Origin of the sequence: Streptomyces sp. NPDC021225, assembly GCF_044332865.1 — a bacterium.
Taxonomy (GTDB): Bacteria; Actinomycetota; Actinomycetes; order Streptomycetales; family Streptomycetaceae; genus Streptomyces.
Genome location: NZ_JBIRPV010000004.1, coordinates 456,973 through 514,643, shown reverse-complemented (window position 1 = coordinate 514,643; position 57,671 = coordinate 456,973). Strand labels below are relative to the sequence as shown.

Genomic DNA, 57,671 nt, shown 5'->3' with positions numbered 1-57,671 from the left:
ACCACGCGCCCAACGATGGCGGCCGTCGCCGAGGCCGCGGGGGTCTCGGTCTCCACGGTGTCCCGGGTGCTCGCCGACAAGCCGGACATCTCGGAGGAGACCCGCGCCCGTGTCACCCGGGCCGCGCACGACACCGGCTATCTGCACCGCAAGGGGCGCCGCAAACAGCTCGGCGGCATCCTGGACGTCCTCATCGAGGGGACCACCTCGCCCTGGGCGGGAGAGCTCATCGCCGGGGCCCAGCACGCCGCGTTCAGCCTCGGGTACACCCTGGCGCTCACCGCCACCGGCCATCCCCGGTTCCGCATCAGCGACTGGCTCGAGGCGCGGCGCTCGCGCCCGTCGGACGGCATCGTGCTCGTCCTCTCCCGGGCACGCCACGACGAGATCGCCGCGCTGGCCGGGCTGCCGGCGCCGCTGGTCCTGCTCGACCCGGTCGGCACCAGCGAGCCCACGATCCCGACGGTCGGGGCGACCAACTGGTCCGGTGGCGCGGCCGCCACGCGCCATCTGCTGGAACTCGGCCACCGGCGCATCGGGTTCATCGGCGGCCCCGCCGAGATCCAGTGCACCAGGGAGCGGCACGAGGGCTATCTCGCCGCGCACCGCGAGTTCTCCCTCGCCCCCGACCCGGCGCTGACGCGGTACGGCGACTTCCTGCTGACCGGCGGCACGGGCCACGGGGCGGCGCTGCTGGACCTTCCGCAGCCGCCGACGGCGATCTTCGCCGGCTCCGACACCCAGGCGGCCGGGGTGTACCAGGTGGCCCGCGCGCGGGGGTTGCGGGTGCCTGAGGACCTGTCGGTCGTCGGCTTCGACGACACGATGATCTGCACGATGCTCGCCCCGCCGCTCACCACCGTCCGTCAGCCGCTGGCGGAGATGGGGGGCGAGGGGGTGCGGCTGATCGCCCAGGAGCAGTCGCGGCAGGGCTCGTCGGCCGGCCGCAGGGTCGAGTTGGCGACCACGCTCGTGGTGCGGGAGAGCACCGCGCCACGCACGATCCGCGACGGGGTCTGACAGCAAGACGGGGTCCGACAGCAGGACGACTGGTGGGAGGAGCAGGCGATGAGTGTGCGGCCCGCAGTGCGCATGGCGACCGTGGCGCAAGCCGCGAAGGTCTCGCAGAGCGCCGTGTCGAAGGTCCTCAACGGGCGGCCCGGGGTGTCGCCCGAGGTCCGGCAGCGCGTCCTGGACGCGGTGCGGGCCACCGGCTACGAGTGGCGTCGCCGCGCACCGAGGCACGGCTCGGTCGAGGTGGTGTTCGGCTGTGTGGCCAGCGCCGTCAACGCGCCACTGCTGCGCGGCCTGTCCCGGGTGCTGCGCTCCTCCGGACGCGCCCTGACGGTGAGCCACGCGGATGACGACGGGGACTGGCTGGAGTCACTGCTCGCGCACCGCCCGAGCGGCATCGTCCTGGTGCTCTCCCCGGTCGCGCCGGCGGTCGCGGAGCGGCTGGCGCGGTCCCGGGTCCCCGCGGTGGTCCTGGACACCATCGGCGACGCACCGCCCGGGATGAACACGGTCGGGGCGACTCAGTGGCGGGGCGGGTGGCTCGCCGCCCGCCATCTCACCGGCCTCGGCCACCGGCGGATCGCGCTGATCTCCGGGCCCCTCGAACTGACCTGTTCCCGGGCGCGGTTCGGCGGCTACCTCGCCGCGCTCCGGGACGCCGGGGTCCGGCCCGACCGCGATCTGATCCGCGCGGTGTCGTTCCAGACCGAGCCGGCCAGACGCGCCGCCCACGCCCTCCTCGACGGGTGGGACGCCCCGACGGCCTTCGTCACCGGCAACGATCTTCAGGGTCTTGGCGTCATCGAGGCGTGCGTGGAGCGTGGGCTGCGCGTCCCCGAGGATGTGTCGGTCGTCGGCTACGACGACATCGACGCCGCCGTGTCCGCGGCCCCGGCGCTGACCACCGTGCGGCAGCCGTTCGAGGAGATGGCGGCCGAGAGCATCCGGGTGCTCGACTCGGTCACCGACGATCCGGGGCCGGCCCCGATCCGGCTCGACATGTCGGTGGACCTGGTCGTCAGAAGGTCGACCGGGCCGGTGCGCCGGGACTGATCGCGCCCCGGGACCGGCCCGCCGCCGTACACCGCCGCTACGGGGCCTGCGGGCCGGTCCAGTCGGCCGCCACATGGCCGATGCGCACCCGCTGCGGATGGTCGCCGACCGCGACGGACGCGACCTTCCGCCCCGTCGCGAAGTCGATCGCGGTGACCTGGTCGGCGCCGCTCTCGGAGACGACGCAGGACTTGCCGTCGCCGCTCACCGTGGCCCAGTACGGCTTGGAGGTCGGCACCAGCGGGCCCTCCTGGAAGCTGTCCCGGTCCACGACGGTGGCGTAGTCGTCCATCGTCCCGGCGACGCACAGCTTCTTCCCGTCCGGGCTCATCGACAGTCCGTGGTGGCGGGAGTCGTTGACCCAGGTGGTGCGGTCCTCGCTGGTCGCGGGGTTCTTCGGGAGCGTCTTGGCGCGGGTGATCTTGTCGGTGGCCACGTCGTACTCCAGGAAGCCGTTGAAGAAGGACACCTGGAAGTAGAGCTTGGACTCATCGGGGCTGAAGGCCACCGGACGGACGGCGTCGGACAGGTCCTGGCGGCCGAAGGCGTCCAGCCGGTCCCGCATGTCGATGACCTTGACCTGCTTGTAGGTGTTCGCGTCGACCACCGTGATGTGCCGGTCGCCCTTCGTCCAGTCCATCGACGGATCGTCCAGCGCGGTGTTGACCTCGCCGATCGACATGTTCCACAGATATTTGCCGCCGTCGGTGTAGACGTTCTCGTGGGGCTTGTCGCCGGCGGAGAACGACCCGAGCTGTTTGCCCGTCTCGATGTCCAGCACATGCACCGTGTTCGACGTCGAGGCGGACACCGCGACGCGCTTGCCGTCGGGCGACACGGCCATGTGGTCCGCCCGGAATCCCGACACCGGGAAGCGCCATCTGACCTTGCCGGTGGCGAGGTCGATGGACACCACGTCGGCGAAGCTCGGCCGGGAGACCACGACGGCCGACCCGTCCGGGGTCGAGTACATGTCGTCGACGAACTGGTCGTGCCCCTCCCCCGGCCCCTGCCGGATGCCGAGGAAGAACGCGAGCTTGATGGGGTTGAGATAGATCTCCGTGAGACGCTGATCCTTGTCCGGTATGACGTTGATCCGGCCGATTTTCGCCAGGTCTCCGGTGGACTTGATGACGTCGGCCGTGCCGTCCCAGTTGTTGCCCACGAACATCACCTCCCGCAGCCCGGCGGCATCGGTGCGCGCGTCGCTCGACACGGACGCCGACGCCGACGCGGTCGCGGTCGCGGAGCCGGTCACCGCGAGCACCACGGCGGCGGCGAGGGAGAGGAGGGTGCGTGCGGGCCCCCGGCGCGCGGAGCCGCTCGGGGAGAACACTCGCCGGGTACGCCCGGCTGCGCAGTCAGGCATGGTGGTTCCTTCCAGACGGCCTTCCAGAGGCCTTGCGAACGGCGGGGAACGCCCCTTCCGAGCCCGGTCGTGAACATGGCAGCGGGCTGCCTACTGGAAAGTAATGAAGCGGGGTGCAACCCACAAGACTCGGGGGCGGAAAAAATGACACGCCCTCAGCTTTGCCCCGGCGGCCCCCGCACGCGCCGCGTGGCCGCCCAGGTTGCCACTTGACGCTCGATCAAGCCGATCATTACATTCGGTACGCCGAAGGCTCCCCGGAGCCCGGCACCGAGAGCGACGCACCCAGCCGGTAACTGATGTCACCCATCACCAGCCCGGCGTCGGTCGCCAGGATCTAAGCGGTCTTGGGTAGGTCCGAGGCGGGGTCAGCGTCCACGCACCTGGGAAAGCAGATGTCTCTACGCAGCGCCTTCTCCGCCCGCCAACCGCTGTCGGGCGCGGTGCTGGTGACCCTGATCGGCATCGTCGCCCTCTTCACCGTCATCGGGTTCGCACACGCGGGACCGGAGGACACCCCGCGGACGAAGAAGGCGGCCAAGGCCCCGCAGGACACCGCCTCCCCCGAGGCCGAGCGCGCCGCCACGCCGGACGGTGTCACGCTCCCGCCGACCGACGGCGGCAACTTCGACTACCAGATCAGCGAGCCGTACACCCCGCCCGACGGGGTGAAGGTCGTCAGCAGGGACCGGGAGGCCCCGCCCGCGGCGGGCCTCTACAACATCTGCTACGTCAACGCCTTCCAGGCGCAGCCGGACGCCGAGGGCGACTGGGACTCCGATCTGCTGCTCAGGGACGACAACGGCGATGTGGTGATGGACGAGGACTGGGACGAGGCGCTCCTCGACATCGGCACCGCCGACAAGCGGCGGCGGATCGCGGACACGGTCGGGGACTGGATCGACGGCTGCGCCGAGGACGGCTACCAGGCCGTCGAGCCGGACAACTACGACAGCTACACCCGCTCCGAGGGGCTGCTCACCGACGACGACGCCATGGCGTTCATCAAGCTGCTGGCCGACCGCGCGCACGACGCGCACCTGGCCATCGGCCAGAAGAACACCCTGGAGCTCGCCTCGCACCGCGAGGACCTGGGTCTGGACTTCGCCGTCGCCGAGGAGTGCGGGCAGCAGGATCCCCCCGAGTGCGGCGACTACACCGAGGCCTTCTCGAAGGTCATCATGATCGAGTACACGGACTCCGCGCTGGACACCGCCTGTGAGGGCTCGCAGCAGCCGGGGGTCGCCATCGTGCGCCGCGACGTGGACGTGTCCACGCCGGACGACGACGGCTATGTGCGCAGGACCTGCGACTCCGTGTGACCGGATGCCCCGCCACCCGGGCCCGTGGGCCGGGCGCCGCGGCGGCAACGGGTGTAAGCAGGAGATATGCGCGTTCGGCACGGTTCCGCCCCTCCGGCCGGTTCACGGCGGTGGAACCGGGCGTTGCTCGCCATTCCGCTCGGGCTCATCGTGGCGATCTCCGTGCTCGACGTGCAGACGCCCAAGAACATCCACCTGAGCCCGTTCCTGATCGCGGCGCCCGCGATCACCGCCTCGTTCGCGGGCGCCGCGGCCACCGGCGCGATCGGAGTTCTCGCCGTGGTGGCCCAGGTGATCATCGGCCAGTTGCAGGGCGGTCTGTCGACCGCGAACCACGAGGCGCAGATCGGCACCCTCCTGGTGATCTCGGCGCTGGTGACAGGCTTCCGGCTCGCGACCGACGTGCACCAGCGCAAGCTCACCCAGGTGCGTTCGGTGGCCGAGGCGGCCCAGCAGGTGCTGCTGCGGCCGCTGCCCGACCGGCTGGGGCCGCTGCGGATCGCCTCCACCTATCTCGCGGCCGAGGAGGGGGCCCGGATCGGCGGGGATCTGTACGCGGTCGTGGCCACCCATGAGGCGGCCCGGCTGGTCATCGGCGACGTCCGCGGCAAGGGGCTGGCCGCCATCGGTGACGCGTCGGTGCTGATCGGCGCCTTCCGCGGGTCCGCCTACCGAAACCTCTCGCTGACGGCCGTCGCGGCACACCTGGGCAACGCGATGCGCTGGAACTGGGACCACGGCGGCAGGGAGGACTCGGATCCCCATGAGTCGTTTGTGACCGCCCTGGTGCTGGACGCCTACGACGACCGCCCGCTCGCCGGGCTGGTGAACTGCGGACACCCCCCTCCGCTGCTGGTGCGGGACGGGGAGGTCCACACGCTGGAGATCTGCGAGCCCGCGCCGCCACTGGGGCTGGCCATGACCTCCGAAAGCGACTACCAGGCCGGGACCTTCGGCTTCGAGGAGGGCGACCTGCTGGTCCTCTACACCGACGGCCTCATCGAGGCGCGGGACACCACCGGAGCCTTCTACCCGCTCGCCGAGCGCGTCGCGGCCTGGACGGGCGACGGCCCGCTGTCGCTGGCCCGCTATCTCCAGGACGATCTGCTCCGGCACACCGGCGGCCTGGTGCACGACGACGCGGCCACCGTCGTGATCGCCCGCGAGCCCTCCGCCACGGACACCTGACGGACCGCGGACGCGGATCAGGGGGAGGGTGATCACCCGCACGGCTCGCCTCCGTAGAGTGTGCGCCATGTCGGAGGACTCCCCCCTGATCCAGAGCCTGCGCACGGCTGTCGCGGCGGCGCCCGGCGACGTACCGCTGCGGCTGCATCTCGCGGAGTTGCTGCTGACCGCCGGGCAGCAGGACGCGGCCGTCACCGAGGCCGCCGTCGCCCTTCAGCACGCGCCCGGCGACCCGCAGGCGCGCGAGCTGATGGCCCGCGCCATGGGGGCACCCACCACCCAGGCCCCCGCCACCGGGGCCCCGGCTGCGCCGACCCCGCCCGCCGCACCCCGGGCCGGCTTCGACTGGCGGGCCGCCGCGGACCAGGTCGGCGATGTGGTGCCGCCCCGGTTCGTGGAGACCCCGCTCACCGTCGACGGCAGCGGCGACCCCAAGGACGCCGCCGCCTGGGAGGTGGCCGCGCCCGGCACCGTACGCCTGGCGGACGTCGGCGGCATGCGGGAGGTCAAGGAGCGTCTGGAGGCCGCCTTCCTCGCCCCGATGCGCAACCCCGAACTGCGCAAGCTGTACGGCAAGAGCCTGCGCGGCGGACTGCTGCTGTACGGCCCGCCCGGCTGCGGCAAGACCTTCATCGCCCGCGCCGTGGCCGGAGAGCTCGGTGCCGGCTTTCTGTCGGTGTCCATCAGCGATGTGCTCGACATGTGGATCGGCAACTCCGAACGCAACATGCACGAGGTGTTCGCCACCGCCCGCCGCCAGGCCCCCTGTGTGGTGTTCCTCGACGAGCTGGACGCCCTCGGCGGCAAGCGCAGCCGCACCCAGAACAGCGGTATGCGCAACACGGTCAATCAGCTGCTGACCGAGCTGGACGGCATCGACGCCCCGGCGAACGAGGGCGTGTTCGTGCTCGCGGCCACCAACGTCCCCTGGGACGTGGACATCGCCCTGCGCCGCCCCGGCCGTCTGGACCGCACCCTGCTCGTGCTGCCGCCCGACGCCGCCGCGCGCGAGGCGATCCTCCGCTACCACCTGCGCGACCGGCCCATCGAAAGCATCGATCTCGGCAAGCTCGCCAAGGCCACCGACGGCCTCTCGGGCGCCGATCTGGCCCATGTGTGCGAGGCCGCGGCCGAGACGGCGCTGCTCGACTCGGCGCGCACCGGCACCGTGCGCATGATCGGCATGCGGGACCTGCTCGACGCGGCGAAGTCCGTGGTCCCCTCCACCGAGCCGTGGTTCGCGGCCGCGCGCAACGTGGCGATGTTCGCCAACGAGGGCGGGATGTACGACGACCTGCTCGCGTATCTGAAGAAGCGGCGGAAGCTGTGACCACGCACCCGGCCCTCGAGCGGGCCGAGGCGCTCATCGAGCTGAAGCGGTACGACGAGGCCGCGGCCGTGCTGGGCGGCCGCCTCGCCGAGGACCCCGACGACGTACGCGCCTGGGTGAAGCTCGGCCGCTGCCAGGTGGCGGCGGGCCGGGTCGAGGAGGCGCTGACCACGCTCGGCGAGGCGCTCCGGCGCGCCCCCGAGGACATCGGCGCGCTGTACATATACGCCTTCGCCCTGCGCCGCGCGGACCACCTGGAGCGGGCGGAGCGCTGGCGGAAGGCGGAGGAGGCGCTGCGTCAGGCGCTGCGCGTCGACCCGCAGAACAGCTCGGTGCACGCGCTCCTCGGCGAGTTCCTGATGTACTACCCGACCCGCCGCGTCGAGGCCCTGGCCCTGGCCAAGGAGGCGGTGCGGCTGGACCCGGAGAGCGTGGACGCGTACCAGGCGCTGTGGCGGACCGCCGGCGCCGCGGGCGAGACCGAGACCTACACATGGGCGCTGCGCCAGGTGCTCCGCCTGGACCCCACCGACAACCAGGCCCTGTATCTGGTGAGCAGCCAGGAGGCCCACAAGCCGGGCACCACCGCCGCGCAGGCCGCGGAGGTGTACGCCGACGCCCTGGCCGCCGCCCCGGACAACACCGGACTGCGCCACGACCTCGACCGGGCCACCTACCGGCTGCTGCGCGGCGTGCGCTGGCTGGCGCTGATCTGTGTGGCGGCCGCGGGCGTCATGGTCGATCTGTTCCCCCAGGACGGCGAGGCGGCGCGGGACCTGCCGGTGCCGCTCGGCAACCGGCTGTGGGTGCTGGTGGTGATGGCGGCGGTGTGGGGCTTCGGCGCCTGGCGCCGCTACCGCGGGCTGCGCTCCGGCGTCCAGCTGAATGTGCGGTCCCTGGTGCGCCGGGGCCGCTGGGCCCGCGTCGTGCTCGCCCAGGCGGCCTGGGCGATGCTGTGCGCGCTGCTGATCTCGCAGGTGCCGTGGACGGAGCGGTCCGTGCCGCGGATTCTCTTCTGGGCGGGGCTGCTGCCCACCCTGGCCACCGTCTGGTTCGACCGGAGGAAGACACCATGAGCGCCACCAACTGGGCACCCTGCCGTACGAGCTGCTGGCCGGGACCCGGGCCGCCGTCGACTTCCTGGCCGGGCTCGGCCCCCGGCGGGACGGCCCCCGCCGGGAGCGGCTGGTCTCCGCGCTCACCGCGCTGGAGGCGATACGGCACGAGGGGCTGCCGCCCTGCGGGCGCGGATCGAGGCGGGGCTGGCCGGGCTGGAGCGGATCACCGTCCACTCCCGCGCGGCCGACCGCACCCCCACCCTGCTGCTCACCATCGAGGGCCGCAGCACCGTCGACGCCTACCGCTATCTGGCCGCCCGGGGCGTGGACGCGCCGTCCGGCTCCTTCTACGCCCTGGAGGCGTCCCGCCGGCTGGGTCTCGGCGACACGGGAGGGCTGCGCGTGGGCCTCGCGCCGTACAACGACACCCGGGACGCCGACCGGCTGCTGGAGGGGCTGTCGGACTTCCTGCGCGGCACGGGCTGACCCGGCGCGCGGCTACCAGCAGGTCACGCCTCCGTCGACGATGAGATCGGTGCCGGTGACAAAGCTCGCGGCGTCGCTCAGCAGGAACACCACGGGCCCGACCATCTCGTCGACCGAGGCCATCCGCCCCAGCGGGGTGTCGGACTCGAACTGCCTGACCCGCTCCGCGACCTCGGCGCGCAGGTTCATGGGGGTGGCGGTGTAGCCGGGGCTGACGCTGTTCACCCGGATCCCGCGGTCGCACCACTCCGTGGCCAGGCTCTTGGACACGTGCATCACGCCCGCCTTGGAGGCGTTGTAGTGCGCCTGGAGCAGTCCGCGGTTGGCGATGGTGCCGGACATCGAGGCGATGTTGACGATGGAACCGCCGCCGCCCCGGAGCATGGCGCGCGCCTCGGCCTGGCAGGACAGGAACACGCCGGTGAGGTTCACGTCGATGACCCTGTTCCACTGTTCGACGGGCATGTCCTCGGCGGGGGCCGCGTTGGCGATGCCCGCGGCGTTGACGGCCAGCCGCAGCGGCCCGAGGTCGCGTTCCACCGCGGCCACCGCTTCGGTGAGTTCGTCGGACCGTGTGACGTCGGCGGGGAGGGCGACCGCTCGCCGTCCGGTCTCCTCGACGGCCGCCACGGTGCCGGCCAGATCGCCCCCCGGCAGGTCCAGGCACCCGACGTGCGCTCCCATCTCGGCGAGCCCGATCGCCAGCCGGCGGCCGATGCCACTGCCGGCTCCCGTGACGATGGCGACGCGGTCGTCGATCCGGAAAGAAGGTGCGGCCATGGGTTCTTCCTCCATTGTGCGTAACAGCTGTGGCCTCGCCCGCGGCGGCCGCGGAGTGGTGTCTCCGGTCAGCCGGCGAGCCGTCGGGCGATGCCCAGGTCGGTGATCAGGACATCGACCCAGCCGCCGCTCACCGCTGCGTTGATGGCAGCGTACTTGCGGTCGCCGCCGGCCACCGCGATGCGGCGCGGGACGGCTCGGTAGGCGTCGGGGTCGATGCCGATGACGCGGTCGTTGAGTTCGGTGTCGAGCAGCGTGCCGTTCTCGTCGAAGAAGTGCAGACAGATGTCCCCTACGGCGCCGAGGTCGCGGAGCCGCTCCTGGTCTTCGAGCGAGAAGATGTTGCCGCTGCGGCGCAGCAGTGGCGACGGTTCGAGGCTGCCGATGCCCACGACCGCGATGGTGAGGTGTTTCCAGGCGTCGGCGACGCTGCTGACCTTGGGGTCGGCGAGTATGGCGTCGCGCACCGCGGGGCTCGCGACGACGCCGGGGGCCGACATGAAGACCGGTTCTGCGCCGGTCGTCTCGGCGAGCCGCCCCATCAGACGGGTCGCCTGGATCTGGACCTGCGGGTCGCCCACGCCGCCCATCAGCTGGACGACCTCCTCCAGGGACCGCTTGCCGGGGCGGGACCGCATGGCCTCGACGGCGGCGAGCAGCGTGGCGCTCCAGGACGAGATGCCGAGCCGGTCGCCCTCCAGGAGCGTGGTCTCGAGGTAGACGGCGGTCGCCGCCCCGAGGGCCGGGATGACCTCGTCCCCTTCTCCCTCGACATCGACGACCACGACGTCGCGCAGCCCGTAGCGGCTCGCGATCGTCTCCTCGAGGTCCGCGAAGACGCCTTCCGGCGGCACCACGATGGTGCGGACGATTCCGACCTTGGCCGCCTGGGCGAGCAGCCGGGAGACCCGCGCCTGGGAGATGTGGAGTTCCTCGACGATCTGCGCCTGCCGCATGCCCTGTTCGTGATACAGGCGTGCGACCCGTGTCATCAGGCGCAGTTGCTCATCGGCCGTCGCCATGCGGGTGGTGCGGCGGTTCACCGGCTGACCGGTGCTGCTGCGGGGGTCCATCGTGTCCTTTCAAGCAGGCCCATCGGGTGTCGGGAGCCGCCGCGAGGCGTGCCGGCGGCTCCCGATGCATCATGCCGTGGCGAGGCGCATGACGGCGACGTCCGTCGCCTCCTCCGCGGGCAGGATGCCCTGTTGCCGCCCCCGGCTGAGGACGAGCACCCGGTGGGAGAGGCCCAGCACCTCGTCGAGGTCGGAGCTGACCACGACGACCGCCATGCCGGACCTGGCCAGGTCCGCGATGACCTCGTAGATGGCGGCGCGCGCCCCGACGTCGATACCGCGGGTGGGCTCGTCGAGGATGACCACCTTCGGTTTTCGCTCCAGCCACTTGGCGATGACGACCTTCTGCTGGTTGCCGCCGGAGAGCGTCCGTACGGGCTGCTCGGCCCGCCCCTTCACGGTCATCAGCCTGATGGCGGCGGTGGCGACCTCGGTGACGCGCCGGGGTGTCAGCCAGCCGCGGCGGGCCACCCGGTCGAGGTTCGGCAGGGCCACATTGTCACCGATCGACAGGTCGAGCACGGCTCCCTGGCCCTTGCGGTCCTCGGGTACCAGGGCGACGCCCGCCTCGATGGCGTCCCGGGGCCCGCGCAGCCGCAGGACCCGGCCCTCCACCGACACCGTTCCCGCGGCCACCGGGTCGACGCCGGCCACGGCCCGCACGAGTTCGGTGCGGCCGGCCCCGACGATGCCCGCGATGCCGAACACCTCGCCCTCGTGCACGCCGAAGGACACGTCCCGGAACGACGGGTTGGTGAGGCCCCGGACGGTGAGGACCTCGCGCCGCCCGGGGGCCCCGGTGTCCGGGAAGATGCGCTCGACGCTGCGGCCCACCATCTCCTCGACCAGCCGTGCCACGGGCACCTGCGCGGTCGCGTGGGCGGCGACGCGCTGTCCGTCCCGCATCACCACGATGCGGTCACAGATCCGGGCGATCTCCTCGAGCCGGTGGCTCACATAGATGAACGACACGCCTTCGCGGCGGAGGGCGTCGATGCGCTCGAAGAGATGATCGGTCTCCTCGCTGCCGAGCGCGGCCGTCGGCTCGTCGAGGATCAGGAGTTTCGCGTCGAGGGTGAGCGCCTTGGCGATCTCGACCTGCTGCTGCGCCGCGACCCGCAGCGTGCGCACCAGCCGGGTGGGCGCGATGTCCAGGCCGAGCCGCCGCAGCTGCTCCGCCGCCCGCCGGTTCATCTCGGCCCGGTCGATGCGCCCGCCGCGGACCAGCAGCCGGCCGAGGAAGACGTTCTCGGCGACCGTCAGGTCCGGGAGCAGACGCATCTCCTGGTGGATGAGGCCGATGCCGTGGCTGATGGCGTCCCCGGGCGACTTCGGCTCGTAGGGCCGTCCCCGCCAGAGCATATGGCCGGTGTCGGAGGGGAACGACCCGGCGACGATGTTGGACAGCGTGGACTTGCCCGCGCCGTTCTCGCCGAGGAGGGCCACCACTTCACCGGGGCGCACATCGAGGTCGATCCGGTCGAGGGCCTGGGTCACGCCGAAGCGCTTGGACACTCCCCGGACCACCAGACCCTGGTGGGTCCCGTCCTCCGGGGGCCGGCCGACGTTCGTCATGGCGAGGTCCTGCCTTTCGGGTTCCTTGCCGCGCTCAGGGGTGGCTCTTGAGGTACTGGTCGGCCTTGGCCGTGTCGTCCTTGGTGAGGAGGTAGGCGGGCTGGAGCTGCATGGCCGGGACCTTCTTCTTGTCCAGGATGTCCAGCGCGGTGTCCACGGCCATCCGGCCCATCTTCTGGGTCTGCTGGACCATGGTGGCGTCGATGGTGCCCTTGCGGACGGCCTTGATGCCCGCGAAGTCGCCGTCGAAGCCCACGATCAGCCGCTTCTTCCCGCCGGCGCCCTTGGCGGCCTGCGCGGCGCCGAGCGCCATCGCGTCGGCCTGGCCCCACATGATGTCGATGCCGGGGTGCGCCTGGAGCATGTCCTGGGCGACCGAGTACGCCTTGTCCTGCGCCCAGTCGGCGGACTGCTGGGAGACCACCTTGATGCCGGGCGACTCGGCGAGCGCCTGCCCGAACCCCTTCTGCCGGTCCACCTGGGGAGTGGTGCCGATCTGGCCCTGAAGTATGGCGAGTTGGCCCTTGCCGCCCTTCTGCTTGCTCACCCACTCGCCGAGTGTTTTGGCGGCGGCCACGCTGTCGGTGGCGATGAACGACTCGCCCGGCACGTCCGGCGGGTTGCGGTCGACGGTGACGACGGGGATGTGCGCGCGGTTCGCCGCCTTCACCGGCACACCGGCCGCCGTGGCCCCGGCCGGGATGTAGATGATGGCGCTGACCTGGCGGCTGATGAAGTCCTGGATCTGGTTCACCTGGGTGGCCGCGTCGCCGCGGGCGTCGGAGACGATGACCTTGATGCCCTTCTTCTTGGCCTCGGCCTCGACGGACTGCTTGATCTGGTTGAAGAAGTCGGCCTGGAGGTTGGCCACGGCCAGGCCGATGGTCACCGGCTTGCCGTCGGCGGTCTTCGCTCCGGCGTCCTCGCCGCGTCCGCAGGCGGCGGCGCCGAGCGCGAGGGCGGCCACGACACCGGTGGCGATCACACGTGGGGTCTTCATGAGAACTGCTCCTTCGGGAACGGATCCCGGCGACTCGGGGGGAGGTGGTTGCTGAAACAAGAGGAGATGGGCTGGGGACGGAGGAAGGACCTGTGGTGGTCAGCGCGAATCGCGTCGGCGCAGCACGTCGAGCATGACGGCCAGCGCGATCACCACGCCGATGACGATCTGCTGGACGAACGGGGAAACCCCGAGCAGATTCAGACCGTTGCGCAGGACTCCGATGATCAGGACGCCGAAGAGCGTTCCGCTGATGGAGCCGACACCGCCGCTCAGGCTGGCGCCTCCGATCACGACGGCGGCGATCGTGTCGAGCTCGTAGCCGGTACCGGCGCTCGGCTGGGAGGAGTCCAGGCGCATCGCGAGGAAGACCCCCGCCGCGCCGGCGAGCAGGCCGGTCACGGTGTAGACGAGCACCGTCCGCTTCCGCACGCTGATCCCGGCGAGCCTGGCGACCTCGGAGCTGCCGCCGATCGCATACAGCTCGCGCCCACCGGACCGGTAGCGCATATACGCCCACCCCGCCGCGTACAGCACGACCAGCACGAAGGTGGTGAAGGTGAAGATGCCGAGGTAGCGGGTGGTGGAGAGGTTGCCGAACCAGTCGGGGAAGCCGACGATCTGCTGTCCGTCGGTGATGACGTTGGCCAGGCCGCGGGCGACGGACATCATCGCCAGGGTGGCGATGAACGGCGGGAGTCTGGTGAACGTGATGCCCAGCCCGTTGGCCAGTCCGCACGCTCCCCCGACGCCGGTGGCGACGATGGCGCTCAGCCACAGCGGCCACCCCTGGTCGTGGGAGAGCCAGCCGAGCACCATGGTCGCCAGGGCGAGCACCGCGCCGACCGACAGATCGATGCCCCCGGTGACGATCACCGCGGTCATGCCGAGGGCGAGCAGCCCCAGGATCGCCGTCTGGTCGACGATGTTGAGCAGGTTGTTCTGGGTCAGGAAGTACGGCGTCGCTATGTAGAAGACGACGCACATGGCGAGCAGGCCGAGGGCGGGCCCTCGTGATCCGGTGAGCAGTTCCGTCGCCCAGGACGGTACCCGCAGGCGCCGTTCGCCCGGTTGGGCGTCAACGGGCGTCGCGGCGTCGCTGGTTGCACTCATCAATACCTCCGAGTATTGACATTTCTCTAATATCCGACTCGAGAGGGGCGTCATGGACCGCGTGTCCGGCGAGCGACGATGTCGTCGTGCCAGGTCGCGCGCTAGTTCATGAACATCCCGCCGTCGACGTTGATCGTCTGGCCGGTGATGTACTCCGCCTCCTCGGAGGCCAGAAACAGCAGCAGATTGGCGACGTCGTCATGGGTGCCGGCGCGCCCCAGCGGGATGCCCGCGACCCACTCGTCCATCAGCTCGCCCGGCCCGTAGCCGCCGAGCAGCCGGCCCCACTCCCGGTCGTTGTAGTCCCACATGTCGCTGCCGACGATGCCGGGGCAGTAGGCGTTCACCGTGATCCGGTCCCCGGCCAGCTCCTTCGCCAGGCTCTGGGTCAGCCCCACGACCCCGAATTTGCTGGCCGCGTAGTGCGGCGTATAGATGAAGCCCTGGCGGGCCTGGCCCGAGGCGGCATTGAGGATGCGCCCTCCGCGTCCCTGCCGTCGCATGATCCCGGCGGCGGCCTGGGCGCACAGGAACACACCGGTGGTGTTGACCGCGAGGACCTTCTGCCAGTCGTCGAGGGTCAGGTCCTCGAGACGGCTGATGGTGATGACACCCGCGTTGTTCACCAGGACGTCCAGGCGTCCCCAGGTCGTTTCGGCGAGCGCGAAGGCGCGGGCCACGTCGTCGGCGGAGGTCACATCGGCCCGGACGCCGAGCACACCGCCCGACGGGCTCTCGGCCGCCACTTCCTCGGCCGCCTCCTCGACGGCCGGCGACGCGTCCACCATCAGGACACCGGCGCCCTCCGCGGCGAACCGCGCGGCGATCCCGCGGCCGATGCCACGGGCCGCTCCCGTGACGACGACGCTCTTTCCTTCGAATCGGCTGGACTTGTTCATGATGCTTTCTCTCCGGCGTCCGAAGGGTGCGAGGTGTTCTGTGGGGCCGCGGCGGCCCGGAGGCGTGCGCGCCGCACCGTGGTGTGCCAGTGCGCGCGGCGGGCCGCCCTGCTGCCGGCGTCCTCGGCCGGTGTGTAGAGGTCTCTCGGGCGGTTCAGCCGTTCCAGGTCCGCCCTGCTCCACACGCCGCCGCCGAGCCCCGCCAGATGGGCGGCGCCCAGGGCCGACAGGTCGCGGGCCCGGGCGCGTTCGACCGCGCGGCCGCTGGTGTCCGCCTGCAACTGCATCAGCAGCGGGTTGTCGGTGGGGCCGCCGTCCGCGAGCAGCCGGACCACGGGGCCGATGTCCTCTTCGACCGCCGCCACCACGTCCTCGACCTGGAAGGCGATCGACTCCAGCGCGGCCCGCGCGAGGTGCGGGGCGCCGGTGCCCAGCGTGACGCCGCTGATCAGGCCGACGGCCTCGTCGTCCCACCAGGGCGCGCCGAGCCCGCCGAAGGCCGGGACGATGACCACGCCGTCGCTGCTGTCCGCGGCCAGGGTGGCCAGCGCGGACGGGTCGGTGCCGAGGAGCCCCGCCAGCCAGGTCAGGGTGGCCCCGGTGGAGCGGATGTTGCCCTCCACGGCCCAGGCCGGGCCGTCGACGTCCCAGGCGACGGTCAGACACATCCCTGCGGACAGGGGGGTGTCGGGCGAGGTGAGCGCCATGACCGAGGAGCCGGTGCCGTAGGTCGCCTTGACCGTGCCGCGCTGCCATCCGGCGTGTGCGAACAGCGCCGCGTGCGAGTCGCCGAGGACCGCGGTGACGGGGACGCCGTCCGGCAGCGGCCCCAGGCCGCCCGCGGTGGGAAACGGCCCCTGCGAGGACACCACGCGGGGCAGCACCTCCCGCGGTACGTCGAACAGTTCCATGAGCCGCTCGTCCCAGGTGAGGCGGCGCACGTCGAGCAGTTGGGTGCGGGCGGCGTTGCCCACCTCGATGAGGTGTTCGCCACCCAGCTTGTACAGCAGCCAGGAGTCCACCGTGCCCAGGCAGAGTTCACCGCGGCGGCTGCGCCGGCGCTCGGGGTCGTGGTGGTCCAGGAGCCAGGCGGCCTTCGGCGCCGAGAACATCGGGTCCAGCGGCAGGCCGCTGATGTCACGGACCGTCCGGGCGGAGTCCACGGCCCGCAGCAGGGCCGGGCTTTGGGCCGTGCGCTTGTCCAGCCAGCTCAGCAGCGGGCTCAGCGGGGTCGCGGTGGCCCGCTCCCACAGGAGCAGCGACTCGCGCTGGGTGCTGAGGCCGACGGCGGCGACCCGCCCGGCGTCCTGGCCGTCCAGACACCGGGCGACCGCCAGGCGGCAGCTCTCCCAGATGTCCTCGGCCGACTGCTCCACCCAGCCGGGCGCGGGGGTGGACAGGGCAACGGGCGCGGACCCGTGCGCGACGATGTCTCCGCGCACGTCGACCAGGATCGCCTTGGTCGCGCTGGTGCCCTGGTCCACGGCCAGGACGAGCGGCTCAGCCGTGCTCATGCGCCCCGCCGGGGTTCATGGCCATCAGCTCGCGCACGGCGGCCGCGATGCCGTCGGCGGTCAGCCCGAAGTGTTCCAGCAGGAAGGCGGCGCTTCCGGTCGGCGCGAACTCCCGGTTCACGCCCAGGATCCGCATGGGCACGGGGTGGTTCTGCGCCACCACGCCGGCCACCGCGGCGCCGAGGCCGCCCGTGGTGGTCGCCTCCTCGGCGGTGACGATGCCCCGGGTCTCCCGGGCCGCCCGCAGGACCGCTTCGACGTCCAGCGGTTCGACGAAGGTCATGTTCAGCACCCGCACCCCGATGCCCTCGGCCCGCAGCGTCTCGGCCGCGGCCAGGGCCCGGGAGACCATCGTCCCGACGGCCATGACGGTGATGTCGGAGCCGTCGGTGAGCTGGACGCTGCGGCCCAGTTCGAACGGTGCGCCGTCGGGGGTGACCGAGGGGACCTTGAACCGCGGGACGCGCAGATAGGTGGGGCCGTCCTGCGCGGCCGCCCAGCGCACGGCGGCGCGGGTCTGGGCCGGGTCGGCGGGCACCACGACGGTCAGGTCGGCGATGGCCCGCATCCACGCCAGGTCCTCGATCGAGTGGTGGGTCGGCCCCAGCTCCCCGTAGGCCATGCCGGGGCTCTGGCCGCACAGCACCATCGGGAGTCCGTTGTAGGCGGCGTCGGTCTTGATCTGCTCGGTGGCCCGGCCGGTGAGAAACGGGCCCGCGGCGCTGACGAAGGGGATGAACCCGCCGATGGCGAGTCCGGCGCCGACACCGACGAGGTCCTGTTCGGCGATCCCGACGTTGATGAGGCGCTCGGGGTAGAGCTCGCGGAAGCGGACGAGGTTGCTGGAGCCGACGGAGTCGTTGCAGACGGCGACGATCCGCTCGTCCTCGGCGGCCATGGCGATGAGTTCGTCCGCGAACGCCTGTCGGCAATCGTAGGTCCGCGTGGTGTCGGGCATGAGTTCGGCGGTCATCGGCTGAGCTCCTCCAGCGCGGCGTGAACCTGTGCGGCGTCGGGGACCTTGTGGTGCCATTCCACGCGGTCCTCGATGAACGACACGCCCTTCCCCTTGATGGTGCGGGCCACCACGGCGACCGGCCTGCCGGTGGTGGAGGGGCGCAGGGCGGACAGCAGTTGCGCGTGGTCATGGCCGTCGACCTCGCGCGTCTCCCACCCGAAGCTGGTCCATTTGTCGGCGAGCGGCTCCAGGCGCTTGGTGTCCTCGGTGCGGGCGCCCTGCTGAAGGCGGTTGCGGTCGACGATCGCCGTGAGGGAGCCGAGGGAGTAGTGGGCGGCGGTCATCGCGGCCTCCCAGTTGCTGCCCTCCTGCAACTCGCCGTCCCCGAGAACGACGTAGGTGCGGTACGAGGAGCCCGACAGCTTGGCCGCCAGGGCGCAGCCGACACCGACGGGGAACCCGTGTCCGAGCGGCCCGGTGTTCGTCTCCACACCCGGCACCTTTCTGCGGTTCGGGTGGCCGTTGAGCGGCGAGAGGGGGGCCATGAAGGTGTCCAGCTCGGAGAGCGGGAAGAAACCGCTGTGGGCGAGCGTGGCGTACAGGGCCGCCGCGCAGTGGCCCTTGCTGAGGATGAACCGGTCGCGGTCGGGCCTGCGCGGGTGCTCGGGGTCGACGTCCAGGACTCCGCCGAACAGGGTCACCAGGATGTCGGTCACCGACAGGTCGCCGCCGATGTGGCCGAGCTGTGCGTGGTCGATCATCTGGACGATGCTGCGGCGCACGTCGGTCGACAGATGCCGGAGGTCGTCGAGATGGCCCACCGGATCGTCTTCGGCGACGCGTCGGCGCCGTGCCCGGAACCGGGCGGCACCCTCTGGGTCTGTGCTGAGCATGTGAGTGTCCTTGATCGCTGACTCTTCGGAGCGTTCGGAGCGGCGGGCGCCTGCGGCGTCGATCGGAGCGGCGGCAGGGGGCCCGGACCAGGAACAGGGCCTGAGGAAGGGGCCCTTGCGAATAAATATTCACTAATGAATCTCGGTGCTCTAGATACTGGTGGCGTTTCAGCCGCGTGTCAATAGGGTGAATCGGCAGGCCCGAAGGGCCGTCTCGTGTTGTGCGAGGGGGCATGGCCAGCGGTTTGGCCCCGGCCGGAGCTCAGTCCGGGCAGGTCCTCATGATCTTCCAGACCCGGGTGGCCACCTGGAGATTCAGCCGGGTTTCGACGTTGGTGAGGTCGGAACCGCTGATCTCTCGGATCCGCTGGAGCCGGTAGCGCAGGGTGCTGCGGTGCACGACGAGCGCCGCCGCGGTCCGGCTGTAGTTTCCGCCGCAGTCGAAGTACTGGGAGAGGGTCGGCACCAGGTCCGTCCGGTGCGCGGAGTCGTAGTCGAGCAGCGGCCCCAGCCACTCCCGGACGAAACCCTCGACCTCCTGGTAGTCGTTGCCGGCCCGCAGGATCCGGTAGAGGCCCAGGTCCTCGAAGAAGGTCGTGCCGTACGCGGTGGGCGAGCGCCGCCGCACCTCCAGCGCCCGCAGCGCCTCCCGGTAGGAACGCGGAATCTCGCCCGGGGAGTCACAGCGGGCGCCCACGCCGACGGCCCCGCCCGGCGTCCCGGCCTCCCGGCTCAGCGCGGCGTGCAGATCGTCTCCGGCCGGCCTGCCGTCGGCCACCAGGACCACCACGCCCGACCGGCGGGCGAGCAGCGACCGCAGGCCCACGGCAGCCGCCGACCGGTCGACGGCGGCGGCGAAGGAGGCGTCGGCCGCCCGCTCCGCCCACCGCACCGCGACCACATAGTGCGGCCCGTGCAGATCGTGGCCGAGCGCCTGGGCGCGGGCGTAGGCGCTCGCGTCGTCCGTGCCGGCGAGCAGGTCCTCCACCAGATCGCGCCGCAGCCGCAGCTCCACCTCGGCCAGGGAGCGCTGGTGCGCCAGTTCCAGGGCGAGCGACGCCGTGGCGTGGCCGAGGGCGAGCCGGGCGCGCTCGTCGGCCCGCTCCTCGGGGTCGACCAGGAACAGCGCGCCCAGCACCTCGCCCTGCGGGGCGGCGACCGCGAGCAGGCGCTCCCTGACCCGCACCGGGCGCCCGCCCCGGGCGGTGTCCCGCAGCAGCTCCTCGTGGCGGGCCGGGTCGGGCCGGGGATACGGGTCCGGGCGCCCGGGCCCCGCCCAGGCCCGCGGATTGCCGAACCGGTCCTCGACGCCCGCCGCAAACCCGGTGATCTTGTGCAGCGCCTCCGCGATGCCCGCCTCGCCGTCCCCGTGCAGGGCGGCCCGGTGGAGGGTGTCGAGGACCCCTCGCTCGTGCTCGAGGTCGGACCGCGAGGACTCCAGCCGCTCCCGGACGGCCTGCTGCTCGGCCCGCGCCCGGCGCAGCTCGGCCGCCCGCTCCCGCTCCCGCCGGTGCGCGGCCGCGCCGGCCAGGGCCGCCGCGGTCTGCCGGGCCAGCACGGTGAGCCAGAAGCGGTCGTCCTCGCTGGGCGGCACCCCCGAGCTCACCACGAGCTGCCCGCGCAGACCGCCCGGTTCCCGCAGCGCGTACGCCCAGCCCCAGGCCTGCCCGGGGAGGCGCACCGGCCCGTCCCGCCCGCCCAGTTCCCGGACCCGCTCGTCGAGGGCGGCGGCCGCGATGCCATCGGCCCCGGCGGCCCCATCGTCGTGGCAGCGGGTCAGCGCGCCGCCGACCACGAGGTACCCGGCCTCGGCCCGCCCCGGCCCGAGGGCCGCGACCTGCGCCATCGCCCGGTGCAGGATCTCCGTCTCGTCCCGGCTGTCGAACATGGCGGTGGAGCAGAGCAGCAGCCCTCGCGCCCGAGGGCTCAGGGAACGGTCCCGAGCCCCGCGCTCGTCCCGGGTGAAGGCTGTTGAGGTCATGCCGTCGCTCCGCCCGCGTTCGGAAGAGAACGAGTCCGAACTCGCGGGTACCCGCCGGGCGGGGCGGTCACCGCTGCGGCCACGCTCCGCCTGTACCCACAGGTCCACCCTAGGCGTGGTTTTTGGGCCTCGCAGGCGCAGGCGGGCCGGGGCCCCGTTTTGCCAGGCTGGGCGCGTCGGCGCCGGAAGACGGGTTGGTTCCGCGGCTGTGCGCTGTCCGCGGTGCCGCCGCCTCGCGAAGGAGTTCCTCATGGCCAAGGCAGTCGGAATCGATCTGGGCACCACCAACTCGGTGATCGCGGCCTGGGAAGGCGGCGAGGCGGCGGTCGTGCCCAGCTCGGAAGGCAGTCGCACGACCCCGTCCGTGGTGGCCTTCACCGACACCGGCGAGCGGCTGGTGGGCCAGCTGGCCAGGCGCCAGGCGATCCTCAACCCCAAGGGCACCATCTACTCGGCCAAGCGCTTCGTCGGCCGGCACTACGACGAGGTGTCGGACGAGGCCAAGGCCGTGGCCTATGACGTCGTCGGCGGCGAGGGCGGTGTCGCGCGCTTCAACGTGCGCGACAAGCTGTACTCCCCCGAGGAGATCAGCGCCCTGGTGCTGCGCAAGCTCGCCGACGACGCCGCGAAGCAGTTGGGCGAGCGGGTCACCGAGGCGGTCATCACGGTGCCCGCCTACTTCAACGACGCCCAGCGCACGGCGACCAAGGACGCCGGCCGGATCGCGGGCCTGGAGGTGCTGCGGATCATCAACGAGCCCACCGCGGCCGCCCTGGCGTACGGCATGGACAAGAAGCAGCACGAGACGGTGCTCGTGTTCGACCTGGGCGGCGGCACCTTCGACGTGTCCGTCCTGGACGTCGGGGACGGCGTGGTGGAGGTCCGCTCCACCGCGGGCGACAGCCACCTGGGCGGCGACGACTTCGACCGCCGGCTCGTCGACCACCTCGCCGACAAGTTCCAGCAGACCGACGGCATCGATCTGCGCCGGGACCCGCAGGCGCTCCAGCGGCTCTTCGAGGCCGCGGAGAAGGCGAAGACCGAGCTGAGTTCGGTGACGCAGACGCAGGTCAACCTGCCGTTCATCACCGCCGACGCCGCGGGCCCCAAGCATCTGACCGAGTCGGTCATGCGGTCCACCTTCGAGCAGATCACGGCCGATCTGGTGGAGCGCTGCCTCGGCCCGGTCGAGCAGGCCATGGCCGACGCCAAGGTCGGCGGGACGGACATCGACGAGGTGATCCTGGTCGGCGGCTCGACCCGGATGCCCGCGGTGCAGGCCCTGGTGCGCCGGCTGACCGGCGGCAAGGAGCCCAATATGAGCGTGAACCCCGACGAGGTCGTGGCGCTGGGCGCGGCGATCCAGGCCGGGGTGCTCAAGGGCGAGGTCAAGGACGTGCTGCTGCTGGATGTCACCCCGCTGTCGCTGGGCGTGGAGACCCGCGGGGGCGTCATGACGAAGATCATCGAGCGGAACACCACGATCCCGGTGCGCCGCACCGAGACCTTCTCCACGGCCGAGGACAGCCAGCAGGCCGTCGACATCGTGGTGCTCCAGGGCGAGCGGGAGCGGGCCGCGGACAACCGGGGGCTCGGCCGCTTCCAGCTGACCGACATCCGCCCGGCGCCGCGCGGCGAGCCGCAGATCGAGGTCGTCTTCGACATCGACGCCAACGGCATCCTCAACGTCACCGCCCGCGACCGGGACACCGGCAAGGAACAGTCCATCACCATCAGCGAGACCGGCAACCTCGACCGCGGCGAGGTGGACCGCATGGTCCAGGAGGCCGAGCGCAACCGGGGCGAGGACCAGGCGCTGCGCGAGGCCGTGGATGCCCGCAACGAGCTGGACGCGATCGCGTACCAGGTCGAGAAGCGCCTCGCCGAGTTGGGCGACGCGGCGCCCTCCCATGAGAAGGCGCGCGCCGAAATGCTGGTCGGCGACGCCCGTGAGGCGGTCAGGAACGAGGCCGGCGTGGACCGGACCAGGCCGCTGAGCTCCGAGCTCCAGCAGGTCCACGCGGGCCTGACCGCGCATGCGACGGCGGGCGCGGGTGCTGGCGCGGGGCCGGAGACGGGCGCGGGGGCCGGACAAGCCCGGCCCGGTGGAGACGACGAGGACGTCGTCGACGCCGAGTTCGACAAGGGGTAGGCGGCCGCCATGTCCCACCGTCCGCAGCAGCCCGACCCGGTACCCGAGGGCGCCGTGCCGGAGCCCGGCCAGGACCTCCCCGCTCCGGGCGCCGCCGAGGCGCGGGGCGCGGAGGGGCCCGGCCCGGACGCCGCCGGCGGCCCCGCACTCCGCCATGACGAGGACGAGGCCGCGGCCCTGGCGGAGCTGGAGGACCGGTGGCGCCGTGCCCTGGCCGACCTGGACAATCTGCGCAAGCGCCAGGCCAGGGAGATGGAGCGGGAGCGGGCCGCCGAGCGGGCCCGTACGGCCGCGGCGCTGCTGCCCGTCATCGACAACCTCGAACTCGCGCTCTCCCACGCCGAGGCCGACCCCGGCACCATCGTGGAAGGCGTCAGGGCCGTGCGCGACCAGGCCGTGGACGCCCTCGCCCGGCTCGGCTACGAGCGGCGGGCCGAGACGGGGGTGCCGTTCGACCCGGCCCGCCACGAGGTGGTCGGAGTGGTCGACGACCCCGAGGCGGAGCCGGGGACGGTGGTCCAGGTGCTGCGCCCCGGCTACGGGGACACCGGCAACCAACTGCGGCCGGTGGCCGTCACCGTGGCCAGGCGGGGGTGACCGGCCATGGCACGGGACTACTACGAGGTGCTGGGGGTCTCGCGGGGCGCGAGCCCCGAGGAGATCCAGCAGGCGTACCGCAATCTGGCCCGCAAGCACCACCCGGACGTCAACAAGGACCCCGCGGCCGAGGAGCGGTTCAAGGAGCTCAACGAGGCCTACAGCGTGCTCTCCGACCCCGGCACCCGGGCCCGCTACGACCGGTTCGGCGAGGACTTCCGCAAGATCCCGGAGGACTGGGAGGAGCGGGTCGGCGCCGGAGCCGGGGGTGGCGCCGGTGGCGGCTTCCGGTCCTGGACGACCTCGGGGGACGGCGGCCGGGTGCGGTTCGTCCGTGGCTTCGGCGAGGACGCCCAGGGCACGGGCGCCGACTTCGAGGACCTGTTCGGCGCGTTCTTCGGCGGCGGCGGCGCGCGGCCCGGAGCGGGGCGCGTCCATGTGCCCGGGGCCGACCAGGAGGCCGAGCTGCCGCTCACCGTGGAGGACGCCTACCGCGGCGGCCGCCGCACCGTCACCCTGGCCGGCCCCTCGGGGCAGCGCGGCTACCAGGTCGATGTCCCCGCAGGCGTCACCGATGGGCAGCGCATCCGGCTTGCCGGGCAGGGCGGCCGCGGCAGCGGTGACGCCCCCGCCGGGGACCTGTATCTGCGGGTGCGGATCCAGCCCCATCCGCGGTTCCGGCTGGACGGCCGGAACGTCCACGTCACGCTCCCGGTGACGCCCTGGGAGGCGGCGCTCGGCGCGACCGTCCCCGTGCCCACCCCGGGCGGCACGGCGAAGGTGTCGGTCCCCGGCGGGTCCTCCAGCGGCCGCCGGCTGCGGCTGCGCGGCGAGGGTCTGCCGAACCCCGGCGGCCAGAGCGGCCATCTCTACGCCGAGATCCGCGTCATGGTGCCGCCCCACCCCACCGACCGGGAGCGCGAGCTGTTCGAAGAGCTCGCCGCCACCTCCTCCTTCGACCCCAGGAGCGCGCCATGAGCACCCACCCGCCGAAGGCACGGGCGGCCGCGCGGTCCGCGCCCGTGGCCTCCGTCCAGTACGCGCTGGTGCCCGCGCGCCGGCTCACCCTGGAGACCGTGGCCAGCCGCGCCGGGCTCCACCCCGAACTGGTCCGGCGCTTCGTCGCCCTCGGCCTGGTCGAGGCCGAGCGCGACGCGGCGGGACGGCTGGTGTTCCCCGAGGCCGCCCCGGCGACGCTGGCCCGCGTGGAGCGGCTGCGCACCGGACTGTGTCTGAACTACGCATCCATCGGCCTGGTGCTCGACCTGCTCGACCGCATCGGCCGGCTCGAGGCCGCGCTGCGCCGCGGCGGCGCGAGGAGTGACAAACCCCCATGGACATGAACCGCCTCACCCAGAAGTCCCAGGAAGCCGTTCAGGACGCCCAGACCAGGGCCCTGCGGCTCGGCCAGACCGAGGTCGACGGCGAACACCTGCTGCTCGCGCTCCTCGACCAGCCCGAGGGGCTGGTCCCCCGGCTGGTCGACCAGGTGGGCGCCGACCCCGCGGCGCTGCGCACCATGCTGGAGGCCGACCTGGCCCGCAGGCCGAAGGTCACCGGCCCCGGCGCCGCCCCCGGGCAGGTCTTCATCACCCAGCGCCTGGCCAGACTGCTGGACACCGCCGAGCAGGAGGCCAAGCGGCTCAAGGACGAGTACGTCTCGGTGGAACACCTCGTCCTGGCGCTCACCGACGAGGGGGCCGCCACCCCGGCCGGGCGGGTGCTCAAGGAGCACGGCGTCACCAAGGAGGCGTTCCTGAACGCCCTCACCCAGGTCCGCGGCAGCCAGCGGGTCACCTCCGCCAACCCCGAGGTGGCGTACGAGGCCCTGGAGAAATACGGCCGAGACCTGGTGGCCGAGGCCCGCACGGGCAAGCTGGACCCGGTCATCGGCCGGGACGCCGAGATCCGCCGGGTCATCCAGATCCTCAGCCGCAAGTCGAAGAACAACCCGGTGCTCATCGGCGACCCAGGGGTCGGCAAGACCGCCATCGTCGAGGGCCTGGCCCAGCGCATCGTGCGCGGGGACGTGCCCGAAGGGCTGCGCGACAAGACCATCTTCGCCCTCGACATGGGGTCCCTGGTGGCCGGGGCGAAGTACCGCGGCGAGTTCGAGGAGCGGCTGAAGGCCGTGCTCAGCGAGGTCAAGGCCGCCTCGGGCAGGATCCTGCTGTTCGTCGACGAGCTGCACACCGTGGTCGGCGCCGGGGCGGCCGAGGGCGCCATGGACGCCGGGAACATGCTCAAGCCCATGCTGGCCCGCGGCGAGCTGCACATGATCGGCGCCACCACCCTCGACGAGTACCGCAAGCACATCGAGAAGGACGCCGCGCTGGAGCGCCGCTTCCAGCAGGTGCTGGTGGACGAGCCGTCCGTGGAGGACACCATCTCGATCCTGCGCGGTCTGCGGGAACGTCTGGAGGTTTTCCACGGCGTCAAGATCCAGGACACCGCCCTGGTCTCCGCCGCCACCCTGAGCCACCGCTACATCAGCGACCGGTTCCTGCCGGACAAGGCCATCGACCTCGTCGACGAGGCATGCGCCCGGCTGCGCACCGAGATCGACTCCATGCCCGCCGAGCTGGACGAGATCACCCGCCGGGTCACCCGGCTGGAGATCGAGGAGGCGGCGCTGTCCAAGGAGACCGACCCGGCCAGCGCGGCGCGGCTGGCGGAGCTGCGCCGGGAACTCGCCGACCTGCGCGCCGATGCCGACGCCAAACACGCCCAGTGGGAGGCCGAGCGGCAGTCCATCCGCCGGGTCCAGGCGCTGCGCAAGGAGCTGGAGGAGGTGCGCCGCGAGGCCGAGGAGGCGGAGCGCGACTACGACCTCAACCGCGCCGCCGAACTGCGCTACGGCAGGCTCCAGGAGCTGGAGCGCCGGCTGGCCGCCGAGGAGGAGCAGCTGGCCGCCAAGCAGGGCCGGCACCGGCTGCTGCGCGAGGTCGTCACCGAGGACGAGATCGCCGACATCGTCTCCGCCTGGACCGGCATCCCCGTCTCCCGGCTCAAGGAGGGCGAACGGGAGAAGCTGCTGCGGCTGGACGAAATCCTGCGGGAGCGGGTCATCGGCCAGGACGAGGCGACCAAGGCGGTCGCCGACGCCATCATCCGGGCCCGCTCGGGGATCCGGGACCCGCGCCGGCCGATCGGGTCGTTCATCTTCCTCGGCCCCACCGGCGTCGGCAAGACCGAACTGGCCAAGACGCTGGCCGCGACCCTGTTCGACACCGAGGAGAACATGGTCCGCCTCGACATGAGCGAGTACCAGGAGCGGCACACCGTCAGCCGGCTGCTCGGCGCGCCGCCCGGATACGTCGGCTACGAGGAGGGCGGCCAGCTCACCGAGGCGGTGCGCCGCAAGCCCTACTCGGTGGTGCTGCTCGACGAGGTCGAGAAGGCGCACACCGACGTCTTCAACACCCTGCTCCAGGTGCTCGACGACGGGCGGATCACCGACGCCCAGGGCCGGGTGGTCGACTTCCGCAACACCATCCTCATCATGACCTCCAACATCGGGTCCGTGTACCTCCTCGACGGCGTCACCTCCGAGGGAGAGCTCAAGCCGGACGCCCGCGGCCTGGTGATGAGCGAGCTGCGCGCGCACTTCCGCCCCGAGTTCCTCAACCGGGTCGACGACATCGTGCTGTTCAAGCCGCTCGGCGAGCCCCAGATCGAGCGGATCGTGGATCTCCAGTTCGAGGAGTTGCGGCAGCGCCTCGCCGAGCGCCGGATCGCCGTCGAGCTCACCGAGGCCGGCCGGCAGGTCATCGCCCACGAGGGCTACGACCCCGTGTACGGGGCGCGGCCGCTGCGCCGCTTCATCTCCCACGAGGTCGAAACCCTCATCGGGCGCGCCCTGTTGAGCGGAGACGTCCAGGACGGCGCGACGGTGCGCGTCGACGGCCGGCACGGGGAGCTGGTGGTCACCTACCGGCAGCCGGAGCTCGCGGGAGCGGGCAGGGCAGGATGAACCCGCAGGAGACGACGTCACGACAGAAAGAGCGAACGACATGGCCACAGAGCGGGACCCGCATCTCTCCATGATCCGCGATGTCACCGCCCGCACCCCCGAGGGCTGCGAGGAGTGCCTGCGCCTTGGGACCCCCTGGGTGCATCTGCGGCTCTGCCTGACCTGCGGCCACGTCGGCTGCTGCGACTCCTCACCGCTCAGGCACGCCCGCGCCCACGCGTTCGCCGAGGAGCACCCGATCATGGAGCCGATGGAGCCGGGTGAGGACTGGCGGTGGTGCTTCGTCCACGAGGCGCTGGTCTGACCGCGGCAACGGCACCCCCTGCAATCGGATCCTTCGGGGAGAGCCGGTGGGTGCTCAGGCCACCGGGTCGAGCAGTTCGTCGAAGGCGCGGGGCAGTTTCCTCCAGCCGTCCGGCCCCGCCGCGTACTCGGCGTCGGTGAGCAGACACGAGTCGAGCAGGGTCAGCAGGCCGTCGCGGTCGAGGCCGGGTGAGGTGAAGGTGAGGTGCTGGCGGCGGTCGCCGTGCCGGGGGTGCCAGTCCAGCGAGGCCGCGACCCGGCGCTCGGCGGGCACCATCTCCCAGGCCGCCGCCGGTAGCGCGGCCATCCAGGGCCCGGCCGACTCCACGCACAGCGCGCCGCCCGCCGCGTCCCACGACAGCAGCGTGTCGGGGCGGTCGGCCAGCCAGAAGCGTCCGCGGCTGCGGGCGGCGGCGCAGGTCAGGTCCTCCAGCGCCGCGTAGAGCCGCCCCGGGTGGAAGGGCCGCTCGCGCCGCCAGACCACGGTGCTCACCCCGTGTTCATCACACTCCTGCGGCAACAGCGCGCACGCCGGATGCTGCCGGGCGGCCGCCGCCGCCACATCGAACCCGACCAGCAGGGCGGGGCCCAGGGCCGCCTCGCTCGTACGCACGCGCCGCGCGCCGGGCGTGAGCTGGGCGAGCAGGGCGTGGTCGCCGTCGTCCGAGGGCCGGTCGGCCGCACCGCCCTCGAACACGGCGATCACCGTGGGGTATTCGAGCTGCCGGGCGAAGGTGTCGGCGATGGTGCGCTGATCGCGCGGTGCGGCGGCGAGACCGGCCTCGGCGAGGTCGTCCCCGTCCGTGAGGCAGGGCACGAGGAGGGCCGGGTCGACCGCGGTGGCCACCCCGGTCAGCTTCAGGGGCTCGCCCTCGGCGGCGATGACCGCGGCCACGGCCTGGGGCTCGACGGAGTCCCACAGCTCGACGACGGCCAACCGGTGGCCGCCGCCGTCAGCCAGCCGCAGCAGTTCGGGGACCAGGTCCTCGCGCAGGGCGCAGCACGCGCAGTCGTTCACCAGGGGCGCGTCGCCCGCGCCGAGCAGGCCTCGGCCGTCTCGTACGGTGCGGCGCACGGCGCCGTCGGCGGCGGACGACAAGTCGTGATGCAGCGCGACGGAGCCGGGCACCGTGCGCAGGATCTCCCGGACGGCGGTGCGCCGGGCGTCGGCGTGCAGCCCGCCCACGATCGCGACGGCGAGCCGCGTCTCGGTCCCGCTCATCGGTTCCCCCGTCCGCGCCCGTAGCGCCGCTCGAAGCGCTCGACGCGGCCCGCCGTGTCCACGACCCGCTGGTTGCCGGTGTAGAAGGGGTGGCTCGCCGAGGAGATCTCGACGTCGATGACCGGGTAGGTGTTGCCGTCCTCCCAGACGACGGTCTTGTCGCCGGTGGCCGTGGAGCGGGTGAGGAAGGCGAAGTCGGCGGCTCGGTCGCGGAAGACGACCGGCCGGTACTCGGGGTGGATGCCGGGCTTCATGGCGGTCAGCGCTCCTCGCGGAAGTCGACGTGGCGGCCGGCGATCGGGTCGTACTTGCGCAGGGTCATCCGATCGGGGTCGTTGCGACGGTTCTTGCGGGTCACATAGGTGTAGCCGGTGCCGGCGGTGGACCGCAGCTTGATGATCGGGCGTAGTTCGTTCCGTGCCATGCCCGACAGCATACATGGAGTTGGTTTTCATTTTCATAAGCGGCTAGGGTGCCACCATCAGCACCCCACCAGAGCGAGAGGGACCATGTCCGCCCACTGCCAACTCACCGGTCGGCAACCCAGCTTCGGCAACCACGTCTCCCACTCACACCGCCGCACCAAGCGCCGGTTCGACCCCAACATCCAGCGCAAGCGCTACTGGCTGCCGAGCGAGGGCCGCCACGTCCGGCTCACCCTGAGCGCCAAGGGCGTCAAGACCGTCGACGCGATCGGCATCGAGGCCGCCGTGGCCCGCATCCGCGCCACGGGAGGAAAGGTCTGATGGCGAAGAAGAGCAAGATCGCCAAGAATGAGCGGCGCCGCGCGATCGTCGCCCGCTACGCCGAGCGCCGCGCCGAGCTGAAGGCGATCATCGCCGCCCCCGACAGCTCCGACGACGAACGCACCGCCGCCCAGCGGGAACTGCGCCGCCAGCCGCGCGACGCCAGCGCCACCCGGGTGCGCAACCGCGACTCCATCGACGGCCGCCCCCGCGGCCATCTGCGCGCCTTCGGCCTGTCCCGGATCCGCCTGCGCGAGCTGGCGCACGCGGGCGAACTCCCCGGGGTGTTCAAGAGCAGTTGGTAACCCGCGCCCCGGCTCGGCGCGCGGGAGCCAGGTCGGCCTCCACCGCCGCCGCGGGCAATAGCCGCCCGGGTCCACCATGGCGCAGCTGTCCCAAAACACGTGAACGGGTGAATCGTCGTACCGGAGTCCGCGATCAAGCCGTCGGCGGGACGGCCCGGTCCCGCTCGGTGACCTCCCGCATCTCGGGTGTCATGGCCCCCGACCCTGTCACCCCCGACCTGTACGCAGCCTGAACGCCTGCGCGGCCGGCCCCGGGGCACACCGGGTGGCGGGTGATACTGGGTCGGTGACCGTTCACCCGGGTACGGTCGTCGAGGACGACCACGGACTGCGCGATGTGTACCAGGCCCGCGGCGCGGGCGGGGATCTGTGCTTGGACGCGGCCGCGCGGGGAGCGAGATTCGTCGTCTCGCTCCCCGCGAGCTGACCGCCGGGACGCCTGTTCCCTCTTACGCGTCCTCTCCGCCCCTCGCTTACTCGTCGCCCTCGAACTCGTGCTCCGCGTTGGCCGAGGTGTCGGCGTGGCCGCCGGGGCCGTCCGACTGGTTCTCCTGCTCGCCGCTCTTCTCCTGCTCGCCCTTCTTCTCCTGCTCACCGTCGCTCTTCGGGCCCGGAGGGGTGGGCTTCTGTGTCGCCGTGGCGGACACCGAGGACGTGGCGTGGTGCGCCGGAGCCGCGGAGGCCACCGCGGCGCCTCCTCCGATCACGGCCGTGACAATGGCTGCGGTGGATGCGGCGAGGACGGCGGCCTTCTTGCGCGTGTTCATGATCACCTTCGCTTTCGCTACCGGATGGACCGTCCATCCGGAATGCGGCAATCCTGCGCCACCCCGGCTGAGGGGAAGCTGAGACCGGAGACGGCGGGGTTCTCAGCCTCTTCTCAGCTGCGCATGCCTACGGTGGAGGTGGGCGCTCCGGAAAAGTGAGGCGGCGCCTGGAAGGGAGACGTGCCATGCGCGTCCTGGTCGTCGAGGACCATCCCGCGCTCGGGCGGGCTCTGGTGCACGGGCTCACGGCCGAGGGGTTCGCCGTGGACCTTGCCGTCGACGGCGAGGAAGGTCTCCTGCGGGCGGCGGACACCTCGTACGACGTCGTCGTCCTGGACATCATGCTGCCCCGGCTCAATGGTTACGACGTGTGCCGACGGCTGCGAGCGGCGGAGAACTGGACCCCGGTCCTCATGCTCACCGCCAAGGACGGGGAGTACGACGAGGCGGACGGCCTGGACATCGGGGCGGACGACTACCTCACCAAGCCCTTCTCCTATGTCGTGCTGACCGCCCGGCTCAACGCCCTGATGCGGCGGGGCGGGCGCCCCAGGCCCGCCGTCCTTCGTGTCGGCGATCTCCGCCTCGACCCCGGGGATCGCACCTGTCGGCGCGGCACCGTCCCCGTCGAGCTGACCACGCGGGAGTTCTCGCTGCTCGAGTGCCTGGTGCGCCGTCCGGGAGAGGTGCTGAGCAAGCAGGACATCCTGACCCACGTCTGGACGGACCACTTCGACCTCGACCCCAACGTCGTCGAGGTCTACATCGGCTATCTGCGCCGCAAGATCGACGAACCCTTCGGCAGGCGCACCATCCAGACCGTCCGGGGGGCCGGGTACCGGCTCGCCGACGACAGGTGAACCGTGCCGGGCATCCCCGCACCTGTCCGCTCCGGCCGAGCCGGAGCGGTGGCGCCGCGCCACCGGCCGTTCCCCCACTGGCGCAGACTCAGCCTGCGCGCCCGGCTGACCGCGGCCGCCACGCTCGTCGCCGCGCTCGGCCTGTCCCTGGCCGCCGTGCTCCTTCTCATCAGCCAACGCGGCTCGCTCATGCACGGCTTGGACGGCAGCGCCCGCCAGCGCGCACTGATCATCGCCACCGCCCTGGACAAGGGCCGCCCCGTGCAGCCGCTGCCCGCCTCCGGCGCCGGGGACGACGTGGCACAGGTGGTCGACAGCCGTGGCCGGGTGGTCGCGGCGTCGGAGAACGTGGCGGGAGAACACGCTCTGTTCCATGTGAGGCCGGCCGCCCCGGACAGCGAACCGTCGGTCTACAGCGTGCGCGGCGTACCGCTGGGCGACAACGACACCTACCGCGTCGCCGCCCTGTCGGCGGGCCCGGCGGATGCGCGCAAGACCGTGTACGTCGGCCTTCCCACGGCCCCGGTCGACCACGCCGTGCACACGCTCACCGCCGAGCTGGCCGTCGGTCTGCCGACCCTGACGGCCCTCCTCGCCGCCGCCGGATGGCACATCACGGGGCGCGCGTTGGGGCCGGTGGAGCGGCTGCGCCGGCAGGCGGCCGAGATCACCACCACCGACCTGCACCGGCGGCTCGACCTGCCGCCGAACACCGACGAGGTACGACGCCTCGGCGAGACCCTCAACGATCTGCTCAAACGGCTCGACGAGGCGACCGCCCGGCAGCGGCAGTTCGTGGCGGACGCCGCGCACGAGCTGCGCAGCCCAGTGGCCGCCGTGCGCGCGGAGCTCGAGACCGCCGCCCGGCATCCCCGCGCCGATCTGTCGGCCAGAATCCCGGGCATGCTGGAGGAGACGGTCCGGCTCGGCGCGCTCGTCGACGACCTCGTACACCTGGCCCGGCTCGACACCAGGGGCGCGCTGCGCGAGACGGAGGTCGACCTGGACGACCTGGTAGAGGCGGAAGTCCGACGGCCGCACGCCCACCCCGAGGTGTCCGTCGCCTGTGGCCGGATTCAGCCGGCCCGGATCCGCGGGGATCCCGACGCCCTGTCGCGCGCCGTGCGCAACCTCCTGGACAACGCCGTCCGGCACGCCCACCGCCGGGTAGAGGTCACTCTCGCCGCCACGGACAGCGAAGCGGTCCTGTGTGTCCGCGATGACGGCCCCGGCATCCCACCCGCCGACCGCGAGCGGGTATTCGACCGGTTCACCCGTCTGGACGACGCGCGCAGCCGGGACGCCGGCGGCTCCGGGCTGGGGCTCGCCATCGTGCGGGAGATCGTCACCCGGCACGGCGGGCGGGCATCCGTGGAGGACGGCGGTCCGGGGGCCCGGCTGGTGCTGCGGCTGCCCGTTTCGCCGCCGGGCGGCCGACCGGACGATCGCCCCGGGCGCTCCGTCAGGAGATATACCCCTCCCGCAGGGCGTAGGCCACGGCGTGGGCGCGGTTGCGCAGGCCCAGGCGGGTCGTCAGGCCCTGGATGACGTTCTTCACGGTCCGTTCCGAGTACGAGAGTTTGGCGGCGATCTCTCCGGTGCCCAGCCCCTCCGCGACCAGCCGCAGGACGTCGGTCTCACGCGGGGTCAGACCGAGCGGCCGGCCCCCGGGCTGGCCGAGCGCGCCAGGCCGCAACGCACCTACCTGGCTGACCAGTTGGCCGATCAGATCGGCGGGGAGGTCGCCGTCGCCGCGGGAGGCCGCGAGGACCGCCTGGAGCAGTCGGTGTCCGGTGGCCTCGCGGCGCCAGACGATGACCCCGACACCGCACTCGATCACATCGAGCAGCTCGGCCCGGCGGATCAGGCTCGCGACCAGGACCACGCGCAGCCCGGCGTCATGGACGAATCGGCGCAGACCGGCGAGCGTGGCCGCGTCGATCGAGTCGGTGAGCAGCATGACCACATCGCCCGCCCGGGCGTCCGACTTGTCGAGGAGGACGATCTCGGGATGGTGCCGCAGCTGGCCGATCGCCCCCTCCCGGGAGATCGGATCCCGCGCGTGGACGACGACCGAGATTCTGCGCCGGGAGTCCGTCGTCGCCGACCGGGGATCCACCGGCTCTAAAGAGGCGCCCAATGTACTCCCTCTGTCCACCGCGAAACGGACCACGCGATTCCGGTTTTGATCATACGCCAGCCGCCATCGACGCCCGCGTACTCAAATCCTTCTTTATCGCTTCGATACCGCCGGTAACCCATACGACAAAAACGCTAGGGAAACACTCGGAAACAGCGCGGCGAAAGTGATCGCCGCGGCGCCCCCGCCACGGTCCCGCCTCCGGCGTCCTTCGCGCGGCGACGGCCGCGCGGCGCTGCCCGAAAGACCAAAACTCGCTGCCCCGATGAACCTGGACCTGCCCAAAGTGCCTCTATAGCGTCGCAGGCGGAGTATCTGGGCTTGTCGCCTGCGCCCTGTGGTGGAGACACCCAGAGGGCCATCCGGTCCCTGTCGGACAACTCACCCGCACGGCAGCCCCTTCCCTCGTCCCCTGCCGCGCGCGGGCCGAGGGAGGACCCAACGCGTGCTGGCAGGGAAGGATCTCGGTGCACGATCACTCCACGTGGTACAGCCTGCTGGGCCCGGTAGAGGTGACACGGGACGGCACGGCGCTGGCCCTGGGGCCACGGCAGCGACGGGTGCTGCTGATACGACTGCTCATCGAGGACGGACGGCCGGTCTCCCTGCGCCAACTCTGCCTGGACGTATGGCAGGGCTCCCAGCCGACCGGGGCCATCTCCTCCGTACGCGCGCACATCAGCAGACTGCGCTCGGTGCTGGAGCCCGTGCGGGGCGGCCGGTCCACGCTGCTGGTCAACGGCCCCGCCGGGTACGCCCTGAAGGTGCCCCGCGAGGCGCGTGACACCACCCGCTTCGAGGAGTCCGTGACACGGGCCCGGGACACCATGCGGCGAGGCCAACTCGACGTCGCGAGCAAGGAGATAGAGGGGGCGCTGGGACTGTGGCGCGGCCAGGCGCTCGGCGAGACCGCCGAACTCGACTTCGCGGCGCGCGAGACGGCCCGGCTCAACACCGCGCGACAGGACGCCATCGAGCTCCAGGCCACCATCCTCATCAAACAGGGCGACCTGGAGCGCGCCATCGGCGTCGCCGAGGGACTCACCATCAGCGCCCCGCTCCGCGAGTCCTCATGGGCGCTGCTGATGCGCGCGCTGTACGGGGCGGGGCGGTCCGTCGAGGCGCTCCGGCAGTACGAGCGGTTCCGCACGTTTCTGGCCCAGGAGCTCGGCCTCGACCCCAGCCCCGGACTGTCGGATCTGCACACCGCCATCCTGCGGCACGACACCCGGGTCCTCGGCGAGCCCCACTCGACCGGACCCGCGGTCACCCTGAACTCCGCCACCCTGCCCGGCGCCGAAGCCGGTCCCGCCGACGCCCCGTTGGTGGGCAGGTCCGAGGAGAGCGCGCGCCTCACCGCCCTGTTGCGCGCCGCGGGCGCGGGGCGCGGTCAGTGGGCCGTGGTCTCGGGGGAGCCGGGGTCCGGCAAGACGCGGCTGCTGGACCAGGTGTCCGCCTGGGCCGAGCAGGCCGGGTTCGCCGTGGCGCGGGCCAGCGGCGGCCAGGCGCTCAGCGAGAGCCACGGCATCTCCCTGGTGTGCCCCGCCGCCCAACTCCTGGACGCGCTGCGCCGGAAGCGGTCCGGCACCGGCCCCGACGACACCCCCGCCGAGGCCCGGCCCGACGAGGACCGGCTCGCCGCGCTCGTACGGGAACTCAACCGGGGCCCCGCGCTGTGCGTCGTCGACGACCTCGACTGGGCGCCACCGGACTTCCACGACCTGCTGCGCCGGCTCACCGCCCTGCTGCGCGACGCCCCGGTCGCCGTGGTGTGCGCCCTGCGGAACGCCGACGACCCCGCGGCCAGCGGGCTGCTCGCGGAGCTGGCCCGGCACGGCGCCACCCGGCTGCACCTGGAGCCGCTGTCCGCCGCGGATGTGGGCGAGTTGCTCGCCGCCCGCGGCGAGCGCTCCTCCGCCGAGGAGGCCGCGGCGCTGCACCGGCGCGCCGAGGGCAACCCCTTCACGCTCGGGGAGTTGCTGAAGCTGCCGCCGGACCGGCGCGTGGGACCCGCGGCGCAGGTGCCGGCCGCCGTGCGCAGCGTCGTCCAGGCGCGGCTCGCCGAACTGTCCGCCCCCGCCAGGACGATGCTCACCTACGCCGCCGCCGACGGCCCGCACCTGGACATCGGGTTGCTCGCCGATGTCCAGGGCATGGCGCGGGACCGGCTGCTGCCGCTGATCGACGCCGCCGTCACCGCCCGTGTGCTGGTCTGGGACACGGACCCCGGCCAGTGTGACACCGGGCGCTACCGCTTCCCCGAGCTGGCCCGCGAAGTCGTGTTGGGTACGCTCACCCCGTCCTCCAGACAACTGCTGCACGCCGCGCTCGCCCGCGAGCTGGCAGCCCGGGAAGACACCGACCCGGAGCGGCTCGCCCGGCAACTTCGCGCGGCGGGCCCGATGGCGCCGGTGTCGGACCAGGACCGGATCCGTCATCCGTCGCCGGACCAGGGCCGTTGAGCCCGCTCCTGGTTCCGGCGCGATGTCCGGGCCGGTGAGCGCCCGGTCATCCCGTCCCCTCTGCCATCACATCCCCCGTCAAGCCCCCACCGCCACCGGACCCGGGTCCGGTGGCCACGAGGAGAAGCTCATGTCCGATCAGCACCGGACCGGTGACGACACGACGTCCAGCGGCCAGCCGGCCGCGGCGTTCTTCGCGTCGCCCGAGCCGGAGTCGCCTTCGCCACGCGGTTCCGCGTCCGCGTCCGCGTCCGCGTCCGGCGAGTCGTCCGCCACCGGCGAGGCCACCGGCAAGGCCGCTGGTTCCGCCGCCGGTGAGAGTGCCGACTCGCCCGACGCGGCGACCGTCGAGGAACACCTCACCGGCAAGAAGACATCCGCCAGCACCACCACCACCGCGCGAGCCGCCTCCTCCTCCGCCTCAGCGACCACGGACGGCCACGACGAGGCCGAACCCGAGGCCGATCCCGATCCCGATCCCGAGGCTGAGACCGAAGCCGAGACCGTGAGCGGTAAGAAGGCGGAATCGGAAGGCCGGTCGGAGGACAGCGCCCGGTCGGAGGAGAGTGCCCCCGCCCCGAAGGCCCGCCGTGGCTGGGGCAGGGTCGCCACGGTGTCCGGCGCCGACGGTCGGCCCGACGGGGCCGCCGCGGCCGCCGCCGCCACGACCATCGGCCCCGGTGGCGACTCCCCCGACGCGGACGGCGGCCTCTCCGGCCGCCCGAAGAAGCCCCTCCTCGCCGGCGCCGCCATGGCCGGGGCCATTCTCGTGGCCGTGCCGCTGCTCATCATGGCCACCGGCAAGGACGACGACGACAGCAAGAAGGTGGCCTCCTCCAGCTCCGCCGACACCGTGCTGGACGACGACGGGGGCCGGGCGGGCGAGTTCGTCGCCGAATCCCCGTCTCCCAAGAAGAGCAAGCCCGAGAAGAAGGAGAAGGAGAAGGAAAAGGAGAAGGAGTCCCCCTCCCCGGCAAAGGAGAAGGCCGCGGACCCGTCACCGCCCAGCTCCTCCCCCACGGCGAAGGAGGAGGAGAAGAAGAAGACCTCCGTGCGCAAGAAGGCCCCCAGCAATCTGCCGGCCGTGCTGACCCGGGTGCTGATCAAGAACAACACGAACGGCACCTGCGTCGATGTCCCGGGCTTCACCAGCGGCAACCCCGACGGCCCGATCCACCAGTCGGCCTGCAACAGCAACCCCGACGACAACCAGCTGTGGAACGTGGAGAAGAGGTACGACAGCAAGGGCCCCGGCGGGGTTCCCCTGTTCCAGATCCGCAACGTCATGGACGGCATGTGCCTCGACCTGCCCGGTTACGGGGCCGCGGGGAACGCCACCAAGGTGACGGAGTTCCCGTGCAACGGCACGACCGCCGACAACCAGCTGTGGTGGCTGGACAAGCAGGCGGACGGCCGGTTCTGGATCCGCAACTTCGCCAGCAACAACACCTGTCTGGACTCGTACGGGCCGGATGACCAGACGCGCGATCTGATCATCTGGCCGTGCGCACCGGAGAATCTCAACAACCACGAGTGGTACTTCACCCGCTCCTGAGCCCTCGTCCCGGCTCGGCTGCCCGTGGCCCCGGCGGTTTCCGCCGGGGCCACCGGCGTATCAGGCCCTGTCCCCTCCCGGACCGTCGGCCGCGTAGGACGGGTCCGCTGTCAGCAGCAGCAGTTGCTGGGCCGGGGTGAGCTCGACGTCCACGAGCGGCAGCATGTCGACGAGGAGCGCCGCCTGGGCGTACTGGGAGGTCGAGAGCTTCACCCCCATCTCCTCCAGCAGTTTCACCGGCACGGTGCGGCTCTTGTCCAGCGGCGGGAGCGCCTTCTCGGACACCTCGTCGGCGACGGCGTCCTCGGCGGGGGACTCCCACGGCAACTGCATCGCCTTGGCACCCTCGTTGGCCGGAGCGACCGGTGTCAGATGGATCCCCGACGCGTCCACCACCACCCGGTAGGGCGCCGTCCCGGGATCCAGCAGCTCCAGCGCGTCCCACAGCGTGTCGATATTGGTCACCCGGCCGATCCAGCCGCTGTCTCCCCGCAGCAGCACCCCCGCCGCCGGATGGACGAAGTCGTCGCCGAACCGCTGCCACCCCTCCGACGGCAGCACCTCGCCGTCGGGAAGCCGGATCCTCCCCGCGTCGCTGACCTCGTAGCCCCATGGCGTGGACTGGTTCGGAGAGGGGCGCCCGAACTTCCGCCACTGCTCCGCCGACTTGCCCTTCCCCTCCGGCGCGGCCGGCGGCGGCACCTCGCGCACACCGCCGCCGTACCGCGGTCCCCCGACGGTCAGCTCATGACCGACCGGCCAGCCCTGTGCCACCGGCTCCACGTCGGCGTCCCTCGTCCCGCCACGCAGTCCGACGGGCAGCGTCATCGGCGCCGAACCCCGGTGATCGTCGACGGTGACGGCCACCTGATGGGTCCGGCTGATGTCGCCACCGGGGCGCGCGGTTCTGGACACCGGCGTGATGGGGAACCGATCCGCCGTGACGCGTGGTCTCCCCTGCCCGCTCTGGAGCCGGGCCAGATGCTCGGCCAGCCTCTCCCGCAGCGCCGTGGCCACCGCCTCGGCCCGCCACGGGCCGCTGTCCTTCGCCCGCCCCGCCCTGGAGTCGCGGACGTTGTCCCGCGCGGTGATGGTGATGTCGGGGAGCGGAAGTCCGTGGGCGTGGTTCCACATCCCCACCCGGGCCAGGGTGGCGGCCAGGTCGTTGATGACGAAGCGGTTCTGGTCGGCCGTCACCTGTCGCGGGCTTTCGACGGTGAGGGTCTTCGGGGTGATCCGGTGGCCGTGGACCACCACCGCCGTGAGGGGGTTGACCTCGGCGGAGGGGCCGTCGGACAGCAGATCGGCGTTGACCTCGTGCATGCTCTCGCCCTGACGCCCGCTGAACATGCGGAAGTACCACATGTCCTCGCTCCGGACGAGCGCGGCGGCGCGCTTGATCGCGGCCTGGGCCCGGCCCAGGGCCCGGTCCAGCTCGCCCTGTGCCGCGGCGTGTTCCGGGGTGCCCCGGACGTGCTCGTCCCGGTCAGCCGTCGCCCGGTCGACGGCGAGCAGCGCCTCAGTGACCTTCAGATAGCCGCGCAGCCGGTCCAGTTCCCGGGCACTCGTCCCGTCCCGCTCGGCCTCCTCGATCCTCTGGCGGAGTCCGGTCTCAAGACGCCACCAGTCCTCGGGGGTGGAGCGGTCCTGGTTCTCCTCGACCATCCAGGACAACAGGGACTTCATATAGAGCTTGCGTGAGTGGTTCTCCAGGGTGATCTGGTCGGCGCCGTCCTCGCTGGCCAGCACCACCTGCGCGAAGTGGTATCCGAACGGGACGCCCTCCCCGGCCTGGGGCTTGGCGTAGTTGCGGTTCAGTACGGGACGGCCCTGATCGTCGACCGCGCCGATCGACTGGATCACATACCCGGAGCCGATCGGGGCCCAGGCGCCCCTGTTGGCGCCGATCCGTTTCACCGCCGTGTCCAGCCGCTCTCGGCGCGGGTTGTCCCCCTCCTCGAGGCTCTGCGCGCTCCCGTACGCCTCGCCGGGCAGCGGTCCGTCCACGCCGCCCATGGGGCGGTCGTCCTCCCGCGTCCGCGCCGCCGCCCAGCGCGGATCCACCCGCTCCAGGTCCTCCAGGCCATCGGCCACCTCGGCCAGTGCGCGCGCCAGATGGTGGGTGCCGGTGACCTCCCAGCCGTCGGAGGCGTTGACGGGCACGGTGACCGGAGCGCCGCCGTCGGGGTCGGTGAACACCATGTGGGACACGGGCACCCCGCCGGCCAGCATCCTCGCGAAGTCGCGGCAGATCTCGTCTTCCGAACGGCCGCTGCGGGTCAGGAACTCCGGCTCCACCTTGAACAGGGGCTCACCGCGGCTGCCGTCCGCGGTGGGCAGGACGATGGCCACGTCCTCGTGCGCCGTCAGCCGGACGTGGTTTCCCGCCTCCGCCATGTGCGCGTTCGCCCGCTCGATGGCCTTCCTGGTGGCGTAGACCTGCTGGTTGAAGCCCAGTTCCCCGTTCTCACCGCTCTGGACGGCGAGTGTCCGGTCCCCCGAGAAACGCAGGGTGGGACGTTCGTCCGTCGGGGTCTCGGTGTAGCCCTGGCTGGGCAGGTAGAGCGCGGCCCTCCGGGACGCCGACCGTCCGAGGGGATGGGCGACGCTCAGGACGGGGTTGTCCGGCTGCCGGAACAGCACACCGCCACCGTCGCCGCTGGTGTCGATGACCTCGTAGTCGCGCGTCACCAGCGGCCCGGGCCGGCGCGGCTCCTGGGGCGCGGCGGGCCGGGTCTCGCCACCGATGCGCCCCCTCACCCGCCGCAGGGCGCGCTGCGGCCCCGGTTCGGCCGCGGCGATGATGCGCGCGTCCAGCACGGGCGGCCGACTCCGCGCGGGGCGTGAACCCTCCGCCAGGGGCAGGCCGCCGCGCGGCCCGGCGCCGCCGCGTGACACCGGCTCCCCGCGGCGGTCCCTGGACGGGTCGTCCGCGTTGAACGTGTCCGTTTCGGAGGTCGTCGCGGTGCGCGCGGCACCAGGCGCCGGGGCTGCGGGACGGCCGCGCTGCCAGTGGTGCTTCTGCCCGGGGGCCGCCGTCACCACCATGACGCGGGTACCGGTCAGGGGATCGTCGTGCACGGTGACCGGGCCACGGGACGAGACGGTGGTGCGCGCGGTCGCCGCCCGGCTGTTGAGGGACTTCGGCAGGCTGCGGCTCCCGCTGCCGGCGTGGGACTTGATCACCGCGATCTCGGCGTCCGGGGGCCTGACGGTCAGCCACGGGTCGTGGACGAGCAGTTCGGCGATCTCGTCGTGCGGCACCCGGCGGCGTGAGCCGTCCGGCCAGGGCATGTCGATGTGGCCGTCGCCGCCGTCGGCCAGGACGAAGAACGGGAGCCGCGCCCTGGGCACATCGGAGGTGCCGTCGACGTTCCACGGCGTGTACCGCGGGGTGCGGGCCTCGAAGGCCCCTTCGAGTGTGCCGTCCGGGGACTCCAGGTAGTACGCCACCTCGAGCGGCTTGGTGGAGCGCTGACCGGTCCAGTCGCGGCCCCTCGCCTCGCTACCGGGGGTGCGGATCAGCGTGTCGTCGGAGAGCGCTCCGTTCAGCTGGAGGTGGTGGGCGGCGAGGGCGGTGGGGTTGTGGACATCACGGCCCGCGGCCGACGCCGCCGCGATCAGCCACACCAGTTCCGCGTGGCGCGCCCTGTCGAGCGGCCCCGCCCCGTCGCCGAGGTGCAGGACCTTGGCCGCCAGCGCCGCCACATCGGGGGTGTCGGAGAGCACTTCATGGGCCTCGATCACCGCCCACAGCAGCCGTTCCCGGTCCGCGTCGGTCACCTGGTCCGGGGAGTTCAGGTGGAGGACCTCCGCCGCGCGCTCGTTCAGGCTCAGCCGGTCTCCGCCGACCACCCTCCGCAGCAGGTCCACGCCCCCTTCCACCGACGGCATGGACACGAACTCGCTCAGCTCCGTGCCGCGCGGCGCGGACGGCGCGGCGAGAAGCAGCGCCTTGACCTGCTCCGGCGTCGGCTCGGCCGGCCGGCCGCCGGCACGGGGCAGCACCCCGGCATGGCCCAGGGCGGCGCGCCTCAGCAGCTCCATCCGGAACCGCCCGTCGGCACCGCGCCGGCGCATCCGCTCCACCGCGCCGATGCCGCGCAGCAGCCGCCGGTACTCGCCCGCCGGGCCGTCCTTGTCGTTCTCCACCGTGACGCCGAAGGTGATGCGCAGCGCCCGGACCAGCCGCAGGGTCACCTTCCTGACCTCGGCCGGGGCGCGCCCCTCCCCCCTGTGCAGGCCCGCGATCCGGGCGAGCTCGTCCAGCTCGGCGCCGTAAGGCTCGGGCCGGGTCTCGAGCCAGCGGCGCGGCCGGAGCTGCGGGTCGGTGACGATCGAGTGCCGCCCCTGGGAGGCGCGGAATCCGGAGGTCCGATCGGCGCTGAAGTGGGTGCGCCGGGTCCTGTTGGCCACCCGCTGCATGGCCGAGACGGTCTCCAGCGGGTCGGCGGCGGCGGTGTCGCGGCTGAGGTTGCCGACCTCGGGGTAGCCGTCGGCGCGCGCGTCGATCCAGCAGCTCATGGTGACGACCACGTCCTCGGGGCGCAGCCGCCGGATGCTCGGACGCCGCTCCAGGAAGCCCCCCATCTCGTCCCCGTCCACGCTCCAGGACCGGTCACTGTCGTCCGTGAGTTTGAACCGGTTGGGCATCGCGTGCGTGCTCACGAAGTGCGCGTTCCGGCCGGCCCACGGCACCTTCTCCGGCGGACCCACCGGCTGCCCGGTGACAGGGTCGAGGACGATGTACTCATCGGTGTCGGGGAGGATCTCGAAGGTGCCCTCCCGTATCCGCGTGTCCGCGTCGTTGAAGCTCGCGCGGCCGTAGGGGCGCCCGTCGGCCACCATGGTCGTGTGCTTGACGGCGCTGTCCGGGATGAGGTGTCCGTCGGTCGTACGGACGAAGCCCTCCGCCGCGGCGATGTCCTCCTCGTCCAGATCGTCAGGCTCGCTGCCGATCCACCCGCCGACGGGCGGTCCGCCCTTCCCGCGGTCGATCACCACGATCCGGCCGGAGCGTACGGTCACCTCGCCGCTGTGCGCCCAGACCGTCCTGTTGGTCCGGAAGGCCCCGGTACGGGGCAGCAGGAGGCCCCGGTCGCCCGCGCCCGGCACGGCCAGCAGCACCGGAACGTCGGGGTCGAGGCCGAGCAGCTCCGGGTCCCTGACCAGCAGTGCGGCGAACTCCTCCAGCGTCACCCGCACGGGAGCGGAGCCCGGCAGCGAGACCATGATGTGGTCGTGGCCGCCCTCGGCCACCACGACATAGGGGGTTCTGGCCCCGGGCCTGCGCCACCACTCCCCCGTGATGGGCCGGCTGAGGGAGCCGTCGGGGTTCTGGATGAAGTACGACCGCCGGTCGAAGGCGCCGATCGGGCGTCCCGTCAGGTTGCGGCCCATGGTCCTGCCGCCGGTCGAGGTGATGGTGGTGGCCTTGGCGAACACGCCCCGCTTCACCAGGTGTTGGACGCCGAGTTCGGCCAGGCTGCCCGCCCGGTCGGCCGCGATGGCCTCGTCCACCAGCCGGTACAGCTCGCGCCGCTGCTCGCCGCTGACCGGCGCGTCCGGGGCCAGGTGCAGGATCCGGCGGACGAGCGGGTCGGGGTCGAACGGGCCCTCGCGCAGCGCGGGGTCGGGGTCCGTGCGCCGCAGGGTGTCCAGCCGCTCGACCGCCCCCGAGTAGCGTGAGCGGACGATCTCCACCGTCGTCCGGGCGCGCGGCCGCCGGTCCGTGCCGTGCGTCCGCCCCTGGCCGACGGCCTCGATGGGGATGTCGCGGGCGTCGATCCGCCCGGCGGTCGACGGCTCGTTGCGCTGGGCCCGCCGCAGGTAAGTGTGCGCGCTGTCGAAGAGCGCATCAGCCACCGTATCCGCGCGCTCCTGGTCCAGGGTGCCGCTGCCCTGGCCGACGTCCGGCCGTACGGATCCGGTGCCGTCGCGGTGTCCGGTGACCTTCACCTTCGGCGGGGCGAGACCGGCCCGGGCGTCCCGCAGGGCGACCTCGGCCAGTTGGCGGCCCAGTTCATCGACGAGGGCGCCCTGCTGTGTGTCGAGCGCGGAGGAGCGGTCGGCGAAGGAGACATGGGACCGGGGCGGCAGGACCGGCGGCAGCGCATCGCGGAGCGCGGCCGTCGTCGGCGCCGCCGACGACGCCGGGGCGGGGGCCTGGTGGGAACGGGGGGCGTCGCGGTCCGGGGCGTTGGTGTAGTCCCCGGCCGTCGACTGCCGGCGCGGCCGGCCCGGCCGTGTCGCGGGGGACGCCGAGCCCCGGTGGTCGTCGACCGTGATGGTCGCCTCGCGGCCCTTGGCGGGGTCGCCGCCACCGCGGGCCGTCTCGGGCACCTCGGTGATACGGAACCGGTCCGCGGTGAGCAGGGGCGCCTCCAGCCCGCTCTGCAGCCGCTCCAGGTGTTCGGCCAGGCTTTCGCGCACCGCCTTGGCGATGTTCTCGGCCCGGATCTGACCGGTGTTCTTCGCCCCGCTCCCCAGCGAGAAACGGCGGTTGTTGGCGCGCCCGGTGACGGTGATGTCGGGCAGCGGAAGGCCATGGGCGAGGTTCCACAGCCCCACCCGCGCCACGGTCGCCGCCAGCCCATGGATCACGGTCTTCTTCTGTTCCGCGGTCACCTCGTGCTCGCCCTCGGCGAAGGCGACCGTCTTGGGGGTGATCCGGTGGCCGTGGACCACCACCGCCGTGAGCGGGTTGGCCTCCGCCGAGGGGCCGTCCGACAGCAGATCGGCGTTGACCTCGTGAATGGTCTCGCCCTGGCGCTTGCTGAAGACGCGGAAGTACCACTGGTCCTCGTTGCGGATCAGCGGTGCGGCGCGCCGGATGGCGGTCTGGGCGCGGGTGTGCGCCCGGCCCATCCGGTCCAGCGCCGCGGCGTGTTCGGGGCTGCCCTCGGGGTGCGTACGGGCGTCGGCCTCCGCCTGGCCGATGGCGAGCAGCGCCTCCGTCAGCTGGAGATAGGCGCGCAGGTTGGCGAGTTCCCGCTCGCCGGTGCCGTCCGTCTGTGCCTCGTCGACCCTGCGCCGGAGTCCGGCCTCCAGCCGCCGCAGCCCCTCCGGGGTGGTACGGGCCCGGTTCTCCTCGACCATCCCGGACAGCAGGGACCTCATATATCCCTTGCGCGCGTGGTTCTCCAGGGTGACCTGGTACGCGCCGTCCTCGCTGGCCATCACCACCTGCGCGAAGTGGTAGCCGAAGGTGACACCCTCCGCGCCCGGGGGCTTGGCGTAGTTGCGGTCCAGCGCCGGACGGCCCTGCTCGTCCGCGGCCCCGATCGACTGGATCACATAGCCGGAACCGACCGGCGCCCAGGCGTTCCTGTTGGCGCCGATCCGCCGGAGCGCCTCGTCCAGCCGTTCGCGCCGGGGGTCGTCCTCTTTCTCGTAGCTCTGGGCGCTGCCGTACGACTCGCCCGGCAGCGGGCCGCCCATGCCGCCCATGGGGCGGTCGTCCTCGCGCGCCCGGTCCGCGGCCCACCGCGGATTCACCTGCTCCACGTCGGCCGCGCCGTCGGCCACTCCGGAGAGCGCCTGGGCCAGATGGTGGGTGCCGGTCATCTCCCACCCGTCCAGGGCGTTGACCGGCACGGTGGTCACCCCGTCGCCGTCGGGGTCTTCGAACACCATGTGGGAGACGGCCGTCCCGCCGGCGAGCATCTGCGCGAAGTCGCGGCAGATCTCCTCCTCCGAACGGCCGCTGCGGGTCAGGAACTCCGGCTCCACCTTGTACAGCGGCTCGCCCGGAGTGCCGTCCTCCGACGGGAGGACGACGGCCATGTCCTCGCTCGCCTTCAGCCGGACGCCGCGGTCGTAGAGGGCCAGTTGCGCGTTCGAGCGCTCGATGGCCTTGCGGGTCGCGTAGACCTGCTGGGGGTTGCCCTGCGCGCCGTCGTCGTCGCTGCGCAGCGCCAGCGTCCGGTCCGCCGAGATACGCAGCGGGGGGCGGGCGTCGGCGCGGAAGGGGTAGTACCCCTGGGTCGGCAGATACAGCGCGGCGACATCCGGGTCCGGCCCGCCGCCCAGGGGGTAGCAGACGCCCAGGGACTCGCCGGACGGCTGGCTGAAGAGGACGCCGTTCCCGCTGGGGTCGATGACCTCGTAGTCGGTCGTCACCAGCGGCCGGGCCTTGAGCGAGTCCCTGAACGCGGCGTGCCGCGCCTCGTCGGCGGCCCGCCCCGGGCCGGGCGGCGGTCCGCCCGGGCCCCGGGGCGCGCTGGGGCCGGGGGTGGGTGCCTCGTCCTCGTCCGGCTCCTCGTCCTCGGCGAGTACGTCCAGCATGGGCGGGCGGTTGCGGGCGGTACGCGAGCTCTCGCCACGCGAGCTCTCGCCACGCGAGCCGTCGCCGCGGGGCGCGCCACCGCGGGCCCTGACGATGTCGCCGGTCTCCAGGGTCTGGGCGATGGCCTGGCCGCGCTGGCGCAGTGTCCGCCGCCACTGATCGGGCGACAGCTCCTGATGCGCCCGCATCACGGTCTCGTCGTCCAGGCTGACGGGTGCGTCGCGCGCCAGCCGCCGCAGGGTCCGTACCTCCGCGACCGCCTCGGACCGCAGCACCGACAGGTCCGCGGCGCTCAGCACCGGGCCGAGGTCCGTGTGACGGCCGCCTTCGTCGAACCGCAGCAGCCGTACGGTGCCATCGGTGGCGGCCAGCAGCAGGTCGACCGGGGCGGCGAGGCTGTCCGCCAGCTCCGCGACCGTCTCCGTCGGATCGCTCCCGAACGCCCCGGCGTCGGCCCGTAGCACCAGCCGGACCCCGCCCAGCGGCTCGCCCGCCACCGAGGGCAGCAGCGCCTCCCCCAGCTCGTCGGCCTCGCGCACCGGAGCGCCCTCTGTCAGCTCCGAGACCCGGAACTCCAGCGTCTTCCGGCCGTCGTCCGGGGCCAGGTGGACGAGGGTGTCCCAGGCGGGCTCCACGGCGCCCTCCGGGGCCGGCGACGCCGGCCGAGAGCGGTCGGACGCCGCGTCCTCCGCCGTCGCGTCGGTGGCCGGTGGCTCGGCGAGCGAGCGCAGGACGTCCAGGTCCAGGGGCCGGCCCTGGTCGGCCGCCTCGGTGGCGGCGTCGGTCAGCGCGCCGATGTGGGCCTCGCTCACCTCGTCCACCGAGCCGAGCCCGAACACCTCCCGGGTGTACGCGGTGATCGCCTCGGCGGCGGTACCGGAGGGGAACCGCGCCATGGCCGGCCCGCTCAGCGAGCGGACCGCCGCCAGCCGCGCCAGGTCCGTCGCCTCCGAGCGGGAATCGGGGCCGAACAACGCGTCGCCGAACAGCGCCCGGGCCGTGCGCACCGTGGCGGTCACCTCGCGGCGCCGCGCCTCCGGGTCGGCGTCGGCGAGCCCCAGGGTGGTGGCCAGCCGGACCACCAGCTCGGCGGGCGGCCCCTGGGGTCCGTTGAACCCGTCCCAGCGCGCCTGGGCGGCATGCCGGGCGAACCGCGCCATGCCCTCCTTGAGGCCCGCCACGATCTCGTCCACGGTGAACCCGCCGAGGAACAGCGAGCGCGAATCCATCAGCACCGCCGGGCGGAACCCCTGTTCCAGCAGGAACTTCTGCATCAGCAGATGGACGTTGACCCGGCTGTTGGCGTCCGTGAACGGCTGGAGGATCTGGAGGGCCCGGGTCACCCGGGCGACGGCCCGCAGCTTCTCGTCGGGCGTGACCGCGACCGCCACCTCGCCGTAGTAGCGGTCCAGCGCGGCCTGCACCACCTGACGGGCCTCGCCCGGGGCGTAGTCGATGGAGATCTGTCCGCCGCGCTGCCCGTGGTGGAAGACCACCCAGGGCTTGGCCATGCCCGGCTCACGCGGCTCGTTCAGGGAGAACACCAGCCTGCGGCCGAGCAGCACGTCGTCCTTGATGTCCGCCGCGACATGGTCGGCGCCGGTGCCACGCATCGTGGTCTTCATCCGGCCGCCCTCGTGGCCCGACCACGTGGTCGCCACGTTCTGCCCCTCGCCCGGCCTGAGATGGCGGGTGGCGATGTTGTGCAGCTCCTCGTACGCGTCGGCGTCGATGCGCGACCAGTCGCGTCCGGTGCCGCCGACGTCCAGGACCTGCTGGTACGCCTCGGTCATGCCCAGCCGATAGCCGGGGTACGTCCGGGTGTCGAGGTGGCCGCCCACGTCCTCGGGGGTCGCCCGGAATGCTTCGGCGTGCACATTGGGGTCGATGAACAGTCGCCACCACGAATCCCGGGGCAGCAGCCGGGACAGCCGCGGGGCCGCCGCGCCCGGCGGGGCCCCCGAGGTGGTGTCCGCGTAGTACTCCCGGATCCGCTCATCGGGGAACCGCCCGCCGATCGCGACGTGTTCCCGCAGCTCCTCCTCCGACAGCGGGGACAGACGGTGGTAGCGGCGCCAGGTGTCCTCGTAGTCGAAGCCCAGCTCGCTGCGGTCCGGATGGTCCTCCTCATGGGCCCACAGCTCGGTCGCCCTGAGGAGTTCATGGAACGTGTGGTGGCGGTCGGCGAGCATCGAGCCGACGTACGCCAGCCGCAACCAGCGCAGGTCCAGGCCCGCGTCCCATTTCTCGTTGGCGTCCTCGGCGGCGTCGAGCAGGCTGTAGACGGTGCCCGAGCTGCCGGTCTTGATCAGGCCGCCGGTGCGCTGGGCGCGCGCGTGCGGGGAGTCCTCCAGGGTCAGCGGGCGGGGGTCCTCGGCCAGCCGCGCCGGGGGTTCGTGGTTGATGCCCGACAGCTCCTCGCCCGGCTTCCAGGTGGCGCCGTCCGAGGTGAACGCCCGCTCGCGGGCGCTGAGCGGCGGCACGATGTACTCCGGGGCACGCCGGTCGAACGGGCCGTCGGACGGGGTGCCGCGCCAGCGACGCTCGTCGTTGATCATGGGCGGCTGGTCGGTCGGTGTGCCCAGCAGCATATGGAAGAGGCCCCGGCGCAGCGCGTTCCACACGAGGGTCGACTGCTCGCGGAAGTTGCCGTCGTGGACGACCTCTTCCAGGGTCTTGGGCTCGACGCCGACCGCGCCGGGCACCTCCTGCTCGTAGGTCCCGAGCAGACCCCGCAGCGCCGGGGGCGTCTTCTCCCATACGAGGCGGGCGAACCGGGAGATCTGCTCGACGACCTGCGGATGCTCCGAGAGGTAGTCGCCGAGCCTGCGCTCGTACGCCTCGGACTCGTGCTGGTAGCGCAGCCATTGGAGGTCCGCGTAGCTCGCGGGGATGAGGGGACGGTGGCCCGGGCCGCTTCCGGGCGGGGGCGGCAGGGGGATGTCCTGGGTGTCCCGCGTCCGGTCCTCGGTGTTCCCGGCCTGGTCTTCGGTGTCCGGCGCTTCGTCCTCGGCGTCACTGACGTGGTCCTCGACGTCGCCGGTCTCGTCCTCTGCGGGGCGCGGGCGGGGGCGGGCCAGGAGGAATTCGTCGCCCCGCTGATAGAGGGTGACGGTGTTCTCGGGAGTGGCCGCGGGGTCGCCGAAGGTGCGGTGGGTGCCGTCCTCGGACACCAGGGTGAGGGTGATCCCCTGCGCCCGCGCGGTCAGTTCGGCGGCCAGCGCGGCGGTGGTGGCGTCCCAGCGGCGGGCCGCGTGCAACTGGACGCGCAGCAGCGCTTCCCCGTTGCGGTCGGCGTTCCGGGTCGCCTGGGGGATCCGGCCGCCGGTGCGGCGCATCTCGCCGCGCAGGGCGTCGCGCCGGGTGGCGTCGAGGCCCAGCGTGAGCCCCGCCACGTCCTCCCAGCGGAACGTCGCCGACGGGTCGAGCCGGGCGCCGTCCGGCAGGGGCTGCGCGGCCACGCGGGTGGCGATGCGGCGCGCCACCTGGGTGGCGGACAGGTCGGCCAGCGGGGTCGCCCCCGGTACGCCCGGTCCCGTGTTCCCGCCCCGCGGGGTGGTCCGGGCGGTGGCCGGGGGCCGGGCCGCCGCCACCGCGGCGTAGAAGCGGTTGCCGTCTCCCTCGGCCTCCACCAGGTCGTACACCCGCCCGTCGGGGCCGGTGAGGGTGCGGTGGTCCTTCGCCGCGTCGAACCGGGACCCGTCCTGGCCATCCTGGCCGTCCTGAGGAGCCGTCCAGGGCGGTGTGGTGTGCGCCGGGCGCTGGGTCCCCGTGGCTGCCACGGGGGCGGGGGCGGTGGTGGTGGCCGGTGCGGGGGCGGGCAGACCGGGTGGCGGGTTCGAGTCGACGGACTCCTCGGGCAGCATCAGCTGGTAGTGGCGGTCGTCGCCCTCGCCACCCAGCCACAGCTGCACGGGGTCCGCGTCGGCGCCGGACCCGTCGGCGGAGAAGCCGTCCGGGGAGAACTGGAGGAAGCTTCCGTCCGGCGTCACCACGCGCACGGGGACGCCGAAGGTGCGCGCCGCGAGCAGCGGCAGCAGGTCGGCGGCGGCGTGGTCCCAGCCGCCCCGCTCCGCCGTGCCGCCGGGCCGCAGCAGCTGGGTGACGGCCAGGGCGAGGCGGGAGCGGGTGCGTACGGGCAGCGAGTCGGGCAGCACGCCGATCGCCTCGAACTCCCGCCGCTCGGCGGTGTCCTCGCCCAGCTCGATCCAGGCGCCGCCGATCTCGTCGTCGGTGAAGGTGTCCGTGGTGTCCGGCGCGAGGACGTCGAGCAGATCCGCGTTGGCGGGGTCGGCCAGCCGGGCGGCCAGCAGCTCCCGCAGGCCGCGTACCAGCGCCGCCCGGCTGGACAGGTCCAGGCCCGCGTCGGCGAGCAGGCCGGGGTCCAGCCGGTGCAGGCCCTCGGCGAGCGCGTGGAAGAAGGCGTCGCCGTCCCTGGGCACATCGAGGAGGGCGAACCGCTCGCCGTCCGGGGCGATGAGCGCCGCCGGGTCCTCGTCGCCGTCCTCCTGGGTGTAGCGCGGCGCGTCCTGGGTGTCGGTGTCCGTGGTGTCCTCGGTGTCCGCGGCGGCGGTCTTGGACGGGTCCGTGAACGTCACCTCGGGCGGCTTGGGCAGCCCGTCGAGCCGGGTGCGACCCTCCTCGGTGGCGTTGAGCCGGTGCCAGCGGGTCAGCCGGTCGGCGGCGGTGCGCACCCGGTGGTATTCGGTGGCCAGCGCCTCGGCGGTCGCCTGGAGTGTGTCGAGGGTGCCCTGCCAGGTCTGCAGGGCCTGCCGGGCCGCGTCCCGGGTGTCGGTGGCCCTGCGCTCCGCGGCCGTCGCGGCCTGGAGCTCCCGCGCGGTCCGCCCGCGCTCGGCGGCCGTGGTCCGCTCGGCCTCGGCCACCCGCTCGGTGGCCGCGGCCCGCAGCTCGGCCGCCCTGGTCTCGGCGGTGGCGAGGTCGCGGAGGGCGTCCGTCAGCGCCTCGCGCTGGAGCTCGGCCCAGCCGTCGTGTTCGGGTGCGGCGTCCGCGGCCGCGCCGCGCTCCCGCTCGACGCGCAGTCGCGCGTCCGCCACCAGCTCACCGGCGGCGCGGTCCGCCTCCACGGCGGCGGCCCTGGCGTCCACCAGCGGCCGCCGCGCCGCCACCTCCGCGTCCCGCGCCTCGGTCAGCTGCCGCTGGAGGTCCCGCAGTTCGCGCTCCGCCCTGGCCAGGGTGTCACGTGGTCCGGAGCCCTGTTGGCGGCGGGTCTCCCAGTACTTCTCGTCGGCCTCGGTCCAGGCCTTGGCCGCCTCCTGGACGGCGTCCCACGCCTTCCCGGCCTCCGCGGGGAAGTTGGTGTCGTCGATCAGGCCGAGTTGGCGGGCCACGTCCTCCCGTACCCAGGCGATGACGGCGGCGTCCGTCTCGAACGCCTGCCGTCCGGCGGAGCCGAAGTGGCCCGGCATGAGCTTGTGGAACGGGGAGGCCACCATCCGGCCGATGGCGCTGTCCCTGATGTGCCGGTGGACGGTGGCGCTGCTGAGCCAGGTGGTGGGGACGGCGAAGAGGAAGGCCCGGTCCTCGCCGTCGTTGACGGAGATCTCCGCCATGAAGTCGCGGTTGTATCCCGCGCCTTCGCCCTGCGATGTGTTCGGGCCGGTGGCCGCGGCGCCCGGCCTGGTCGAGCCGGCGCCTCCCATCGAGGCGGAGACGGCGGCGTCGACGGCCGAGGTCTGGCCCTCCGACCCCGAGGCGGCCACCCCGTCGGCGGTGACGTGGCGCCGGGCGATCTGGAGGTTGGTGCCGGGGGCCACCGTCAGCAGTTGTGCGCCGCCGAAGTGCGGCTTGGAGTAGAGCGCGAGCTGACCGTCCGCCCCGCCGACCAGGCTGTCCTCGGTGAGCCCCGGCACCTGGTAGCCGACCGGCTCGAGGGTGAGCGGGTAGTGGGCGGCGAGCACGATGTTGCCGGTGCCCTCGTCCAGGGTGTGGGCCGAGCCGGTACCGAGGCCGGTCAGGCCGGTGTCCTTGGCCCGTACGAGGACGTCGTCGCCGTCCGTCTTGAAGCCGATGTCGTACGCCTTGGCGAGGGCGAGATAGCTCCCCGCCCGGACCTGCTCGAAGCCGATGACCCCGCGGACCTGGAACCCCTGGGCGGGCATCTCGAACACGCCCTGCGTGCCGTCGAGGAAGGTGACGCGCCGCCAGTCGCCGTCCCCGCGCAGCGACGGGGGCGCCGCCGGCCGCGGGTCGGAGGGGGCGGGAAGGGTGGGCGGCCCGAGGGGGTCGACGGCGGCCGGGGCCGTCCGCGGGCCGGCCGGGTCCGGGCTCATCAGGCTGAGCGGAGTCTGCTTGCGCAGCGTGCCGACGTCCCCCTCCTCCACGACGCGGCGCTTGCCCCGGACATAGCGGGACGCCTGCCGCGCCCGGTGGGTCAGGTGTCTGACACGGCTGTCGGCGGCCGCCGGCGGGGCGGGGTCGGGGGCGTCCTCGACCTCCAGGACGATCCGCAGCCGGTAGGGGGTGTCGTACTCGGCGTAGGGCTCGCTGGTGGCCACCGTCCAGGTCGTCATCGGGCTGGAGGAGTGGCTGGCGGTGAGGGTCTTGCGGCCGGAGCCGGTCTCGCTGTAGCCGGGGCCCGCCGTGGGGGCGTCGGGGTTGTGGGTGTACGCGTTCTCGCCGACCGAAAGACCGAAGTCCGGCCCGCGGGTGCGGCTCAGGCTGGAGCCGGTGGACTCGGTGGCCGCGAGGTTGTCCTCCCAGTCGATGCCGTGTCCGAGCCGGCGGAACTGCGGCGCGCCGGCGATCAGCTGCACCCGCAGCCGCACCTGGCGGCCGCCGATGCGCAGCCCGTCCCAACCCCAGCGCCCGGTCCTGGCGGGCACCGTGGAGCCGGTGCCCTCCATGTCGCCGCGCAGCGCCCGCAGCAGCCGGCCGGAGGCGAGGCGCAGCAGGGCGTTGCGGCCGGTCTCGTCGAGCGACAGACCGCGCAGCGCGCGGTCGAAGGCGTCCAGCACCGCGGCCGCGTTGAGTTCGCCCAGCGGATAGCCGCTCAGCGCGTTGCCCGCCAGCCACGCCTGCGGCGACCAGGTCTGCGCGTCGTAGTGCGGCACCGCGCCCCAGCCGTCGTCGATCAGCCGGAGTTCCACGGCGCTGTACTCGGGGAGCAGCCCGATCCAGCCGCCGGGGACGGCCAGCAGCCGTCCCGAGGCGGCGGCGAGGCCGCGCGGCACCAGCCGGCTGCCCGCGCCGGTCGTGGTGCCGAGCGCGCTGGAGGCCACCGCGATCTCGTGCTCGGCGTTGCCGGACACCAGCACCTGGTGGGTGTTGTCCTGCCGGGAGACCTCGTTGGTGACGGACCGGCTGATGGTGTCGCCCTTGGTCCGGCCGTACGACCAGGGGCTGATGTTCAGCGAGTAGAACCCGGCCGCGCCGCGCTCGCCGCCGTGCGGCTGGAAGGCGGAGAGCCGCCCGCCGAAGAGGAAGCTGTAGGTGACGGTGTTCTTGCCGCCCGACTGCGTGCCGCCGGTGATCTTCAGGGCGGCGGCCATCGGGGCCGGTTCGGACAGCAGCGTCAGCCCCGCCACGGTCATCCGGTGGGCGAGGACGCCGCCGCGGTTGAGATACGGGCCCCTGGCCCACAGCCCGGTGATCCGCCAGCCCGACGGGCTGAGGCTTTGGTCGGCGTTGGCCGTCAGATACGGGGCCTGGAACGGGCGCACCGCCGCGTCATGGGCGGGCGCGCCCTGCTGGGTCAGATGCCACGACCCGCCCGAGGCGCCCCGCAGCGACTCCTCCACGGCCCGGATGAGGGCGGGCTGGCCGAGGACCGCGATGGTGAGCTGGGCGTGGCCCGCGAACGGCTGCTGGGCGCGGCGGGCCGCGCCGTCGAGCGCGGTGTGGTCGGCCTTCGCGAGCGCCAGGGCCTGTGCGTCGTCCAGCGGGGTGCTGTCGATGCCGTCCTCGAAGTCGCGATAGGGGTTGGCCGTGCCCGCCGCGTGCGGGTCGGTGGCGGAGGTGTGCTCGTCGAGGATGCTGAGCAGCACCCGCCCGGTGAGCGGGCCGCCGCCCACGGGGGTGCCGTCGGTGGCGGTGCCGATCACATCGGACGGCTTCTCGCGGAAGACGAAGGGCTGGGTGCCCAGCAGCCCGGCGGAGGCGAAGCCGCGCAGCAGGCCGGGCAGCCGCCAGTAGCCGCCACGGCTGACGGTGACGCCGAGTCGGTAGCTGTACAGATGCGGCGGTCGGGTGCTCGCCACCGCCCGCTCGACGGCGGTGCTGGGCCCGAACACACTGTTCTGGCCGCGGCCGCGGCCCCCGCTCAGCCCGAGGAACAGGCTGCCGGAGTGCTTGGCGAGGCCGAGCGCGGTGGCGGCCGTGGTACGCAGGGTCCCGTTGCCCTCGATGCCTGCTTCCAGGTCGTGGACCACCCCGTGGTCGCTGTCGAGCTTCTCGCCTCCGGGCGCGGAGTGCTTGATCTTCAGCCCGGTCTGGGTGCCCTCGTAGCGGCGGCCGGTCAGCTCGCCGTCCAGCCACAGATAGCGATAGCCGCGCTTGAAGCGCAGCGACTCGCGCAGCGGGATCCGGACGCCGCTGGTGGTCAGCGTCTCCAGGCTGCCGGCCATGGTGTGGTACGAGAGGGTGGTGAGGATCTCCAGGGTGTTGGCGAGCGCCGTCTGGAAGTGGTCGGCGTCGCGCCAGCGGGGGTTGTCCGGGTCGAGCTCGTCGAGCGGCGCGACCAGGTCCGGGTAGGCGCGGGCGGCCTCCCGCAGGATGGCGTCCGCGAAACTGTCGAGCCAGGTGGTGTCGGTGGCGTCGTCGGCGGTGGCGTCGTCGGCCGTGAACTCCTCGACTCTGGCCACCCCCAGCGTGGGCGGCCGGTCGGTGGTCAGATACGCGGGGGCGTACGGCTCGGGCGCGCCGCTGCGCATGCGCAGCCGTGTCCCGTCGTCCCAGCCCGCCAGCCGGCGCGCCTCGGAGCGGGGCATCCGGTCCAGGCTCCAGGTGACGAACACCCGGGCCGTGTGCTCGGGCCCCGGGGTGGTGTCCCCGGTGCGGTCGCGGCCGGCGCGCCGCACCACGACGGCCTTCTCGACGAGATAGAGGCCGACGGGGGTGTTCTTGGCCTCGCCCTCGGTCTTGACCGCGCCGGACCCGCCGGTGTTCATGGCGCGGGTGGACCGGTGGCCGTACCGGGCGGCGAAGCCGAGCAGGAAGCGCAGATTCAGCTGGTCCCCGTTGAGACCGAGCCAGTTGAAGGCCGGTCCCACCGAGCCGTTGATCTCCTGGCCGGTGGCGATGGAGAGGTTGCGCTCGTTGGTGAGCGTGAGCGCGGTGACGTCCTTGAGGGCGGAGGCGGTCGTCTCGTCGACGAGGATGGCGCGGCGTGGCAGGACCTGCACCGTGAAGACGCCGAGTGGCGTGCGGAGCTTGTCGTCGGCGAACAGCGGGGCGGTGGTCATCCGGCCGGTGCCGAGGACCCGGGACATCCGCTGGAAGTTGCGGGACGAGATGAACGCGTCCAGCTCGCGGTGGGCCGAGGAGCCGGGGCGGGCCCCGATCTGCCCGGCGGCCCAGTCCCTGACATGGATGAGGGGGCCGAAGTCCTCGGTGGTGACGAGCCGGTGGTGCGGCCGGCCCTGGTAGCCGATCAGGCGCGGGATGCGGCCCGGCTTGGACTCGGTCACCGCGCTGTCCGAGAGCCGCAGGGACAGCCCGCCGCGCATCCCGAAGCCGAACGTCGCCGGGGTCCGGCCGCCGTCCTCCGTCACGGGCCGGCCCTGCTCATCGGTGACGGTGAACTCGTAGTAGGCGTCGTCGAGGTAGCGGTGCGAGGTGTCGGTGCTGCTCGTCTTGGACTGGCTGGTGGCCTGGGAGGTGAGGGTGTAACCGACGGCGTGGGTGCGGGCGAAGCGCAGGCCGACCCGGCCGAAGACGTCCAGCGGCTTGGTCAGCGGCCACAGCGGGACGAACGGGTTGAGGGCGTAGCTGGTGCTCTGGGTGGGGGTGCGTCCCGTGGTGCGCTGGGTCCGCGCCGTCGACTCGATCTTCCGCGGTCCGTCGGAGGTGTCGGCGAAACGCTCCCAGCCGCCGTAGTGGCGCACCGCGAGATGCAGCACCCGGACCCGGCCCTTCTCGTCGGTGTAGGTGAACTCGCGCCCGTCGCCGCTGAGTCCGCTCAGGTCCTCGCGGAGCGCCGTCGCCACCTCGGCGAGCAGGCCGGTGTCGCGCGGGGCGCCGGAGCGGGGCTTGCCGGGCCGGGCGCCCGGCCTGGCCCGCAGCTCGCGATCGAGCTCCTTCAGCGCCTGATCGGTGCCGCGCAGGGTGAAGTCCTTGGTGCCGAAGGCGGCCGACCGCGCCAGCACCTCCTCGGGCAGGTCGGCCATCAGCTGCCGGATGCCGTCGAGGGGGGCGGGCATCCGGCTGCCGTCGGTGAACCGGGCGCCTTCGCGCTCCAGCGGGGCGGGCGGCAGCCCGCGGTCGAGGCGGGGCGGGCGGCGGCGGTCGAGGTGGTGCTCGATGCTGAGCGGGTCCTTGGGAGTTGTCGTCTCCGGCGTGTCCGTACCGGTCTCGGGGGTCTCGGTACCGTCTCCGTCCTGGTCTCCGTTCCGCTCCTGCTGGTCCTGGGTGGTGGTCTGCGGCGGAGGGGGCGTCCGCCCGTCGGTCCCGAGGGTGTCCACGGTGGCCGGAGCGGTGGGCGCGGGGTCGGGCGCGGGCGCGGGGACGTGCGGCTGGGGCCGGTGGGTGTTCTCGGCCTGGTCCCACAGCCCGCGGAACCCCTCGTACAGGTTGTTCTCGGCCTCGGGACGGCTCGTGCCGTACAGCCGCTCCAGCAGGGGCAACAGCCGCTCCCGCTTGGGCCGTCCCCGCTCGTACTCCCGCACCCACTGGGCCCCGTTGTTGCGGCGCTGCCCGGTGTACGGGTCGGTGCCCTCGTTGGTCCCGAGGTAGGCGTTGGTCAGCTGGGCGAAGAACTCGTACTCGTCCCGGGCGGAGTAGTTCAGCACCGGCTGCCCCGCCAGGTCCCTGGCCACTCCGTCCGGCCACTGCGGCGGGGGGACCTTGGAGCCCGGCAGCTGCGACCGCCGCTCCCGGTTGCGCTTGGCGTAGAAGGCGTCCCGGATGCGCTTGCGGTCCTTGTCGGAGAGCCCGTGCTGATGGATGGCGTGCGCGAACTCGTGCGTGGTGGTGGAGTACCCCTTGGCGTAGATGTGCTCGTCGCCGATGGTGCTCTCTTTGCCGAGAAGGTTCTCCTCAGTCACCGCTGTCGTGCGGCCGCCCTTGCCGCGCACGGTGTCCCAGACCCGCCCGTCCGGGCCGACCGGCTTGCCCCGCAGATGGCGGAACGGGGCGAGCGAGGTCATCGCCTCGTCCTTGGGCACCACCACGACCCGCGCACGGGCCCTCAGCAGGGTGGCCGCCACCTTGCGGTTGCTCAGCATCGGCGTGAGCCGGCCGAGCACCTCGCGCCGTGCCGCGTCGGGCTGGTTCACCCCCTCCGGCACCTGGATCAGCAGCCGCGCGGCCGTCGCGGCGAACTCCGGCGCGGGCAGCCCGGCCTCCAGCGCGTCGATCAGCGCCGGGTCCGACGCCAGTTTCTCGCGGTCGGCCGACGACAGCAGCGCCAGCTCCTTCGCGCGCTCCGCCGCCGGCATGCCCGGCAGCCGGGCGGCAAGGTCCGCCACGCGGTCCGGGGAGGCCGGGGACGGGGCGGGCCGCCGCGCCCGCGGCCGCTGCCC

36 protein-coding genes and 1 pseudogene (2 of these 37 only partly in view) are annotated in these 57,671 nt (G+C 72.9%); 20 read left to right on the top strand and 17 right to left on the bottom strand.

Annotated features, from left to right (window positions below):
- Positions 1–1,020 carry the 3' portion of a LacI family DNA-binding transcriptional regulator gene (locus ACH4S9_RS20680; RefSeq protein ID WP_311725563.1) on the top strand. Its footprint begins 3 nt before the window's first position, so 1,020 of the gene's 1,023 nt are visible here — the last part of the coding sequence; its start codon lies off the left edge, out of view; it ends in the stop codon at positions 1,018–1,020.
- 48 nt (positions 1,021–1,068) lie between these two features.
- On the top strand, positions 1,069–2,067 hold the full coding sequence (locus ACH4S9_RS20675; RefSeq protein WP_311725562.1) for a LacI family DNA-binding transcriptional regulator: 999 nt from the start codon (positions 1,069–1,071) through the stop codon (positions 2,065–2,067).
- Positions 2,068–2,104: 37 nt separating this feature from the next.
- Here ACH4S9_RS20675 and ACH4S9_RS20670 read toward each other — a convergent pair whose 3' ends face one another.
- Positions 2,105–3,436 (bottom strand): YncE family protein, encoded by a 1,332-nt coding sequence (locus tag ACH4S9_RS20670; protein ID WP_398373486.1) that lies wholly within the window; start codon positions 3,434–3,436, stop codon positions 2,105–2,107.
- A 395-nt stretch (positions 3,437–3,831) separates the two neighbouring features.
- Here ACH4S9_RS20670 and ACH4S9_RS20665 point away from each other — a divergent pair, with 395 nt between their 5' ends.
- The 5 genes and pseudogenes from ACH4S9_RS20665 to ACH4S9_RS20645 form a co-directional block, all read left to right on the top strand.
- Positions 3,832–4,758 (top strand): endo alpha-1,4 polygalactosaminidase, encoded by a 927-nt coding sequence (locus tag ACH4S9_RS20665; protein WP_398373485.1) that lies wholly within the window; start codon positions 3,832–3,834, stop codon positions 4,756–4,758.
- 123 nt (positions 4,759–4,881) lie between these two features.
- Positions 4,882–5,946 carry a PP2C family protein-serine/threonine phosphatase gene (locus ACH4S9_RS20660; protein WP_385337054.1) on the top strand — a complete coding sequence of 355 codons (1,065 nt, stop codon included), beginning with the start codon at positions 4,882–4,884 and terminating at the stop codon, positions 5,944–5,946.
- A 67-nt stretch (positions 5,947–6,013) separates the two neighbouring features.
- Complete coding sequence (locus ACH4S9_RS20655) at positions 6,014–7,276, top strand: ATP-binding protein (protein WP_398373484.1); 1,263 nt, start codon at positions 6,014–6,016, stop codon at positions 7,274–7,276.
- Complete coding sequence (locus tag ACH4S9_RS20650) at positions 7,273–8,352, top strand: tetratricopeptide repeat protein (RefSeq protein WP_398373483.1); 1,080 nt, start codon at positions 7,273–7,275, stop codon at positions 8,350–8,352. Before ACH4S9_RS20655 ends, ACH4S9_RS20650 begins: the two co-directional genes overlap by 4 nt.
- Positions 8,351–8,820 (top strand): annotated as a pseudogene (locus tag ACH4S9_RS20645) (aminotransferase class V-fold PLP-dependent enzyme); the annotation flags it as partial. The gene ACH4S9_RS20650 and the pseudogene ACH4S9_RS20645, both read left to right, overlap by 2 nt.
- A gap of 12 nt (positions 8,821–8,832) precedes the next feature.
- On the opposite strand, the gene ACH4S9_RS20640 reads toward ACH4S9_RS20645, so the two are convergent.
- From ACH4S9_RS20640 to ACH4S9_RS20595, 10 genes are all read right to left on the bottom strand, one after another.
- Positions 8,833–9,600, bottom strand: a complete 768-nt coding sequence (locus tag ACH4S9_RS20640; protein ID WP_398373482.1) for an SDR family oxidoreductase — start codon at positions 9,598–9,600, stop codon at positions 8,833–8,835.
- A 68-nt stretch (positions 9,601–9,668) separates the two neighbouring features.
- On the bottom strand, positions 9,669–10,673 hold the full coding sequence (locus ACH4S9_RS20635) for a sugar-binding transcriptional regulator (protein ID WP_352132163.1): 1,005 nt from the start codon (positions 10,671–10,673) through the stop codon (positions 9,669–9,671).
- Between the two features lie 69 nt (positions 10,674–10,742).
- Positions 10,743–12,248 (bottom strand): sugar ABC transporter ATP-binding protein, encoded by a 1,506-nt coding sequence (locus tag ACH4S9_RS20630; protein WP_385337042.1) that lies wholly within the window; start codon positions 12,246–12,248, stop codon positions 10,743–10,745.
- Between the two features lie 34 nt (positions 12,249–12,282).
- The gene (locus tag ACH4S9_RS20625) at positions 12,283–13,248 is read right to left on the bottom strand and encodes a sugar ABC transporter substrate-binding protein (protein WP_311725553.1); all 966 of its coding nucleotides are present in this window, start codon (positions 13,246–13,248) and stop codon (positions 12,283–12,285) included.
- A 99-nt stretch (positions 13,249–13,347) separates the two neighbouring features.
- Positions 13,348–14,361: an ABC transporter permease gene (locus tag ACH4S9_RS20620; RefSeq protein WP_361188388.1), complete on the bottom strand. Its 1,014-nt coding sequence runs from the start codon at positions 14,359–14,361 to the stop codon at positions 13,348–13,350.
- Positions 14,362–14,462: 101 nt separating this feature from the next.
- Entirely contained in the window at positions 14,463–15,260 is a 798-nt protein-coding gene (locus ACH4S9_RS20615; protein WP_385337038.1) for an SDR family oxidoreductase, read from the bottom strand.
- Positions 15,257–16,774: a glycerol kinase gene (locus ACH4S9_RS20610; protein WP_385337035.1), complete on the bottom strand. Its 1,518-nt coding sequence runs from the start codon at positions 16,772–16,774 to the stop codon at positions 15,257–15,259. Before ACH4S9_RS20610 ends, ACH4S9_RS20615 begins: the two co-directional genes overlap by 4 nt.
- Complete coding sequence (locus ACH4S9_RS20605; protein WP_385337032.1) at positions 16,761–17,747, bottom strand: transketolase family protein; 987 nt, start codon at positions 17,745–17,747, stop codon at positions 16,761–16,763. Before ACH4S9_RS20605 ends, ACH4S9_RS20610 begins: the two co-directional genes overlap by 14 nt.
- Positions 17,744–18,625, bottom strand: a complete 882-nt coding sequence (locus tag ACH4S9_RS20600; RefSeq protein ID WP_311725548.1) for a transketolase — start codon at positions 18,623–18,625, stop codon at positions 17,744–17,746. The genes ACH4S9_RS20605 and ACH4S9_RS20600 overlap by 4 nt, the downstream gene beginning before the upstream one ends.
- Positions 18,626–18,887: 262 nt before the next feature.
- Complete coding sequence (locus ACH4S9_RS20595; RefSeq protein ID WP_398373481.1) at positions 18,888–20,606, bottom strand: PucR family transcriptional regulator; 1,719 nt, start codon at positions 20,604–20,606, stop codon at positions 18,888–18,890.
- A 250-nt stretch (positions 20,607–20,856) separates the two neighbouring features.
- Between ACH4S9_RS20595 and dnaK the strand changes: the two genes are divergently transcribed.
- Genes dnaK through ACH4S9_RS20565 form a run of 6 tightly spaced genes read left to right on the top strand, consistent with a single transcriptional unit; the run spans position 20,857 to position 27,632 of the window.
- On the top strand, positions 20,857–22,758 hold the full coding sequence (dnaK, locus tag ACH4S9_RS20590) for a molecular chaperone DnaK (protein ID WP_385337024.1): 1,902 nt from the start codon (positions 20,857–20,859) through the stop codon (positions 22,756–22,758).
- Positions 22,759–22,767: 9 nt separating this feature from the next.
- Complete coding sequence (locus tag ACH4S9_RS20585; RefSeq protein ID WP_311725545.1) at positions 22,768–23,355, top strand: nucleotide exchange factor GrpE; 588 nt, start codon at positions 22,768–22,770, stop codon at positions 23,353–23,355.
- A gap of 6 nt (positions 23,356–23,361) precedes the next feature.
- On the top strand, positions 23,362–24,333 hold the full coding sequence (locus ACH4S9_RS20580; protein WP_385337021.1) for a DnaJ C-terminal domain-containing protein: 972 nt from the start codon (positions 23,362–23,364) through the stop codon (positions 24,331–24,333).
- The gene (locus tag ACH4S9_RS20575; protein WP_385337018.1) at positions 24,330–24,698 is read left to right on the top strand and encodes a chaperone modulator CbpM; all 369 of its coding nucleotides are present in this window, start codon (positions 24,330–24,332) and stop codon (positions 24,696–24,698) included. The genes ACH4S9_RS20580 and ACH4S9_RS20575 overlap by 4 nt, the downstream gene beginning before the upstream one ends.
- Positions 24,689–27,328, top strand: a complete 2,640-nt coding sequence (clpB, locus tag ACH4S9_RS20570) for an ATP-dependent chaperone ClpB (protein ID WP_311725542.1) — start codon at positions 24,689–24,691, stop codon at positions 27,326–27,328. Before ACH4S9_RS20575 ends, clpB begins: the two co-directional genes overlap by 10 nt.
- Before the next feature lie 40 nt (positions 27,329–27,368).
- Entirely contained in the window at positions 27,369–27,632 is a 264-nt protein-coding gene (locus ACH4S9_RS20565) for a UBP-type zinc finger domain-containing protein (protein WP_311725541.1), read from the top strand.
- A 54-nt stretch (positions 27,633–27,686) separates the two neighbouring features.
- On the opposite strand, the gene ACH4S9_RS20560 is transcribed toward ACH4S9_RS20565, so the two are convergent.
- The 3 genes from ACH4S9_RS20560 to rpmG are packed head-to-tail and all read right to left on the bottom strand — an operon-like array spanning position 27,687 to position 29,277.
- Complete coding sequence (locus ACH4S9_RS20560; protein WP_311725540.1) at positions 27,687–28,853, bottom strand: GTP-binding protein; 1,167 nt, start codon at positions 28,851–28,853, stop codon at positions 27,687–27,689.
- A complete protein-coding gene (locus ACH4S9_RS20555; protein WP_361188372.1) occupies positions 28,850–29,107 on the bottom strand; it encodes a type B 50S ribosomal protein L31 in 258 nt (85 codons plus the stop codon). Before ACH4S9_RS20555 ends, ACH4S9_RS20560 begins: the two co-directional genes overlap by 4 nt.
- A 5-nt stretch (positions 29,108–29,112) precedes the next feature.
- On the bottom strand, positions 29,113–29,277 hold the full coding sequence (rpmG, locus tag ACH4S9_RS20550) for a 50S ribosomal protein L33 (protein WP_216346459.1): 165 nt from the start codon (positions 29,275–29,277) through the stop codon (positions 29,113–29,115).
- An 85-nt stretch (positions 29,278–29,362) separates the two neighbouring features.
- Here rpmG and rpmB point away from each other — a divergent pair, with 85 nt between their 5' ends.
- The 3 genes from rpmB (at position 29,363) to ACH4S9_RS20535 (ending at position 30,331) form a co-directional block, all read left to right on the top strand.
- Positions 29,363–29,599 (top strand): 50S ribosomal protein L28, encoded by a 237-nt coding sequence (gene rpmB / locus ACH4S9_RS20545; RefSeq protein WP_311725538.1) that lies wholly within the window; start codon positions 29,363–29,365, stop codon positions 29,597–29,599.
- Positions 29,599–29,904, top strand: coding sequence for a 30S ribosomal protein S14 (gene rpsN, locus ACH4S9_RS20540; protein ID WP_311725537.1), 306 nt, complete (start codon positions 29,599–29,601; stop codon positions 29,902–29,904). Before rpmB ends, rpsN begins: the two co-directional genes overlap by 1 nt.
- Positions 29,905–30,190: 286 nt before the next feature.
- Positions 30,191–30,331 carry a hypothetical protein gene (locus ACH4S9_RS20535; RefSeq protein WP_311725536.1) on the top strand — a complete coding sequence of 47 codons (141 nt, stop codon included), beginning with the start codon at positions 30,191–30,193 and terminating at the stop codon, positions 30,329–30,331.
- 46 nt (positions 30,332–30,377) lie between these two features.
- Here the strand turns inward: ACH4S9_RS20535 and ACH4S9_RS20530 are convergent, their stop codons facing one another.
- The gene (locus tag ACH4S9_RS20530; protein ID WP_311725535.1) at positions 30,378–30,671 is read right to left on the bottom strand and encodes a hypothetical protein; all 294 of its coding nucleotides are present in this window, start codon (positions 30,669–30,671) and stop codon (positions 30,378–30,380) included.
- A 185-nt stretch (positions 30,672–30,856) separates the two neighbouring features.
- Here ACH4S9_RS20530 and ACH4S9_RS20525 point away from each other — a divergent pair, with 185 nt between their 5' ends.
- Positions 30,857–31,531 carry a response regulator transcription factor gene (locus tag ACH4S9_RS20525; RefSeq protein WP_311725534.1) on the top strand — a complete coding sequence of 225 codons (675 nt, stop codon included), beginning with the start codon at positions 30,857–30,859 and terminating at the stop codon, positions 31,529–31,531.
- Positions 31,532–31,534: 3 nt separating this feature from the next.
- Positions 31,535–33,079 (top strand): ATP-binding protein, encoded by a 1,545-nt coding sequence (locus ACH4S9_RS20520; protein ID WP_398373480.1) that lies wholly within the window; start codon positions 31,535–31,537, stop codon positions 33,077–33,079.
- Here ACH4S9_RS20520 and ACH4S9_RS20515 read toward each other — a convergent pair.
- On the bottom strand, positions 32,994–33,671 hold the full coding sequence (locus tag ACH4S9_RS20515) for a response regulator transcription factor (protein ID WP_398373479.1): 678 nt from the start codon (positions 33,669–33,671) through the stop codon (positions 32,994–32,996). The genes ACH4S9_RS20520 and ACH4S9_RS20515 overlap by 86 nt on opposite strands.
- A 467-nt stretch (positions 33,672–34,138) precedes the next feature.
- On the opposite strand from ACH4S9_RS20515, the gene ACH4S9_RS20510 reads away from it, so the two are divergent.
- Positions 34,139–36,133, top strand: a complete 1,995-nt coding sequence (locus tag ACH4S9_RS20510) for a BTAD domain-containing putative transcriptional regulator (protein WP_398373478.1) — start codon at positions 34,139–34,141, stop codon at positions 36,131–36,133.
- A 130-nt stretch (positions 36,134–36,263) separates the two neighbouring features.
- Complete coding sequence (locus ACH4S9_RS20505; RefSeq protein ID WP_398373477.1) at positions 36,264–37,688, top strand: RICIN domain-containing protein; 1,425 nt, start codon at positions 36,264–36,266, stop codon at positions 37,686–37,688.
- A gap of 60 nt (positions 37,689–37,748) precedes the next feature.
- On the opposite strand, the gene ACH4S9_RS20500 is transcribed toward ACH4S9_RS20505, so the two are convergent.
- Positions 37,749–57,671: the 3' portion of a lonely Cys domain-containing protein gene (locus tag ACH4S9_RS20500; protein ID WP_398373476.1), read on the bottom strand. It continues 5,892 nt past the right edge of the window; only the last 19,923 of its 25,815 coding nucleotides appear in the window; the start codon falls outside the window, past its right edge; its stop codon occupies positions 37,749–37,751.

Coding starts and splice junctions, on each gene's coding strand:
- rpsN (WP_311725537.1), top strand. CDS start 29,599: ATGGCGAAGAAGAGCAAGATCGCCAAGAATGAGCGGCGCCGCGCGATC.
- ACH4S9_RS20505 (WP_398373477.1), top strand. CDS start 36,264: ATGTCCGATCAGCACCGGACCGGTGACGACACGACGTCCAGCGGCCAG.
- rpmG (WP_216346459.1), bottom strand. CDS start 29,277: ATGGCACGGAACGAACTACGCCCGATCATCAAGCTGCGGTCCACCGCC.
- ACH4S9_RS20555 (WP_361188372.1), bottom strand. CDS start 29,107: ATGAAGCCCGGCATCCACCCCGAGTACCGGCCGGTCGTCTTCCGCGAC.
- ACH4S9_RS20605 (WP_385337032.1), bottom strand. CDS start 17,747: ATGACCGCCGAACTCATGCCCGACACCACGCGGACCTACGATTGCCGA.
- ACH4S9_RS20525 (WP_311725534.1), top strand. CDS start 30,857: ATGCGCGTCCTGGTCGTCGAGGACCATCCCGCGCTCGGGCGGGCTCTG.
- ACH4S9_RS20580 (WP_385337021.1), top strand. CDS start 23,362: ATGGCACGGGACTACTACGAGGTGCTGGGGGTCTCGCGGGGCGCGAGC.
- ACH4S9_RS20635 (WP_352132163.1), bottom strand. CDS start 10,673: ATGGACCCCCGCAGCAGCACCGGTCAGCCGGTGAACCGCCGCACCACC.
- ACH4S9_RS20560 (WP_311725540.1), bottom strand. CDS start 28,853: ATGAGCGGGACCGAGACGCGGCTCGCCGTCGCGATCGTGGGCGGGCTG.
- ACH4S9_RS20620 (WP_361188388.1), bottom strand. CDS start 14,361: ATGAGTGCAACCAGCGACGCCGCGACGCCCGTTGACGCCCAACCGGGC.
- ACH4S9_RS20530 (WP_311725535.1), bottom strand. CDS start 30,671: ATGAACACGCGCAAGAAGGCCGCCGTCCTCGCCGCATCCACCGCAGCC.
- ACH4S9_RS20640 (WP_398373482.1), bottom strand. CDS start 9,600: ATGGCCGCACCTTCTTTCCGGATCGACGACCGCGTCGCCATCGTCACG.
- rpmB (WP_311725538.1), top strand. CDS start 29,363: ATGTCCGCCCACTGCCAACTCACCGGTCGGCAACCCAGCTTCGGCAAC.
- ACH4S9_RS20600 (WP_311725548.1), bottom strand. CDS start 18,625: ATGCTCAGCACAGACCCAGAGGGTGCCGCCCGGTTCCGGGCACGGCGC.
- ACH4S9_RS20595 (WP_398373481.1), bottom strand. CDS start 20,606: ATGACCTCAACAGCCTTCACCCGGGACGAGCGCGGGGCTCGGGACCGT.
- ACH4S9_RS20630 (WP_385337042.1), bottom strand. CDS start 12,248: ATGACGAACGTCGGCCGGCCCCCGGAGGACGGGACCCACCAGGGTCTG.
- ACH4S9_RS20615 (WP_385337038.1), bottom strand. CDS start 15,260: ATGAACAAGTCCAGCCGATTCGAAGGAAAGAGCGTCGTCGTCACGGGA.
- dnaK (WP_385337024.1), top strand. CDS start 20,857: ATGGCCAAGGCAGTCGGAATCGATCTGGGCACCACCAACTCGGTGATC.
- ACH4S9_RS20665 (WP_398373485.1), top strand. CDS start 3,832: ATGTCTCTACGCAGCGCCTTCTCCGCCCGCCAACCGCTGTCGGGCGCG.
- clpB (WP_311725542.1), top strand. CDS start 24,689: ATGGACATGAACCGCCTCACCCAGAAGTCCCAGGAAGCCGTTCAGGAC.
- ACH4S9_RS20670 (WP_398373486.1), bottom strand. CDS start 3,436: ATGCCTGACTGCGCAGCCGGGCGTACCCGGCGAGTGTTCTCCCCGAGC.
- ACH4S9_RS20610 (WP_385337035.1), bottom strand. CDS start 16,774: ATGAGCACGGCTGAGCCGCTCGTCCTGGCCGTGGACCAGGGCACCAGC.
- ACH4S9_RS20565 (WP_311725541.1), top strand. CDS start 27,369: ATGGCCACAGAGCGGGACCCGCATCTCTCCATGATCCGCGATGTCACC.
- ACH4S9_RS20625 (WP_311725553.1), bottom strand. CDS start 13,248: ATGAAGACCCCACGTGTGATCGCCACCGGTGTCGTGGCCGCCCTCGCG.
- ACH4S9_RS20575 (WP_385337018.1), top strand. CDS start 24,330: ATGAGCACCCACCCGCCGAAGGCACGGGCGGCCGCGCGGTCCGCGCCC.
- ACH4S9_RS20655 (WP_398373484.1), top strand. CDS start 6,014: ATGTCGGAGGACTCCCCCCTGATCCAGAGCCTGCGCACGGCTGTCGCG.
- ACH4S9_RS20585 (WP_311725545.1), top strand. CDS start 22,768: ATGTCCCACCGTCCGCAGCAGCCCGACCCGGTACCCGAGGGCGCCGTG.
- ACH4S9_RS20675 (WP_311725562.1), top strand. CDS start 1,069: ATGAGTGTGCGGCCCGCAGTGCGCATGGCGACCGTGGCGCAAGCCGCG.